Origin of the sequence: Mesorhizobium sp. BR1-1-2 (genome assembly GCF_020165435.1) — a bacterium.
Taxonomy (GTDB): domain Bacteria; phylum Pseudomonadota; class Alphaproteobacteria; order Rhizobiales; family Rhizobiaceae; genus Mesorhizobium.
Genome location: NZ_JAIUID010000024.1, coordinates 1 through 57,671, shown reverse-complemented (window position 1 = coordinate 57,671; position 57,671 = coordinate 1). Strand labels below are relative to the sequence as shown.

General features: G+C 60.3%; 49 protein-coding genes and 5 pseudogenes (1 of these 54 running past the window's edge). 29 read left to right on the top strand and 25 right to left on the bottom strand.

Going from position 1 to position 57,671, the window contains the following annotated elements; translation table 11 throughout:
* Nucleotides 1-129 carry the beginning of a hypothetical protein gene (locus tag LB551_RS28925; protein WP_140554263.1) on the bottom strand. Its footprint begins 198 nt before the window's first position, so only the first 129 of its 327 coding nucleotides appear in the window; the start codon lies at nt 127-129; the stop codon falls past the left edge of the window.
* Nucleotides 130-760: 631 nt separating this feature from the next.
* Nucleotides 761-1,060, bottom strand: coding sequence for a hypothetical protein (locus LB551_RS28915; protein ID WP_224661313.1), 300 nt, complete (start codon nt 1,058-1,060; stop codon nt 761-763).
* Between the two features lie 248 nt (nt 1,061-1,308).
* Here LB551_RS28915 and LB551_RS28910 point away from each other — a divergent pair, with 248 nt between their 5' ends.
* The 5 genes from LB551_RS28910 (at nt 1,309) to LB551_RS29990 (ending at nt 6,875) form a co-directional block, all read left to right on the top strand.
* A complete protein-coding gene (locus LB551_RS28910; protein ID WP_224661312.1) occupies nt 1,309-2,748 on the top strand; it encodes an ATPase domain-containing protein in 1,440 nt (479 codons plus the stop codon).
* Complete coding sequence (locus LB551_RS28905; protein WP_224661311.1) at nt 2,745-3,794, top strand: sensor histidine kinase; 1,050 nt, start codon at nt 2,745-2,747, stop codon at nt 3,792-3,794. Before LB551_RS28910 ends, LB551_RS28905 begins: the two co-directional genes overlap by 4 nt.
* Before the next feature lie 640 nt (nt 3,795-4,434).
* Nucleotides 4,435-5,040, top strand: coding sequence for a YihY/virulence factor BrkB family protein (locus LB551_RS28900; RefSeq protein ID WP_318012774.1), 606 nt, complete (start codon nt 4,435-4,437; stop codon nt 5,038-5,040).
* Nucleotides 5,041-5,532: 492 nt separating this feature from the next.
* Nucleotides 5,533-6,357, top strand: a complete 825-nt coding sequence (locus tag LB551_RS28895) for a Ku protein (protein ID WP_224661310.1) — start codon at nt 5,533-5,535, stop codon at nt 6,355-6,357.
* A 392-nt stretch (nt 6,358-6,749) separates the two neighbouring features.
* Nucleotides 6,750-6,875 carry a hypothetical protein gene (locus LB551_RS29990; RefSeq protein ID WP_263493820.1) on the top strand — a complete coding sequence of 42 codons (126 nt, stop codon included), beginning with the start codon at nt 6,750-6,752 and terminating at the stop codon, nt 6,873-6,875.
* Between the two features lie 438 nt (nt 6,876-7,313).
* Here LB551_RS29990 and LB551_RS28890 read toward each other — a convergent pair whose 3' ends face one another.
* The 6 genes and pseudogenes from LB551_RS28890 to LB551_RS28865 all read right to left on the bottom strand — a co-directional run bounded on the left by LB551_RS28890 (nt 7,314) and on the right by LB551_RS28865 (nt 16,644).
* Entirely contained in the window at nt 7,314-7,517 is a 204-nt protein-coding gene (locus tag LB551_RS28890) for a CsbD family protein (protein WP_224628825.1), read from the bottom strand.
* 1,290 nt (nt 7,518-8,807) lie between these two features.
* A complete protein-coding gene (locus LB551_RS28885; protein ID WP_140554252.1) occupies nt 8,808-9,209 on the bottom strand; it encodes a response regulator in 402 nt (133 codons plus the stop codon).
* A complete protein-coding gene (locus tag LB551_RS28880) occupies nt 9,206-12,820 on the bottom strand; it encodes a CheR family methyltransferase (protein WP_224661309.1) in 3,615 nt (1,204 codons plus the stop codon). The genes LB551_RS28885 and LB551_RS28880 overlap by 4 nt, the downstream gene beginning before the upstream one ends.
* Nucleotides 12,821-12,829: 9 nt before the next feature.
* Entirely contained in the window at nt 12,830-13,888 is a 1,059-nt protein-coding gene (locus LB551_RS28875) for a chemotaxis protein CheB (protein WP_224628831.1), read from the bottom strand.
* A gap of 943 nt (nt 13,889-14,831) precedes the next feature.
* Nucleotides 14,832-15,621, bottom strand: a pseudogene (locus tag LB551_RS28870) (alanine--tRNA ligase-related protein).
* A 642-nt stretch (nt 15,622-16,263) separates the two neighbouring features.
* Nucleotides 16,264-16,644 carry a hypothetical protein gene (locus LB551_RS28865; protein WP_224628835.1) on the bottom strand — a complete coding sequence of 127 codons (381 nt, stop codon included), beginning with the start codon at nt 16,642-16,644 and terminating at the stop codon, nt 16,264-16,266.
* Between LB551_RS28865 and LB551_RS28860 the strand changes: the two genes are divergently transcribed.
* Entirely contained in the window at nt 16,631-17,143 is a 513-nt protein-coding gene (locus LB551_RS28860; RefSeq protein ID WP_224628837.1) for a helix-turn-helix transcriptional regulator, read from the top strand. The genes LB551_RS28865 and LB551_RS28860 overlap by 14 nt on opposite strands.
* A gap of 42 nt (nt 17,144-17,185) precedes the next feature.
* Here LB551_RS28860 and LB551_RS28855 read toward each other — a convergent pair whose 3' ends face one another.
* Nucleotides 17,186-18,325, bottom strand: coding sequence for a helix-turn-helix transcriptional regulator (locus LB551_RS28855; protein WP_224661308.1), 1,140 nt, complete (start codon nt 18,323-18,325; stop codon nt 17,186-17,188).
* A 535-nt stretch (nt 18,326-18,860) separates the two neighbouring features.
* Between LB551_RS28855 and LB551_RS28850 the strand changes: the two genes are divergently transcribed.
* The 3 genes from LB551_RS28850 to LB551_RS28840 all read left to right on the top strand — a co-directional run bounded on the left by LB551_RS28850 (nt 18,861) and on the right by LB551_RS28840 (nt 22,367).
* Nucleotides 18,861-20,015 (top strand): YadA-like family protein, encoded by a 1,155-nt coding sequence (locus tag LB551_RS28850; RefSeq protein ID WP_224661307.1) that lies wholly within the window; start codon nt 18,861-18,863, stop codon nt 20,013-20,015.
* Nucleotides 20,016-20,107: 92 nt separating this feature from the next.
* Nucleotides 20,108-20,680, top strand: coding sequence for a hypothetical protein (locus LB551_RS28845; RefSeq protein WP_224661306.1), 573 nt, complete (start codon nt 20,108-20,110; stop codon nt 20,678-20,680).
* Between the two features lie 481 nt (nt 20,681-21,161).
* A complete protein-coding gene (locus tag LB551_RS28840; protein ID WP_224661305.1) occupies nt 21,162-22,367 on the top strand; it encodes an autotransporter outer membrane beta-barrel domain-containing protein in 1,206 nt (401 codons plus the stop codon).
* Between the two features lie 46 nt (nt 22,368-22,413).
* Here the strand turns inward: LB551_RS28840 and istA are convergent.
* Nucleotides 22,414-23,307 (bottom strand): annotated as a pseudogene (gene istA, locus LB551_RS28835) (IS21 family transposase); the annotation flags it as partial.
* A 439-nt stretch (nt 23,308-23,746) separates the two neighbouring features.
* On the opposite strand from istA, the gene LB551_RS28830 reads away from it, so the two are divergent.
* The 5 genes from LB551_RS28830 (at nt 23,747) to LB551_RS28810 (ending at nt 27,991) form a co-directional block, all read left to right on the top strand.
* On the top strand, nt 23,747-24,736 hold the full coding sequence (locus LB551_RS28830) for an NADP-dependent oxidoreductase (RefSeq protein WP_224628845.1): 990 nt from the start codon (nt 23,747-23,749) through the stop codon (nt 24,734-24,736).
* Nucleotides 24,737-24,816: 80 nt separating this feature from the next.
* Entirely contained in the window at nt 24,817-25,467 is a 651-nt protein-coding gene (locus LB551_RS28825) for an HD domain-containing protein (protein ID WP_224628846.1), read from the top strand.
* Between the two features lie 84 nt (nt 25,468-25,551).
* On the top strand, nt 25,552-25,974 hold the full coding sequence (locus LB551_RS28820) for a cupin domain-containing protein (RefSeq protein WP_224661314.1): 423 nt from the start codon (nt 25,552-25,554) through the stop codon (nt 25,972-25,974).
* Nucleotides 25,975-26,197: 223 nt separating this feature from the next.
* Nucleotides 26,198-27,256 carry a GlxA family transcriptional regulator gene (locus LB551_RS28815; protein ID WP_224661304.1) on the top strand — a complete coding sequence of 353 codons (1,059 nt, stop codon included), beginning with the start codon at nt 26,198-26,200 and terminating at the stop codon, nt 27,254-27,256.
* Between the two features lie 93 nt (nt 27,257-27,349).
* Nucleotides 27,350-27,991 (top strand): HD domain-containing protein, encoded by a 642-nt coding sequence (locus LB551_RS28810; protein WP_224661303.1) that lies wholly within the window; start codon nt 27,350-27,352, stop codon nt 27,989-27,991.
* 292 nt (nt 27,992-28,283) lie between these two features.
* On the opposite strand, the pseudogene LB551_RS28805 reads toward LB551_RS28810, so the two are convergent.
* The 12 genes and pseudogenes from LB551_RS28805 to LB551_RS28750 all read right to left on the bottom strand — a co-directional run.
* Nucleotides 28,284-28,443, bottom strand: a pseudogene (locus LB551_RS28805) (DUF779 domain-containing protein); the annotation flags it as partial.
* A 515-nt stretch (nt 28,444-28,958) separates the two neighbouring features.
* Nucleotides 28,959-29,111: pseudogene (locus LB551_RS28800) on the bottom strand (IS630 family transposase); the annotation flags it as partial.
* 304 nt (nt 29,112-29,415) lie between these two features.
* The gene (locus tag LB551_RS28795; RefSeq protein ID WP_224628851.1) at nt 29,416-30,414 is read right to left on the bottom strand and encodes a sugar-binding transcriptional regulator; all 999 of its coding nucleotides are present in this window, start codon (nt 30,412-30,414) and stop codon (nt 29,416-29,418) included.
* 81 nt (nt 30,415-30,495) lie between these two features.
* Nucleotides 30,496-31,551 carry a hypothetical protein gene (locus tag LB551_RS28790; RefSeq protein WP_224661302.1) on the bottom strand — a complete coding sequence of 352 codons (1,056 nt, stop codon included), beginning with the start codon at nt 31,549-31,551 and terminating at the stop codon, nt 30,496-30,498.
* Nucleotides 31,552-32,634, bottom strand: coding sequence for an ABC transporter ATP-binding protein (locus tag LB551_RS28785; RefSeq protein WP_140554244.1), 1,083 nt, complete (start codon nt 32,632-32,634; stop codon nt 31,552-31,554).
* A 77-nt stretch (nt 32,635-32,711) separates the two neighbouring features.
* Nucleotides 32,712-34,037, bottom strand: coding sequence for an iron-containing alcohol dehydrogenase (locus LB551_RS28780; RefSeq protein WP_224661301.1), 1,326 nt, complete (start codon nt 34,035-34,037; stop codon nt 32,712-32,714).
* Nucleotides 34,030-35,559 (bottom strand): FGGY-family carbohydrate kinase, encoded by a 1,530-nt coding sequence (locus LB551_RS28775; RefSeq protein WP_140554241.1) that lies wholly within the window; start codon nt 35,557-35,559, stop codon nt 34,030-34,032. Before LB551_RS28775 ends, LB551_RS28780 begins: the two co-directional genes overlap by 8 nt.
* Nucleotides 35,560-35,626: 67 nt before the next feature.
* Nucleotides 35,627-37,156 (bottom strand): ABC transporter substrate-binding protein, encoded by a 1,530-nt coding sequence (locus tag LB551_RS28770; protein WP_140554240.1) that lies wholly within the window; start codon nt 37,154-37,156, stop codon nt 35,627-35,629.
* 46 nt (nt 37,157-37,202) lie between these two features.
* Entirely contained in the window at nt 37,203-38,102 is a 900-nt protein-coding gene (locus tag LB551_RS28765) for a carbohydrate ABC transporter permease (protein ID WP_140554239.1), read from the bottom strand.
* Nucleotides 38,102-39,013 (bottom strand): carbohydrate ABC transporter permease, encoded by a 912-nt coding sequence (locus tag LB551_RS28760; protein ID WP_224661300.1) that lies wholly within the window; start codon nt 39,011-39,013, stop codon nt 38,102-38,104. Before LB551_RS28760 ends, LB551_RS28765 begins: the two co-directional genes overlap by 1 nt.
* 260 nt (nt 39,014-39,273) lie before the next feature.
* Nucleotides 39,274-40,320 carry an NAD(P)-dependent alcohol dehydrogenase gene (locus LB551_RS28755; protein WP_140554237.1) on the bottom strand — a complete coding sequence of 349 codons (1,047 nt, stop codon included), beginning with the start codon at nt 40,318-40,320 and terminating at the stop codon, nt 39,274-39,276.
* Between the two features lie 700 nt (nt 40,321-41,020).
* Complete coding sequence (locus LB551_RS28750) at nt 41,021-41,197, bottom strand: hypothetical protein (protein WP_181172663.1); 177 nt, start codon at nt 41,195-41,197, stop codon at nt 41,021-41,023.
* 787 nt (nt 41,198-41,984) lie between these two features.
* Between LB551_RS28750 and LB551_RS28745 the strand changes: the two genes are divergently transcribed.
* The 4 genes from LB551_RS28745 to LB551_RS28730 all read left to right on the top strand — a co-directional run bounded on the left by LB551_RS28745 (nt 41,985) and on the right by LB551_RS28730 (nt 46,792).
* On the top strand, nt 41,985-42,212 hold the full coding sequence (locus LB551_RS28745; protein WP_224661299.1) for a hypothetical protein: 228 nt from the start codon (nt 41,985-41,987) through the stop codon (nt 42,210-42,212).
* A 449-nt stretch (nt 42,213-42,661) separates the two neighbouring features.
* A complete protein-coding gene (locus LB551_RS28740) occupies nt 42,662-43,054 on the top strand; it encodes a hypothetical protein (protein WP_224661298.1) in 393 nt (130 codons plus the stop codon).
* A gap of 560 nt (nt 43,055-43,614) precedes the next feature.
* A complete protein-coding gene (locus LB551_RS28735) occupies nt 43,615-46,320 on the top strand; it encodes a PAS domain S-box protein (protein WP_224661297.1) in 2,706 nt (901 codons plus the stop codon).
* Between the two features lie 64 nt (nt 46,321-46,384).
* Nucleotides 46,385-46,792: a response regulator gene (locus LB551_RS28730; RefSeq protein WP_224661296.1), complete on the top strand. Its 408-nt coding sequence runs from the start codon at nt 46,385-46,387 to the stop codon at nt 46,790-46,792.
* A gap of 77 nt (nt 46,793-46,869) precedes the next feature.
* Here the strand turns inward: LB551_RS28730 and LB551_RS28725 are convergent, their stop codons facing one another.
* The 3 genes from LB551_RS28725 to LB551_RS28715 are packed head-to-tail and all read right to left on the bottom strand — an operon-like array spanning nt 46,870 to nt 48,715.
* The gene (locus LB551_RS28725; protein ID WP_224628866.1) at nt 46,870-47,574 is read right to left on the bottom strand and encodes a thermonuclease family protein; all 705 of its coding nucleotides are present in this window, start codon (nt 47,572-47,574) and stop codon (nt 46,870-46,872) included.
* A complete protein-coding gene (locus LB551_RS28720) occupies nt 47,571-48,104 on the bottom strand; it encodes a thermonuclease family protein (protein ID WP_140554229.1) in 534 nt (177 codons plus the stop codon). Before LB551_RS28720 ends, LB551_RS28725 begins: the two co-directional genes overlap by 4 nt.
* Entirely contained in the window at nt 48,101-48,715 is a 615-nt protein-coding gene (locus LB551_RS28715) for a hypothetical protein (protein ID WP_224628868.1), read from the bottom strand. The genes LB551_RS28720 and LB551_RS28715 overlap by 4 nt, the downstream gene beginning before the upstream one ends.
* Nucleotides 48,716-49,081: 366 nt before the next feature.
* On the opposite strand from LB551_RS28715, the gene LB551_RS28710 reads away from it, so the two are divergent.
* From LB551_RS28710 to LB551_RS28660, 11 genes and pseudogenes are all read left to right on the top strand, one after another.
* A complete protein-coding gene (locus tag LB551_RS28710) occupies nt 49,082-49,765 on the top strand; it encodes a lytic transglycosylase domain-containing protein (RefSeq protein WP_224661295.1) in 684 nt (227 codons plus the stop codon).
* An 11-nt stretch (nt 49,766-49,776) separates the two neighbouring features.
* Nucleotides 49,777-50,115, top strand: a complete 339-nt coding sequence (locus LB551_RS28705) for a TrbC/VirB2 family protein (RefSeq protein WP_140554226.1) — start codon at nt 49,777-49,779, stop codon at nt 50,113-50,115.
* A gap of 3 nt (nt 50,116-50,118) precedes the next feature.
* Nucleotides 50,119-50,418 (top strand): type IV secretion system protein VirB3, encoded by a 300-nt coding sequence (locus tag LB551_RS28700; RefSeq protein WP_140554224.1) that lies wholly within the window; start codon nt 50,119-50,121, stop codon nt 50,416-50,418.
* Between the two features lie 2 nt (nt 50,419-50,420).
* Nucleotides 50,421-52,835 carry a VirB4 family type IV secretion/conjugal transfer ATPase gene (locus LB551_RS28695; protein ID WP_140554268.1) on the top strand — a complete coding sequence of 805 codons (2,415 nt, stop codon included), beginning with the start codon at nt 50,421-50,423 and terminating at the stop codon, nt 52,833-52,835.
* Nucleotides 52,832-53,896 (top strand): lytic transglycosylase domain-containing protein, encoded by a 1,065-nt coding sequence (locus LB551_RS28690; RefSeq protein WP_140554223.1) that lies wholly within the window; start codon nt 52,832-52,834, stop codon nt 53,894-53,896. Before LB551_RS28695 ends, LB551_RS28690 begins: the two co-directional genes overlap by 4 nt.
* 11 nt (nt 53,897-53,907) lie before the next feature.
* Nucleotides 53,908-54,603 (top strand): type IV secretion system protein, encoded by a 696-nt coding sequence (locus tag LB551_RS28685; RefSeq protein WP_140554221.1) that lies wholly within the window; start codon nt 53,908-53,910, stop codon nt 54,601-54,603.
* Nucleotides 54,600-54,821 carry a hypothetical protein gene (locus tag LB551_RS28680; RefSeq protein WP_140554220.1) on the top strand — a complete coding sequence of 74 codons (222 nt, stop codon included), beginning with the start codon at nt 54,600-54,602 and terminating at the stop codon, nt 54,819-54,821. Before LB551_RS28685 ends, LB551_RS28680 begins: the two co-directional genes overlap by 4 nt.
* Nucleotides 54,822-54,830: 9 nt before the next feature.
* Nucleotides 54,831-55,832 carry a type IV secretion system protein gene (locus LB551_RS28675; RefSeq protein ID WP_140554218.1) on the top strand — a complete coding sequence of 334 codons (1,002 nt, stop codon included), beginning with the start codon at nt 54,831-54,833 and terminating at the stop codon, nt 55,830-55,832.
* Between the two features lie 46 nt (nt 55,833-55,878).
* Nucleotides 55,879-56,571: a virB8 family protein gene (locus LB551_RS28670; protein WP_140554217.1), complete on the top strand. Its 693-nt coding sequence runs from the start codon at nt 55,879-55,881 to the stop codon at nt 56,569-56,571.
* On the top strand, nt 56,571-57,383 hold the full coding sequence (gene virB9 / locus LB551_RS28665) for a P-type conjugative transfer protein VirB9 (protein WP_140554215.1): 813 nt from the start codon (nt 56,571-56,573) through the stop codon (nt 57,381-57,383). The genes LB551_RS28670 and virB9 overlap by 1 nt, the downstream gene beginning before the upstream one ends.
* Nucleotides 57,380-57,671: pseudogene (locus LB551_RS28660) on the top strand (conjugal transfer protein TrbI); the annotation flags it as partial. The gene virB9 and the pseudogene LB551_RS28660, both read left to right, overlap by 4 nt.

Sequence of the window (57,671 nt, the reverse complement as noted above, 5' to 3'; positions counted from 1 at the left end):
GGTTGCACCACCATTGGCACCACCGCTACCACTGGCATTGCCGCCTGTACTTGTCCCATTCGACTGCGCCAATGCGGAACCGGCTAGGGCGATACCCAGCAAGGACGCGGCTAGAACTTTCTTCAGCATGGAGGCCTCCTTATTTGAATCGCTGAATTGCGATCACTTCCGAACGAGGGTTATTGCTGATTGTTCCCAGTGAAATCGATCGTGATCGCGCCTACGGGTTCTGTGAATTCGGCCGTCCAGGTCCAGCCGACGGTGCACCACCGATCGAACCAGCTTTACATTCGCTCGTCAAAATAGGATTATTTTCTTGGGTGGGGCGACTCTTGAAAAGGTGTCACGATGGCTAGAAGGAGACTTTCCAAGCAGCTTTCACAGGCTGAGATCGAACGCTTCTTGGCAGAGGCTGAACGGCTTCACAAGAGCATTGTCCAGCCGCTTCTGTCGCCTACAAGCGATCACTACCGGGCACTCCAGCGCACCCATGAGGCGTTGCTGAAGACGGTGAAGGATATTACCGGGGAGGATGCACCGTTCATTAGATGGAATGGGACCGGACCGGTGCAGCCTCCTACGGCACTTTAAAGGGGAGGACCGACCAATCTCGCCAGGGTACAACGGCGCCCAGAACCGGCCCGACGGAACATTAGCCGCCTCTAAAGGTTGCATGCTTGCGGCAGGTGGTGCCCAGCACCACATGCTGAAGATCGGGACTCCGATCGGCCCGCGCTCACCGGCAAAGTGGCGCGGGTTTTCACTGACCAAGGGAAGAGATGACCGTAAAGCCTTCCATCACGTACATTGTCAGCGTTTTCGAGAGGGCGCATTGGCGAACGATTTTGCCAGCAGACTTGGTATGCTCGAGCCGGAGGAAATCTCCCAACTTCAGTAGATTTTTGAGTACGCGTGCAGCTTGCTCGGCCACGACCCTCACTCGCTGGAAGCGGAACACATTGCCCTGAAGATTATAGCGTCCTACCAAGCCGGAACGCTTGAAAAAGACGCTTTCCTGGACTCCCTGACGGCCAGAACCGCAGCGATCAACAGCGCTCAACTTACAGTGATCCCGAGGCCGGATTCTTAACGGCAGTTCGGAACTACGGGTCCGGCTCGACGTTATTGCCACGTTTTTGAAGGGCGTTGGGGAACATAACGACAGACAAGCCTAGTCTCCGGAAGTTTGCCTCCTATAAAAGTCTGCGTACAGAATTTGACTGATTGGCTATCGCTCGACAGACAGTTCTCTGTCGAAAACTGACGTTGCGGGCCAGCGGCCAGCAACTGCTAAAGGTGAAGGCAGACATGGCAGAACGAAAGAAGCAGCCCGTTGTAAGTTCTGGGATTGACGGCCTTGATGAGATTCTTCGAGGCGGATTGCCAGCCTCTAACCTTTACATCGTGCAGGGCGATCCAGGTGCGGGTAAGACGACTGCTGCTTTGCAATTCTTGCGTGCCGGCGTGGCGGCGGGAGAACGCTGCATTTACGTGAGTCTCTCGCAGACAGCCTCTGAGCTCCAGGCGATTGCATTTTCGCACGGCTGGACACTTGATGGAATTCGCGTCGAGGAATTGTCCGCCTCCGAGGCAGTGAGCGATGCAGCCGACCAGACAATCTTCCAGACCGCCGACCTTCGGCTGGATGAAACACGAAAGGCCATTGAAAGCGCGATAGAGGAATACAAGCCACACAGGCTGGTCTACGACTCGCTTCTTGAAATCCGACTGATCACCGGCGATACACCAAGATTTCGCCGCGAGCTCATTGGCTTCAAGGCCTTCCTGGCTAGGCGAGGCATCATAGCGCTGCTCCTTGATACACAGACAAATGGCGGCGATCATAACGGCGAGGAAATCGAGGGGGTCGCTCACGGCGTCATCCGGCTTGATAAATCGCTTGAGGATTACGGTGCCGTGCGCCGACGCATCGAGGTCAGCAAAATGCGCGGCGTGCCTTTCGCCGACGGTTATCACGACATGGCCATTCGCGAGGGCGAAGGCATTGTTGTGTTTCCGAGGATCGTGCCCGGATCCGGAGCCGAAATTGCCAAGCCACAACTGATAAAGTCCGGGGTCGAGGCTCTCGACGAGATGTTTGGTGGCGGTCAGGAATCTGGGACGATAACGCTCGTCATCGGCCAGTCAGGCACCGGAAAATCAACGATGTCATCCCTCTACGCAACAGCGGCGTTGCAGCGAGGCGAAAGCGTCGCGCTGTTTCTATTCGAGGAACGGTTGGAGACGTTCTTTCGACGCTCCGAAGGCTTGGGCATGGACCTCCGCCAGTTCCACAAAGATGGCCAGCTTGTCATTTATGATTTCAGCCCGAACGAGATCTCGCCTGGCGAGTTTGGCCAAATCGTGCAGCAGGTCGTCGCCCGCAACAATATACGCGTCGTGGTGATCGATAGCTTCACCGGCTATCTGAATTCACTGCCTCACCGCGAGAAGGCCGTGCTGGATATCCAGTCTCTGTTAAAGCATCTCGCGCGTGCGGACGTGCTGACAATGCTCATTGTAGCGCAGCATGGATTGTTGGGACAGAATGTCGGCATTGATGTGGACGTCAGCTTTCTCGGCGACACAGTGCTCCTGCTTCGGATGTCCGAGCATGAGGGTCGGCTCAGGCGCAACATCACCGTCGTTAAGAAGCGCCACGGCCCGCATGATCTCGATGTTCGAGAGCTTTTCATCGCAAGTTCGGGCGTCACAGTCGTTGCCTACAATCCCCTGCCCGAGACGTGAGCGACATCAAGCAAAACGGACTGGGTAGGCTTGATTGGGTCCTCATCTTGGCGCCCTACCGCAAGGATGCCGCCTACCTGGCCGCATTGCTGCAAGAGCGTGGCGTGCAAGCCAAAGCGGCAAGCGCGGCCGATTTCGAGGATTTTCTTTCGGAGTTCCCCGGAGTGCTTGTCGTTACCCATGAGGCGCTCAATCCAGCTGTGATCGCTGTCATTGCCAGATTTCTGCAAGACCAGCCAAATTGGTCGGAGATCCCCATTGTCGTCTTACTCGATCGCGTAGCACCCCAATCGCGCATCCTAGCGACGCTGAGCGCCGCCTGGCCGCGCTCACGCCAGATATTCTATCAGCGCCCGGTGGCCGCATTGGAGCTGATAAGCGGCATACAGTCGGCACTTCTCACCAGGTTCCGTCAGCGTGAGGTCCGCGACTACCTCGAGCGGGAAACAGAACTGCGGCTGGAGCTAAATCACCGCGTAAAGAACATCCTGGCAAGCGTGCTGTCCATTTTCGAGATGACGCGGCGCGGCGCTGTCTCGGCAGACAGTCTCGCCGAGGATTTCAGAGGTCGATTGACCGCCCTGTCAAACGTTCACTCAGCGGTTTTCCTTGCAGGTGGCGAGGCGGTGTCGTTAGCAGCCGTCGTGGATTCGACCCTCGCTCCCTACCGATCGGATGGACAAACTGCCATTGCTGTTGAGGGGTCTGAAGTCTTGGTTTCGCGCGAGGCCGGTACAACCTTGGCCCTCTGCCTGCATGAACTTGCGACGAACGCCATTAAATATGGTGCCTTGTCCCAACCGACAGGTAATATACTACTGAAGTGGGAGGTGTCTTCAAATGTTGACCCAACACTGACTTTAAGTTGGATAGAATCCGGAGGGCCGCCAGTCGTCGAGCCTTCCCAGAAGGGCTACGGCACGCGCTATATGCGTTCGGCTCTGGCCGGTATGTTCGGAGAACCTCCTGAGTTTATCTTCGCTGTAGGCGGCCTGCGCTGCACCATTCGTGGACCGCTTTCTCGTTTTTCGCAAACATCTCGGTAACTTCCGTTTGCCCTTCGGCGACCACCCACAAGGGCTAAGGCGATCCTCGATCGACGTGTCGGGCGGCTATGCCGATCCGTCGGAAAAAGCCTGAACCGGTGTCCTGAGCATAGAAGCTCGGAGCGCCGCAAGAATCCGGCAAAGTGTTTTGCCGGAGAAGTAACGGAATGACGATGGGCAGGAAGGTGCGCACTCCAGTTACTTGCGTACGCCTTTCCGGCCATGGATCACGGCAGCTGCGTCAGGGAGCAAGAGCGCTGGATCCAGGAATTCTCCGGCCAACGAGATGAGACGAGGCGGCAGGAGTCTTGTGTTCCGGAAGGCGGCAGTCCGAACACCGATTTGAGAACGAGAAACGAGAACCTGCTCGCAGTGACTCGCAAAGCACGGCTCTGCGGGCTGGTGCTGTGTTCTATGTGTGGCGCGATGGCGGCAGGAATGCGACACCGGCCGAAAAGTTAAGGTGCTCTCAACAATATTGCACGGTAATGCTCAACTCTGGGGTACTTCTCAAGTATAGAATTGAGTCGCGGGAGGAATGGATGAGCGTATTAGCCGTCCGTAATACTTAGGCGGAGAGGCGACATGTTAGAATTGCACGATCGCGAGGCGGCCTATCGGCTTTCTGGATCTGGTGTAGGTGCTGGACAATCTGGCTTCGACGAGCTTGGAAATCCGAGCGTCAACAGCGCGGGCTTGGATGCTGATGGTATCGCTGGCGGCAAGCGCAGCGATCACCGCGCTAAGCGAAGTCATCAATCACCACCTGCCGTTCGGCGAACTGGTGCTCAGCACGGTCAACACGGTTGGCTCTTTCTTGCTAATTGGGCTGCTCTTCGCAGCGATCTACAAGGTCTTGCCGGATCGCACGCTCAAATGGCGCGATGTTGCCGTCGGGTCGGTGGTCACTGCGTTGCTGTTCACCATCGGCACGTCGCTGATCGGCTGGTATATCGGAACCAGCGCGATAGCGATTTCCTACGGAGCGGCAGGCGCGCTGATGGTGGTGCTGCTTTGGGTCTATTATTCAGCGCAGATCTTCCTCTTCGGTGCAGAAATTACGCGCGCTTACTCGGTCAGGCGTGGAAGCCGACCAGACCTTGCGCCGATAGTGGTGTTGAGCGGCAACAAGATAGATACGCCGCGCCGGCCTGAAGTGCATGACGGCGAGATCGCCGCGTGGATTGTCGTAAGCAGCCTGATCACCGCGCTGGTCTCGCAATTGTGGTGGCGAAAGCAGGGTTGACGCCGCGCGGGGGCACCGTTGCAAAAAGCGAAAGCCGTAGCATCTTGATCCAGCCCCATATGGGCGCGACACTATTGAGGATAACAGGGTCCCGGCCGCAGGAGCAAGGCGAAGGTTATCCGTGCTGTCCGGCAGCCTTGATCCGTGGAGCGCGGCGCGGTCGTCCCGCGCGTTTGGACGCTCGACGCCTGTGGCTTTGGCAGAAGGAGTCGGTCTGCCACAGCGGGAGGCTCGGCACATAGCGCGGGCCCGCGCTGTGCTCCGGCATTCAGGTCCCGTGGGGAGGACTTAGGCGGTGCGAAGGCACTGTTTCGTTACCCTCGGACCTGCAAATCGGGGCCTTGGTCTCAGCCCTGAAACATAAGCCCATCTAACGGCATGGAAAGCCGCACCATCCGTGATGCGATCGCGTGCGTCGATGCTGATCAGGCGGGCGGAACGGAACGATCCGGCTGACGTTTGTGCCAAGGATCGGCGCGACAGGAGGACTGCATGGCGGCCCCACGAGCAGTTTGGAAAGGGTTTCTAAAAGTCGGGTCCGTGTCGTGCGGAGTGAAGCTTGTGGGTGCAACCAGCGAGGCGTCGAAAATCCACTTCAAGATTTTGAATCGGAAAGATGGATTGCCCGTCAAGGCTGCCTATGTTGACGAAGAGACGGGCGATGTCGTCGATAGCGAAAACCAAGTCAAAGGCTATGAGGCAGACGCGGGCGATTTCATAAAGGTCGAACCGGACGAGATCAAAAAGCTCAAGATGACGTCTGAGCACACGCTTGAGGTCGACGAGTTTGTCGCCATCAAGGATATCGACACGCGCTACCTGGAAAAACCTTATTACCTGATCCCTGCCGACGGCGCCTCCACCGAGGCCTTCTCAGTGCTGCGCGAAGCGATGGCCAAGAAGGGTGTGGCGGCGCGGTCCTGCGTGGTGCTGTACCAACGCGGGCGCGAAGTCGTGATACAGCCATATGGCAAGGGAATGCTGCTCACCGAGTTGCGGACCCATGACGAGATGATCTCGGAAGACACGGTATTTGAAGATCTGAAAAGCCATGAATACGATCAGGACCTGCTCGAAATTGCGGGCCTGCTGATCGACAAGAAAGTGACCAAGTTCGATCCGTCGAAATTTGAAGATACCTACGAGGATGCGCTCATCGCGTTAATCGACGCAAAGCGCAAGGGCAAGCAGCCGCCCAAACCGGTTCCCCCGCCGAAGGAGAACGTTATCGATCTGGCGTCGGTTCTCCGCAAGAGTCTCGCCAAGGAAGGCATCAAGGACCGTCCCAAAGCCAAGGCCGGACGCAAATCAGCATAGTCGCAGCTTCACTGCCGCTCAAGGTCCCGTCCACCAGACTGAACTCGATCTGCCTCAGGCCGACGACATCGGCATCAACGATCCGGCGAGCGACCCCGACGATGCCATCGAGCTCGCCTCGATGGCGTTCGGGTCTGCGCCGGCCGGACCGAAAGGCGGGCCTGTGTTCAATTCGCTCCGAAAGGCCGGCAATTCGGTAAAAAGAAACGCTGCCTCGTTCCGGCTGCCGCGTTTTTCGAGTTCACCGGCACGAAACACCCGAAGGCGAAGCATCGCTTACGCTTAACGGCCCACCGTTCCTTGCGGTTACTGGATTTTGGCGGGAAGGCCGTCGGCAACAAGCCGCCGACCTTCACCAGTGACGACCGACCTCGGCCCAGAGGTCGCACCAGGTGGTAGCACTTCAGCCGGAGAATTGGACGGCGTGGATCAATCTCACCGGGCCCGAGGCCGAGCTTTTGCGGGCGCTTCCCGCCGGATCGCTCGCGGTGGAGACGGTGCGCCTCAAGCGCTCGTGACTCAGTTGCGCAAGGATCTCGGGAACGCTCAGTAGCGCAAGATCGAGGATGCGCTTGTATTCTTCGGTTCGTCGACGGACACCCGTCACACCGCCGTTCTCTCGGTCGGTCCTTGGATGCCGCCGGATCCGAAGCAATGCAGCCGCCATTGCCGTCGGGCACACCGCCGAGCAGCTTGTGGGTCATGACAGAAGTCCGCGATCCAGGGAGGTTTCGATCAAGGCATAGTCATCTGGGAAAGCGACCTGATGCGGTCAACAGCGCTCGATGTTAGATGGGGCAGGGGCCCAGCTGGGTGGGAAAGCGGCATATAGGCGACAGCTACCGACTAACGAGGTCTTTAGCCAATCGAAGGCCCTGTCGGTCAGCCGGCCCGAAGATCACCACTCAAAAAGGGCGCTGCGGTGTGACAGCGCCATATTTGATCTGAAACGATCCCTACCAGCCCTGCCGACCATACCAGTCGTCGACATCCCTACGAACACGATCCTTCTCGATGCCATAGCGTTCCTGAATCTTGCCTTCGAGCTGGTCGCGGTTGCCGGCAATTCGGTCTAGATCGTCGTCTGTGAGCTTGCCCCACTGTTCCTTGACCTTGCCTTTGACCTGCTTCCAATTTCCTTCGATGCGGTTCCAGTCCATGGTCTTTGACCTCCCTTAGTTTCGGGTGAAATTGAAACGGGCGGCAGGCTCGGGGGTTCCGATCAGATCAATCGGATACCAAGGGATCGATTACCTATTTTGATGATCAATAGCTGCGGGATCGCGCCGGATAGCAACAGCACCAGAGTATTGGGTGACATAGCGCCCCCTCGGACGGCGCGGCGTACGCTCTTCGGTTGGCGTTACCCGTCAACGGCTGCGGCGTGCAGGGGAAGTCTACATATTAGAGGCACTTCTGTATTGGAGCGGAGGCGGCCTGGTTGAAAGCTTCGGCGCCTTGCCGACGATGGGGCGATCCGCGAGCATTTTGGCGATAGGTGTCGTTTTGGGTTGCGAAGCGACCGCACGCCGACGTTTCAAGATCGCACCCATTAATTTTCTAACGTCCAAAGACATGATGACCTCCCATAATCATCAGCCCCTCCGCATACCCACACTATGCGCTTGCCGAGCATCCTGCATGCAAAATTGTGGTCCCGGTGAGCTTTTTTTCGCCACGCGTCATTCAACAGTCCTCAAGCACGCCACCCGGCCACTCTTGGTTGCCGTCGAGGCGCGGGTCTCTTTCAGCCTTCACAAGATGCCAACGAGAGTTTCACCATTGCCTGGAGAGGCTAAGCCACCTCATCGTTGCTGGTATCCGTAGGGGTGATGAACGGCTGTTTGAACCCGGCCGCCTGATGCGAGGAAGCCCGCGCCTCCGGCGGGAGGACGCGGGCCGATCGAGAGCCGATCTTCGACAGACATCGGAGGGCGATGTCAGTCGCTAACCTAAAATAATTAGAAAGCTCTAACGTTCCAAGCGAGATGTTTGACGGCTGGCTTCGGACCCTGCGCGTGGTCGACTAATGCCTTGTGGAAGGCCCAAACGCCGAATTCAGCCGGTTGCTGACATTCAGTCAGCCTTCATCCACAGCACCTGTTTAACTGAATCTTCGGCGGGAACGGGCAGACGTCGACATTCGTTGTACCATGCCCGCAGGCGACCGGCGCAATGCACACTGGCGTTCTGGCGCGTGAGTCGACCGACTGAGCCCGCTACCTGCAATCCCCCAGGGCCTGAATTTCTCGGTCAAGGTCTGACACGCGGGGTTGCCGGCGCCGCTCCGTTTGAAGACACCCTTGCCACCGCCCTGAACCAAACTTCGACGACAGCAACGGAGTACGCGGCGCGCCATGCCGACATTTCTCGTCCCCTTTGAAACATCTTGGCTGTGCCAAACGATAGGATCTCGCGCGGAAGCAGCATGGTCGGACGGATCGCCTCGTTCAGAGGCGTCCTCTGGGGGATTCCGCTTCTTTGTCCTGAAATTGCGCAACGGCGCTTGTCAGCGCCTTCTCGGAAACGGGCTTCGACAACTTCGGGATTTGCTTGAACGCCTCGGGAATAATTGTCACGCTGTCATAGCCGGTCAGAAAAAGAAACGGAATACCACGCGAAGCGAGCAATTCCGCTATCGGGAAACTCTGTTCCCCGGCGAGATTGACATCGAGCACGGCACCGTCCAGCGGAACGCTGTCTATCTTTTCCAGTGCCTGTTTCACCGATGAAGCAGGGCCGATCACCTCGCATCCCGATTCCATCAACTGGTCGGAAAGGTCCATTGCGATCAGAAAGACATCCTCTACGACGAGGACGCGAAGGCCACGCAAAGGGAACTGGTCATTCATGCAATGGTCCGGAACGGAAGCGACGTATCGCTTCTCGTGCCCGTGCTGGAAAGCGGAATTTTCAAAAGGCAAACCAAGCCCGTTTTCCTGAACTGCAAATCGGCGCTTCCGCCCAACTCATATTCCAAACTCTGCTGAATGAATGTCGTTCCGAAATTCTTCTTGATCGATTCCTCCACGGCCGGCCCGTCGATTTCTTTCCAGGAGACAGACAGGGGACCGTCGGGCTCTCCGATGCGCCAGTCGATCTCGACGCGCCCGTTCTCGACAGCGAGCGCTCCGTATTTGGCGGCATTGCTCGCAAGCTCGAAGAACACCATTCCCAAAGTCCCGGCAGCACTCGCATCAAGCTGGAACGGAGCGCCTTCCAGGATAACATTCCGCTGACGGTCGGCCGCATAGGGAGCGAGCGTTGTCCGCAACAGTTCCTTGAGGTCCGTGCCCCCCCAGTTATGCCGCGACAGGAGTTCGTGGGTGCGCGCCATCCCCTGAAGGCGTTCCTGAAAGGCGGTTGAGAAATCGGCTATCGAATGGGAGGAGCGCACCATGCGGGAGGTCAGGGCGGCGACCGTGGCGAGGATGTTCTTTACCCGGTGCTGCAATTCGTGCAGCAGTCTTTCCTGGTTGCGCTCGGCCTGCTTGTGACGCGATATGTCGACCACGGTGCTGATCGCCCCGCGAACTTTTCCAGCTTCGTCGAACAGTGGAGTCGCGGAAACCATGACGTCTACGCCGACGGCGCCCGGTTTCTCGATCCGCGCCTCGTACTGCGCCACCGCCTCGCCCGTCCGGATCGCCGTTGCCAACGGCTGATTCACGGCTTGCACGGCCTTTCCCTGCCTTGTAACGTCGAAGCCACCCGGTATCGACGTCAGCTTGGCGCCGCTCAACGGTTCGCCAACCAGTTCAGCGGCGCGTTGATTGACCCGAAACTCTTGGCGATCGCCATCTTCGGCAATGACGATGCCCACGGGCACGAGATCCAGCAGCGTTTCCAAGCTTTCGATCCGGTTGCGCAGATCATGAGTCAGCGCGTCGATCTTCTCCTCCGCGCGGGCGATCTTCGTAACGTCGACGAAGGTGACGACCACGCCGGCGATGACATTGTCGAGCGTGCGGTATGGCAGCACGCGCATGATGTAGCGGGTGTTGCTCTCGGCGGTTTGGACCTGCCGCTCGATCGTGCCGAGCCGCCGCAGCACCTGCTCGATATCGGCCTGGAGGCCGTCGGCGGGGAATCGGGGGCGAACATGCGCAAGCGGCCGGCCCACATCGCTTTCGACGAGCCGGAACAGATCCCTGGTCGCCGGAGTGAAGCTTTTGATGGAGAGATCCCGGTCCAGGAAGATGGTTGCGATCTGCGTGCTTTCCAGCAGGTTCGCTATGTCGTTGTTGGCGCGGCTAAGCTCGTCGACACGGATATTGAGCTCCGAATTGACGGTCTGCAGTTCCTCGTTGATCGATTGCAGCTCTTCCTTCGAGGTCTCCAGCTCTTCGTTGGACGACTGGAGTTCCTCATTGATGGAGGACAGTTCCTCATTGGAGGATTTCAGTTCCTCATTGGAGGATTCCAGCTCTTCCGTGGTGATCTGAAGCCGCTCCCTGGTCTCTCGGAGTTCCTTTTCGAGTTGGCTGACATTCGCGCTTTCTACATCCGCGGTGAGGTGCGCAGACCCGCTTTCGGCGTCCGGCTTCAGGTCGCCGACATCCCGGAACACCAGCATGTAAAGCGGATCGGACGCGTCATGCGGCGGAAGCGGCTGCACGACCAGGCTGATAGTCTGGTCGCCGCCATTGGTGGCGATCGTGATGTTGTTCTGGAGCGACACCTGTCCCGTGTTGACCGATTTATGCAGGCCGGCCCGAAGGTCCATTCGCAGGCCGCGCCGCGCCATTGCGAAGACGTTGTGATCGGGAGCGCCGGCCGCCAGTTCAAGGTATTTTCCGGTACCGGCTGAACTGTGCACCAGTTCCCCAGCCGCGTTGACCACGACATAGGCAGGAGAATACCGGTCGAGAAGCAGGCGCTCCGCGCGCTCATGCGCTCCTCCTCCAGCCACCGTAGAGCGCGCCTGCTGGGGTGCACGCCGCGGGGCCGCAGCAAGGGGAAATTCCGGCAGTTTTTGGGCCATGCCTCCGCGCCTTTGGAAAATGCGACTTGGCTTGTCAATGGTGGCGAACAGGCGCGCGTGGCGGGTGACGTTTTCCGAAGAGCCGAGAAAGAGGTAGCCGTCCTGGCGCAGCGCATAGTGAAATAGCGGGATGATCTTTTCCTGCAATTCGGACCTCATATAGATGAGGAGGTTACGGCATGAGATGAGGTTGAGTCGCGAAAAGGGCGGGTCGCGCAACAGATTGTGCACTGAAAAAAGGCACATTTCCCTCAGTTCGGAGGCAACCCGGTACGTTCCATCCTCCTGCGAGAAGAACTCCTTCAACCGCTTCGGCGACACGTCCGTGGCGATGGCCGCCGGATACCGGCCTGCACGTGCTACTTCCAGCGCGCGCTCGTCGATATCGGTCGCGAATATCTGCAGTTTGGGCGATGCCGTGCCCCGGAGCGCATTCTCCCGCAGCAGCATGGCTATTGAATAAGCTTCCTCTCCGGTGGCGCAGCCCGGCACCCATACCCTTATCGTTTCATCGGGTTTCAGGTCCTCGAAAAGCTTCGGCACGACGAGGCGTTCCAGCGCTTGGAACGCCTGCGGATCGCGAAACAAGTTGGTCACGCCGATCAAAAGGTCCTGGAACAGCAGATCGATTTGCTGTGGCTCCTCCCGCAAACGTTGGTAGAACGCGGTCGGATCGTCGATCTGTAACACCTGCATCCGGCGCTGAATGCGTCTCAGTATCGTGTTATCCTTGTAGCCGCTAAAATCGTGACCGGTGCGGGCGCGAAGCAGGCCGGCGATCCGGGAGAGCTGTTCGGAGACATCGCGCTTGCGGCGGTCCCCTTCACCATCGGCCGCGACGCGGCTGGCGTGCCGGAAATAGTCCATCAGCTTGGCAGCCATGTCCTCCGCCGGCACGACCATATCGACCTGGCCGGCATCAACGGCGCTGCGCATCATGCCATCGTATTCGGCTGCCTCCTGCGCCAGCGTAAGTCCGCCATGCTCCTTGATGGCTCTCAGCCCAATGGTGCCGTCGCTGCCGGTACCGGAGAGAATAACCGCGGCAGCGTTTTCCCCCTGGTCTTCGGCAAGCGAAATGAAAAAGTCGTCGATCGGGGTTCGCCTAGCGTGGCTGCCCGCCATCTTCACCATATGGAAGTGGCGGCCCTTCACGGTCACTGAGACGCCCGGGGGGATGACATAAATCCTGTTCGGCCCGATGGCGGAGCCCTCGATTGCCGTCTGGGTCTCGATGGAGGTGCAGTGCTGAATGATGCTCGCAAGCACGCTCTCGTGCTCGGCGTCCAGGTGCTGGATTACCACATAGGCAAGCCCACTGTCGGGCGGAACATTGGGAAAGAAGCTTTTGAGTGCTGCTATTCCACCTGCCGACGCGCCGATGGCGACGATTGCGAAGGAAGCGCTCGGCTGCGCCGCGGATGCGCCGTTGAACTCAGTCCTCGAAGCCGCTTGCGTCGCCTTGGTCGGCCGTTGCATCATTTCTCGTTACCGTACTCGCCTGCTCTCGAGAATGCGCTCGATCACCTCGGCATCTGCTTGATATTCTTTCGCCCGATCGCGCAGCTGCGTGGCGATTTCGGACCGGTCCTTCGCTTTTTCGCGATCCGCCATTCGTCGGGTGAATTCGGCCCGCTGCTGATGCGCCCTGAGAAGGCTCCACAGTATTTCGTCCGCCTCGGCCGACTGCGCCTCCATTATAGCGTCCGAGGTAAAGGCGTGCCCGGTATGGCATCGATACCGGATCATGTCACCGTCCTCAATCTCCCACAGAGGCCCATGGCATTCCGGGCATGTAAACACCGACAATTCGCCGAGTCGATCTTCTTCTTTCATGGTAGAGTGCTCCTGTGTGGCGATCGCCGCTTCGAGCCTCATGGCCGCAGGGGCGGGAAAGGTTTCGCCAGCCGGTTCGGCCACCAGTGTTGCCAAGAGACTGCCCAGTTCCGCGGCCGGTGCGCAATGGTCAATTTCGACATAGCGCAGCGCGTTCTGCACCATGTCCGGCACCAAGGCGTCGTTCGGGTGCTGAAGCACCGTGATTCCTCCGACGGCCCTGACCGCCCGCAACCCCGCCGTTCCGTCGGAGAGGGCTCCCGACAGGAGAACGCCGATGACTTGCGCGCCGTAACTCAATGCAGCCGAACGAAACAGGGGGTCGATGGCCGGCCGAGCCAGGTTTTCGCGCGGTCCGCGCCGCAACATCATGTGGTTATCGTGAAGCAGCAGATGGAAGCCAGGCGGCGCCACATAGATATTGCCTACGGTGAATGTCGCGCCGTTCATGGCCTTATAGGTGGGCAGGGGCCCGATGCGATCGAGGATTTCCGGCAAATAGCTCGCCGGGCCGACATGCAGCACAACAAACACTGCTGCCCTCAGCTCGGCTGGAAAATCGCTGACCACCTGTTTCAGCGCCTCGACACCGCCGGCGGACGCTCCGATCACGACGATGGAATGGTTGCGCGGACCGAATTCTTCCCCTGCCCCAGGGCGGTCTGCCTGCGCAAGAGTCACATGCGGAACATGGATGCGACGCTTGGCCATGGCTCACCTCCGGGCTCGAAACACTCTCGCAGCAACGGCCGCCGGCGACCCTTGCCAACGGATGCATCAAGACAATGGGTGGGTACGAACTATGTTCCGGCTGAACCATAGCCTCGAAGCGGGGAAACTCGCGCGTGTGGGATTGCAGTGGCCAAACCTGCCTTCGGAAAATGTGAACGCTCTTCGGGTCAGCGTTGGGAGGATCGCCTGCACCAAGTCGATCGTCGCTTTCTGGTTTCACTTCGCAAATCCGACGAGCAGGTTCGGCCCCAAATGCAGTCGCTCCGGAACATGCCTGAACGCGCCGGCCGACGGCCCCGTGCGCCGACCTTTCGCTGTCGCTGTCGCTGATCGCTGAGGCCGCGGCCCCGCCATCCTGTCACCAGACGCCTCGATCAGATCGCCCGCGGGTCCAGCGGGTCGAGCGCAACGTCGGCATTGCCATCGAGACGCTGTCTGCGCGGTACGACGCGTTCGTTGACGCCCTTGGCCGCAGGTTGAGCAAAGGACGGAGCGCTCCGGTGCTCTTCGCCTACGCCCGTCCGACAGAGATGCTTGCCACGACTGCGTGACGCAGCAAACCTCTGGTACGTCAAACTAGCAACTCTGGCGGTTGCACCGGTCGACGAAGATCGCGCGAATGCGGTCCGTTTCGATCCGTAGCACTCTTGTATGAACCTCGAGCTGGTCGCGTTTCGGGGCGATCGTTCAAGGTCGTCACGCGCGAGCTTGCCCCACTACTCCTTTACCTTGCCTTAAATTGCTTCCCGTTCCTCGACGTGATTCCAAGTCCACAATGACCGTCCTTTCACTATTCGCCGGCGTCAAGAACGACGGGTCAAAGAGGATACCTCTATGTGGCAAGCGCTTTCCCAATCGCCGCCGCCTCCTTCGAGGCAGCGGCATTCCTCCAAGCGCAGTAATTTGTTCGCCCGCGATCTAACTAGCGCATATCTGCAACATCGATACCGTGCGTGTCGAACCACCATTCCGGACTTTTGTCGCAATAGCGGTCGCGAAGCCGCAGGTACTTGGTGCGAAGTCGCTTCTGGCGTTCAATCTCTTCCTCAAAGAAAGGGTGATCCAGCGTGCTGCCCATCACGTAAATGCGGCGAAGCAGTTTGCGCAGAACATATCCCTGCTCCTTGTTGCCGGGTCGATATCCGCTTTCCATCACCCTCATCGCTGTATCGCGCAAGGTAGCGAGTGCGTGGTCTACCGGGGGTGTCGTTGACGATCATGTCGAGGCGCTCAAGGCCGAAGCCAACATCGATGCAGGTCCCGAGCGGATTGACGATGTTCCCGATCTCGATCCCGCACTTGTAGAACTCTGTGCAGTATCCGCTGATATTCCCACGCTCCACGTGCATTCCGGATCCGGGGTAATGGGCACGCGCCCGCGATAGAGCGGGCTCCATTCAGGCAGCCGGTCCGGATGAATGGTCACGTGATCCGGAACCAACCCAGCGTGCCCAGAAACTCGAGCCAAAAGTCTATTGCTTCGCCGAGGGTCATCTCCCTGAACGAGAAAAGGCCGAGCATGGTGAAGTGGAGAAAGTGGGTTCCGTCTCCTATCTTATCGAGGTCGCCCATACGTAAGCATGCCTGGCTGTTGGCGACGGTTCCAATGTAAGAGGGATCCGAGAAGAGGATTTGTACTGCTGCATTCCAGCGCTGCAGAAGAGCGTGGTTTCGTCGTGCGGCTGTACGGATTCAATGCGTGTGAAATTGATGCCCTTTTGGCGCCGGGCAGCATTGCCACCAGTGCATAGGAGATGGCGAACGGAAGCAACCCCGCCACGGCGGCACGTCCGCTCTCGAACATCGATTGGCCCACCCGCAGCACCCCCCTGTAAACGCAGGCGCATTCGAGGGCGGAACCTGGACGAAATGCGTATCCCCGAAAAGTCGGCATATTCCGACTGTAGGATGACTTTGAAGGTCATCTGCGCATTGAAGTATGGCGGGTCTTCGCTGTCGGACTGGCCGCTGCTTCGCTTCAAAACGGTATCAACCAGGAGCAATCCAGGGTTGACCTCAGCTTTCAGCATGGCATTTTGATTTGTGCGGGAATCGGTTGGCGTCTGGGAGCGTTGGCGATCCGGGTCGGTGATGCTGACTCTGAAAAAGGCTTTGCGCCCATGTTCGACGATCTTACGGACAAGATCTACGAAGCTGCCTTCGTTCCGGATTTGTGGGCTGGTGCCCTGGAGGCAGCCAGCGGCCTTTCGAGCTCGGCCAGCGGCGCGATCTTCGTTCTCAGCGACGGCTCGCCTGTTCGCGGCAGGTTCAGCGGTGATTCCCCGGTTCTGGCTAGATCTCTCGAGCACATTCGGCCGGTGTTCAAGGAATTCCTGATCGGCGACAACTGGAAGTTATCCCCTGGCGTCATGCGGATGTACGAGATGCAGCCAGTAAGCTTCGTCCATGTAGAAGCTTTCATGACCGCCCAAGAGATCGAGCGCGATCCCCAGCGGGTGCGCCTGAGAGCGGAGGGTATCGGCGCCCATCTTTGTTCGACAGTTGCCATGCCGAGCGGAGAACTGGTCACATTCGTCTTTCAGCGGTGGACCACGGATGGCGCCTACGATCAGGCGTCGGTCGACCGGCTCGATCAGCTTCGTCCGCACTTCGCACGCGCTGGCCTGGTTTCGGCGCGACTGGGAATGGAACAGGCCAGGGCGAGCGTCGGCGCTCGAGGCCATCGGGTTGCCGGCTGCGGTGATGACAGCATCGGGACGGGTGCTGACGGCCAATGTCCTGCTGGACGATATGCCATCCGTTTCCATCGCGACGGCTCATGGTGGTCTCGCGCTTGCCAATGCGCCCGCCAATTCTCTTTTCCAAGAAGCCATCATCCATAATCGCCAGGATCGCATCGTGCGCTCGATTCCCGTTTCGGCCAGGGAAGGCCAGCCGGCGCTGGTCATTCATCTTCTGCCGCTGCGCCGCGCCGCGCATGAAATCTTTTCGGGCGCGGACATAATGGTTGCGGCGACGGCGATGAGCCCGAGTTCCATCGTGCCTTCGCCAACCCTGCTTGCCGGTCTGTTCGATTTGACGCCCTCCGAGTCGCGCCTGGCCGCTGCACTTTCGCAAGGGAAGCCCCTGAAGGATGCCGCATCCGACCTGAAGATGACGGTGAAAACCTGCCGCACCTATCTTGAGCGAATTTTCGCCAATGGAACCCGCCAGCAAAGCCAACTTGTCGCGTTGCTGAGGAGCGCAGAGCCCTTACCGGGAGCATTGCGTTGACGGTCTCTAATCAGCAAATCCAGGAGGCAGGGCTCGTACGGACTACCGGCTACGCCCGCTGAGCGGTTCCGTGCTCTTCAGCAAGGCCACCAGTTCGCTCTGCTGGTGAGTGCGGGTCTTGGAGAAGATCCGTTCGAGATAGGTGCGGCAGGTTTTCACGGTGATGTTCGAACTTTCCGCGGCTTCCTTCAGTGTCCGCCCGGAAGCCAATGCGGCGGCAAGCCGGGCCTCGGCCGGTGTCAGATTGAACAGGCCGCGGACATGCGTCTCGAAGCCATCTGAAATACGCCGGGCGACCTCCGTGACCATGATCACCGCGCAACGTTCCGACGCGAGACCGTAGGCGCGGGCATCGACGAATGGCGCAACTGACAGCACAAGCCGCGTCAGCTCCGATCGCTTTTGGTCGGACGGCACCACCAACGTTCCGCCGGTTCCAGGCATGACGCCATCTTTTAACGAGCAGGCATCCGCGACCAGCCGTTGAAGTTCCTGCGCATCCCTGAGATCGGAGGCGACGATCGTGCCGCCGTTCAGCCTCAGAGGGCTGTCGGGCGGCGCCAGCATTGCCTCGGCGGCTTCGTTCATCTGCTCGATTTGCTGATGGCCGTTGACCAGAAACACGCCGAAGGGCAGGTGCGAGAAGGCCGATGCCAATGCCGACGTGTTCTCCAGACTCCGGCCGATCTGCCCGGCGCGCATCACATGCGGTACGATCTTTTGTAAAAGGTCGATGTCGTCGGTGCGGAATGCGTCCTGCCGTGAGCCGCGATGAATATCGAGCAGCCAGTGCGCGCCGCTGGAGGCGAGCAGGTTACAGACCAGCCCTTGATACATGTCGCGCGGCCTCATCCAGTCCTGCCAGAGTTCGCGGCGGCGGAACGCTGTCTCGTCGGATGTCAGCGGCCAACGATTGACCGCGCCGAGGGGCAAGGCGGCCGAGGCCGCAGCCAGGGGGTCGCGCAGCATGGCTTCGATACCTTTCTGCGAATTGAATTCCGGATCCAAGTCGGATGCCACCGCGTCGAGTGTTTCCGGGCTGACGCGCACAATGCAGGAGCGCGAACCTCCGAACAGGTCGCGCAGGCCGGTTATCGCACCGAGCCAGCGTTCCTGGTCGTAGGCCGCCTCATAGATCTGGCCGACCACGGCGGAGACCGCTTCGATGGTGACAGCAGCCATTGGGAGCTTTCCGATCCTGGGGAATGATCAGGTTTCGTGAAGAAGCCTAGCACACGGAAGCTCTCGCGCAAGTTGCATCAGGGGTGAATTGGGCGATGCTGCCGCCAATCCTCCCTCATCGATAATTACCAAAAAAGCATGTGTGCCCTGCAGGCAACATCCAAGTCCAGCAAGCCAGTAGCTGGGCCACAAACCGACGAACAGTCGTCATATGACGACTGGCTAATGCCGACCGGCGCGGACAGCTTGTTCCAGTCGTTCTTGGGACAGGTTAACTTGGAGGGGCCACATGGCTTGTTGGGGAACTCGAGCAGCCTATGCTGCGATGGTGATTTTGACGTCTGCGCTGGCACCCTTAAACAGTCCGGCGTTTGCTCAGGTAATAGGCGACGAAGATGGATGCGACGGGGACGTCCAAGGCGATTTCGCGTGTGGAACATCATCGGGCGCGGTAGGAGGAGGAGGCACCGCCATTGGTGCTTCCAGTGGGGCGGGACATGAAGGAACAGCCGTCGGGTACAACGCCCAAGCCGGTATGGCTGGCAAGTTTGCCAATGTCGCGGTCGGATCGGGCGCCAAAGCGCTGGGTGAGGGCGCGATAGCGATCGGTGGCCGTCTCCCTGAGGCGGGGCAGCCGGCAACTCAGGCGCTCGGGGATGGTTCTATCTCGGTGGGAAATCAGACCGAGGCAGGAGGCTATGCCGCGGTGTCGCTCGGCTACCAGTCCAAGGCGGGCGGAAGCAGTGCCGTCGCGCTTGGCAATGGAGCCCAAGCCGACTATCAGGCGTCGATCGCTATTGGCAACGGCGTAGTTACCGATCGCGATAACCAGATTGCGATCGGCAATGGCAACCAGACATACACGATGCGCGGGATCAACCGACAGGCTAGCAAGGACGCGCAGTCCGGAACAACCTATCTGGTCACCTCCGATGACGCTGGAAATATGGCTACCTCCACCTTCGACCTCGCGACCCTGGAGAACCTGCCTGCACAGGTCGCCCAGAACAGCACCGACGTCACCAATCTGAGCACCACGGTAAATAGTCATACGACGCAAATCACGGCCAACACGACTGAGCTTGCCGATCATCAGACGCGCATAACCAACAACACGGCGCAGATCGCGGCCAACACGACCGAGCTCGCTGATCATGAGACGCGGATCACCAGCAACACCAACGCGCTGATCACGCACACCACGCAGATCGCCGATCACGAGACGCGTATCACCAGCAACACGACACAGATCGCGGCCAACACGACCGAGCTCGCTGATCATGAGACGCGGATCACCGGCAACGCCAACGCGCTGATCACGCACACCACGCAGATCGCCGATCTTGACACCAGGGTGACGACGAACACCAACAACCTCACCCAGCTCGACGGTCGCGTCGGCGCGCTGGAGGCCGGGTTCCAGGATCTCGGTGACCAGATCAGCGAGAATCGCAGCGAGGCGCGTGCCGGAACGGCATTGGCACTTGCGACGGCGGGTCTGCGTTACGACGATCGACCCGGCAAACTGTCGCTCGCCGGAGGCTTCGGAAATTTCAAAGGACAATCGGGGCTAGCACTTGGCCTCGGGTACAACCCCAGCCTGGATTTCCGCCTCAACGGCGCCATCTCGGCAACCACCAACCATGGCGATGTCGGCGTCAGCCTCGGCGCATCGTGGACGCTCAATTGATCTTGGCAAGGACGGCGCCAACCGCACGCACGCGGCGTCAAAGCGTGCGGGGAAGCTGCCTTGCGCGGGGGACGATCGTTGCCGGTGCTCTGATGGCACTGGCGACGATCGTGGGGCCGCCGCCCACCGCTCATGCCCAGGCCAAAGAAAAGCGGATCGGCCAGAAGGCGGCTCATCCGGCCAGCATCGACCGCAACGGTGTGCTGATCCTGACGCGCAGTGCGCTGCTGGCACTCGACCAGGCCAACAAGACCGGCAACTACACCGTTCTACGCGATCTCGGTTCGCCCAATTTCCAAGCCAACAGCGCTGCCCAGCTAGGCGACATCTTTGCCAGCCAGCGCAAGCAGGCGCTCGACTTCAGCGCCGTCGCGGTGCTTGAGCCGCAACTGACCTTGCTGCCGCAGATCGAGCCGAACGGCATGCTGCACATGGCGGGTTTTTTTCCATCGGTGCCGTTGCAGGTCAATTTCGAGCTTCTGTTCGAGCCGATGAACCGGCAGTGGAAGATCTACGGCGTGTCGGTCAATCTCACGTCGGGCGGGCCGCAAGCGCCGGACACTCCTGTCGCGGGGCAGCCGAAGCCGACCGATGCCGATCCGCCCCCGGATGCGCCTTCGATTGCTGTCCAGCCCAAGAAGGAAACCAGACCAGTCAAGCCATAGCGGGTGGCGCGTGTATGCGATGGTGCCTGCCAAATCCTTTGCTCGGCCCCGATGCGGGGAGTGCCCAAATTGACCAATGAAAAAAGGCATCAGAGGTACGTTTGCGTACTCGACCCGACAAACGCATGGACGTCTGGGATTGCGAGATGGAGACGCCGGCTTCACCGGGCGGCCAGCATCTGACCGGCCGACCGAAGGAGCGAGCCGACGCGGCTTGTGTAATTCTGCAGCGTATCCATAAAAGCAAACAGGATGGTAGCCGGCCACCGGCGATGATGTTGCGCCAAGGCAACAGGTGCCAGTAACCGGCCCCGATGTCGTCAAATGACGACTGTTCACCAAAACTCATTCCGTCACCTTCCGGCCACTGCGTCGCGGACACTCAAGGACCGAGCCTCGCAATGTACCTTCGGGCGTCGGGGATCAAATGGAAATGCGTGCAACCGCAAACACAAGCCGGTCGCTCAGGCGTACGAAGTGGATGGCGTCCACGGCCTTGATCCTGGCCGGCATGGCAACGAGCTCCGCCTTTGCCGCGGACTACCTGGTGGGCAATGAGGCCGAACTGCGATCGGCGTTGGCCACCCAGGCAAACGGCGACACCATCATATTGTCGAACGACATCACCTTGACGGCGGGTGGCGGCGGCAATCTGCCTGAGGTGCACAGCGATGTGACGATCTCAGGCGGCGGCCACACGCTCTCTGGCGGCGGCGATTATCGCGGGCTTTTCGTGACGTCCGGTACTGTGCGGGTGGAAAACCTGACCATCTCGAATGCGCTGGCCCAAGGCGGTACCAGCATCTATGGCGGTGGCGGAGGAGCCGGACTGGGCGGGGCTCTGTTTATCAATGCTGGGGCAACGGTCACGGTCAGCGATGTAGACCTCTCCGACAATAAGGCCAAAGGCGGCGAGGGGCCGACCGGTTTAGTCACCAATCAGGGCGGGCCTGGTGGCGGTGGCCTGGTCGGCGATGGTGGCGTAGAGCTTTCAAATGCAGCCGGCGACGGCGGCGGTCCGAATGGAGGCCCCAGTGGCGAAGGAGGCGGTTCGGCCTCGAAGAGCGACAGCTATCATCTTGGCCTCTATGGCGGCACCAATTGGGGCGCCGTCGCCTTCCGCGCCGGGGCGGCCTACTCCTGGAGCAGTCTTTCGACACAGCGCTCGGTTGCTTTCAATGGCTTCACGGATGGGCTCTCGGCCGACTACGATGCCGGCACGGCGCAGGTCTTCGGCGAACTCGTCTACAAGGCCGATGCTGGACAATTCGAGTTGGAGCCGTTCGCCGATCTCGCCTATGTCAGCGTCCACACTGACGGCTCCAGCGAGACAGGCGGGGATGCGGCCCTGACCAGCGCCGGTTCGACCACCGACGCCACCTTCACAACGCTCGGCGTGCGCGGCTCGACCGATGTCGCGCTTGGCGGCATCAACGCCACAGCACGCGGCAGGCTAGGCTGGCGCCATGCGTTCGGCGACTCCGCGCCGCAGTCGACGCTCGCCTTTGCCGGCGGCGATCAATTCACCATCGCCGGCGTACCGATCACCGGGGACACCGCAATCATCGAGGCCGGCTTAGACCTGAAGATGGCGGCCAATGCCATACTCGGCCTGTCCTATTCGGGTCAGTTCGGCGGCGGTAGCGTCGACAACAGCGCCAGGGTCAATCTTGGTGTGAAGTTCTGATGGTGCAGGGCCGCCGGCAACTCCAACGGCCTTGCAAGCCCCGGGCTTCCTCAGCCCAGACATCGGCAATGCTGCCGCGCATTTTTCCATGCGGGGTTTTGTGCCAAAACTCCTTGCATCGAAGCTCCAGCCAGTCGTTCAGGGCTTCCAGTGATGGAAAGCGTGGAACCGGTTGAAAGAACCGATGATGCGCATCCTGTACGTTCTTCTCGACCTGTCCCTTCTCCCAGCCAGAGGCCGGATTGCAGAACTCAGGCTCAAAGAGATAGTGGCTGGCCATTGCCATGAAGCGGACATTGACGTCGCGCTCCTTTCCGCGGCCGACCTTGTCGATTGCTGTTCGCATTTTGTCGTAGATGCCGCGCCGGAGAACGCCGCCAAAGACACGGAAGGCATGATTATGGGCGTCGAACAGCATCTCATGCGACTGCAACAGATAGGCCCGGACGATGAAGGCCCTGGAGTAGCTGAGCTTGCTATGGGCCACCTGCAGCTTGGTACGTTCATGGCCGATGATTGCCCAGTCCTCGGACCAGTCGAACTGGAACGCTTCACCAGGATCGAACGAAAGCGGGACGAATGTCCCGCGCCCTGTCGTCTGTAACTCCCTCTGCAGATCAGCTTTCCACTCCCGAGCGAAAGCCTCAACACGACCGTATGACCCCTCATAGCCAAGGCTCAGCAGATCGGCATGAAGCTGCTTGATCGTGCATTTCTGTTTGCGGTTCTTTTTGGCCTCCGCCCTCAGCCAGGCTGACAAGCGGTCGGCAAATGCGTCAAGCCTGCTCGGTCGCTCTGGAACCTTGAACTTCGGCTCCACCTCGTCCACCCGCAGGTATTTGCGCACCGTATTCCGAGACAGGCCGGTCCTACGGCTAATCTCTCGGATCGATAAATGCTCTCGAAAATGCCAGCGTCGGATCACGCTCAGTAATGCCATGTCGATCACTCCGTAGCCCCCGCTGAAAAACGCAGGGCAAGGTTCAAACATGGGTCAATTCTCGGTGGAAATATCCTGTGTTGCCGGGTCAGTTCTCAGTGGCAATCAACAGCCTTGTCAGGAAACGACGCACGGCTGTCCTGATTCATAGGATCGCGTTCCTGGTCGAGGGCAGGGCTCTGTTGCTACATTCGACATGCCAACCGACAATCGCCCTGCTGGCGACCGAGGTGGCAGCCGCTGGCACCATCGCTCAGGCGGTCCGCTCGCGCAAGAGCCTGGGTCAGTCGTCATGCGGTTGCCGGGAGCGCCGCGACGCGGAGCATCGCGTTCGTGGCATTGCCCTCGGGTTGGCCGAGGAGGGCAACTGGGCCGTAGTTGGCAACATCTCTCCGGCGGTCGACGGTGGTCATGACAAAGTGAGTGCAAGGAGAACGAGATGACCCGCAGCAGCATCGTTCCTCAGGCTGATGGGGAGCAAATTCATTCAACGATGATGGCTTGGCGCGTACACGAGTTTGGGGGGCCGGAGGTCATGAGGTTCGAGCGCGTCCCGCTGCCTGAGCCCGGTCCTGACGAAGTTCTGATCAAGGTTGGTGCCGTTGGGGTCGGTCCCTGGGATGGTTGGATCCGAGCCGGAAAGAGCGCCCTGCCGCAACCGCTTCCTCTCGTTTTGGGCTCGGATTTTTCAGGTGAAATCGCGGTCACGGGCTCTGGAGTTTCCAAACTGTGCGTGGGTGATCAGGTTTATGGTGTTACAAATCCGCGGTTTGTCGGAGCCTACGCCGAGTACGCTTTGGCTTCCGCGGCGATGGTCTCGAATAAGCCAGCCTCGCTAACCCACATTGAAGCCGCCTCCGTTCCTGTCGTTTCGGTCACGGCTTGGCAGGCGTTGTTCGATCGCGCCCAACTCAAGGCCGGTCAAACGGTGGTCATTCACGGGGCGGCGGGAAATGTCGGGTCGTACGCCGTTCAATTGGCCCACAACGCGGGTGTGCAAACGATCGTAACAGTGGGTGCGGATGAGATTTCCTTGGCGCGCGAGCTCGGCGCGAACACGATTATTGATTACCGGACGCAACGCTTTGAGGAAGAAGTGCGGGACGCCGACGCCGTAATTGATCTGGTCGGTGGCGAAACACAAGACCGGTCGTTCCAGGTCCTTCGTCGAGGCGGCAAGCTGATTTCGGCGGTGTCAAAGCCGGATCAGCAACTTGCAGTACAGCATGGCGTTGAAGCCGCCTTCTTTCTGGTCAACGTCACAAGCCAGAATCTGGCAGAAATCGCTCGTCTCCTCGATGGTGGAAAATTACGAACGAAGGTGGGGGCAGTCTTACCTCTCACGGACGCGCGCGAGGCTCATTTGATGCTAGAGCGCGTGCGGCCTCAGCCGAAGGGAAAGATCGTCCTAGCCGTCGGAGCGAATTGATCGATCAAAGCCTCCGCGTTGCGCTCGCGAGCGCAGATGTGCGCGGCCGAGCCCCATGATTGCCTTTGAAAGGGCGAACAATGACCGCCAACATCATTCCCGATTCGTTGCTCGCAAGAGAGGCGACAGACATCCTGCGCGAGCACTCCACCGATTTGCTCTTCAATCACTCGATGCGTGTGTATCTGTTTGCGGCTGAGCAGGGCCGCCAGCGGAAACTGCCTTTCGATCCTGAACTCCTGTATGTGGCCGCCGCCTTTCACGATCTCGGCCTGCTCAGCAAGTTCTCGAGCCCGGACGAACGCTTCGAGGTCGATAGCGCCAATGCCGCCCGACAGTTCCTCAGCGCCCACAACGTCGCCGAAGGTCAGGTGCAGACTGTGTGGGAAGCCATCGCCCTGCATACCACTCCTGGCATCCCTAAATATATGCGCTCCGAAGTGGCGCTCCTCAATTCAGGGGTTCTTCTCGATGTGCTGGGAGTGGGGTTCGACCAATTTCCTGCCGAGCTGCGCGGGGAAATCGTCGCTAAGTACCCACGAATAAATTTCAAAGAAGGCTTTATTCAGGAGTATTTTGCCGGGTTTGCACACAAGCCCGCGACTACCTATGGCACCGTCAATGCCGGCTTCTGCGAGCGTTTCATGCCGGGATTCAAGAGCCCCAACGCGTGCGACTTGATCGCTGCATCTCCGTTCCCCGATACCGTAGTCCAACACTCAACAAAATGAGGCGTGACGATGTCGATCAATAAGCTCAGCACTAGTGCACTGTCGGATCGCCCAGGTGTGAAGGTGGAAGTAATAAGGGGAGCAGTGCGAGCGGCCTCCGTTATGCTGGTTGCGGCAGCAATAGCTCTGCGCGTTTCGTCGGCCCCTGCGCAGGACCGGGAGCAAGTTAGCGTCGTCTTCCAGCATCCCCTCCCAAATGTCGAAGGAAAGAGAATAGTTGCGGTGAAGGTAGATTATCCTCCCGGGGGCAAATCGCTGGCTCATCACCATGCAGGGTCGGCATTTATCTACGCCTATGTGCTATCCGGGGCGATCCGCAGCCAGGTCGGCGATGACCCCACAAAGGTCTATCGAGCGGGCGAAGGCTTCTACGAAATGCCCGGCTCGCATCACAGGATCAGCGAGAATGCGAGCGACAAGGACCCGGCCAGCTTGCTGGCATTCTTCATTGTCAATTCCAAGGACGATCCATTGACGACACCGGACAAGGCGCCGGGATCGCAATAGTGGTGCGACTAACTGCCCGTCGCCTCGACAATTTCTGGGAGCTGTAAGGGCCCCTCAGTTGGCGGTTGGGAGAGCAAACTCGATCAGTAGACATCGTGGCCCGGAAACCGAGGTGATCAGTCCCGGATGGATGTTCGTTCTGTTGCTTCGAGACCGCGCCAGGCCTTTATCAGTGTCGGGACTAGCTACATGATAAGGCACTAGACTGGAGAGGTAGTAAGAGGTGCCGGTACAAGCGGTAGCGATCGTCGTCTATGAGGGGGTCCAAGCCCTGGACGTGGCGGGGCCGATGGATGTGTTCAGCGAGGCGAACACGTTTGTCGACAGTGCCGACCGCTACGAAACAGTATTGGTCGCTGCGCACCGCAACCCGTTGCGCGCCTCGAACGGCATTCAGATAATGGCGGACCGAACCTTCGACGAGGCGGCGGGAGGCTTCGACATCATTCTGGTGGCCGGCGCTCCGACGCCACCCGAAATGGAGCCAGAAGCGTGCCTGGTTCGGTGGGTCAAGGAGTTGCCCTGGCGCTCGAGCGTTTATGGATCCATCTGCACCGGGGCTTTTGTCCTTGGCTATGCGGGTCTGTTGGATGATCGGCGTGTCACGACCCATTGGCAGGATGCACAAGCGCTGGCAGCCAGGTTCCCGAAAGCAAAAGTCGAACCGGATTTGATCTATGTCCGCGATGGACGGCTGATCACCGCGGCTGGTGTGACTGCGGGGATAGATTTGGGCTTAGCGCTTGTCGGGCAGCGGCACGGTGCGGAAACCGCGCTCAAGATCGCCAAGCGGCTGATTGTGGTTGCCCAACGTCAGGGCGGACAGTCGCAGTTCAGTCCCTATCTCACAGCACCCGCCGATCCGGGGGCGCCGATCGCACGCGTCCAAGACCACGTCATGGCAAACATCAGGGATCGTCACACGCTGGAGTCGCTTGCTGCTGCCGTCGGCATGAGCCCCCGGAATTTGGCGCGACATTTCGTGCAGGCAGCCGGGATTACACCGCACGAGTTCACCGAGCGCGCCCGCGTCGACGCGGCGCGCATGATGCTGGAAGGAAGCGACCGGCCGCTGAAGGCCGTCGCTTTCGATTGCGGGTTCGGGTCGGTGGACCGCATGAGGATCGTCTTCAGTACTCGTCTTGGGGTCACCCCTATCCAATATCGCGCCAGCTTCCGGCGGTCTGACCAGATCCCGGAATCATCCGACGAGAAATCATTGCGCTCCGGTCGCGAAGGCTCAGACTGGCATTTGTCAGGAAACGACGCACGGCTGTCCTGATCCGCAGGATACTGTTCATTGTCCGACGCAGGGCTCAGTTGCGTAATACCGCCGAGCCCGACCTGCCCGTTACCCCACCAAGGAGAGCGTTCCGTGACTGAGATCATCGCCGGCATCCGTCTGCCTGACAGCGCTATCGCGCGGGCCGCCACGCAGCTCGTGCGCGATACGGAAGACGACCTACTCTACAACCATAGTCGCCGCGTCTTCTTCTGGGGCGCGCTCACTGGCGAGCGCCGCGGCCTGAAGTATGATCCGGAGCTACTTTACCTAGGCGCCATGTTCCACGACATGGGACTGATGGAGAAATTTGCGAGCCCTGACCTGCGCTTCGAGGTGGACGGCGCCAATGCCGCACGCGAGTTCATGAAGAGCTACGGCGTGCCGGAGCATGACGTTGAGGACGTCTGGACTGCAATCGCGCTCCACACCACGCCCGGCATCCCCGAGCATATGCGTCCCACCATCGCGCTGGTTACCGCCGGTGTGGAAATGGACGTGCTTGGCATCGCCTACCACGACTTCACGCATGAACAGCGCGACCATGTCTGCGTCCATCACCCGCGCGAGACAAACTTCAAGGAAAACATCATAGACCACTTCGCCAATGGCATTATCAAGAAACCGCACACCACGTTCGGGAACGTGAAAGCGGACGTGCTGGCGCTGAAGGACATGGACTACGTCCGCCAGAATTTCTGCTCGATCATCCTCGGCTCAGCTTGGCCGAACTGACGCCTCACGGGAAATAGGCCACCATCAACGTTGTTCCGGCACTGCCAACGGCGGCCGCGGTTGAGGTTGGATGGGTGCTTACCGCTGCATATTTATGACCAAACCGGTCCGTCGGCGGCTTCACCCGGATCTTTAAAATCGGCGAGGAGCGACAGCTGGACTGCCGCATGCTGGATCCTCCCTGACCTGTGAGGATGCCTAGAAGGCTAGGCGGACGTGCCCGTGCGCTGCAGCTCGACGACGGTCCTGCCTTGGCGCCGCTGCGCTTCCGAACACACCGCCGTGTGGCCGATTCGCGCAGCCTGACATCATCTTCGCCGATGATGAAATCGCCACACGGATAGCACATCCGCGAAGACCCGTCGCAGCAGCCAGCCGGACTGGTGGAACAGCACCGGGCGGTGATCGGCGATGATCTCGAGCGCCTCGACCGCAGGAGCCAGCCCGCGCAACGTACACCGACAGCATGCGTTCTATTGAATGGCCGCACAGTCGCCGATCTGAGGATCAGCTTCATGCGCAGACAAGTCGGAGGCGATTGGGATGAATAGGTTCAAAGAAGCCCTTGAGCGCGGCAAGACAGCCCCCCGCGAGCAAGAGGAGGATGGGAATGCTTCGATGGCGGACTTTGGCACCCAAGCCAGGGCTTGGCTAAACGATGTCGTGGTTGCGTCGTTGGAAGCGGCCAAGGCAGAGGTGGCGGGCGAGATGACCATCGACATAGATACCGCACCGCGCCGCCGGGGCCGAGTGTTAATGCCCTCTGTTCGGTTCCGACTCTACCGATAGCCAGGATTGAAAAAGACAGCCAAAAGGGCATTCACGGTCAACGTCCAGCTAAGTGGCGAGGTGTCGGTTTCCTCACCTGGTATGGTAGCCGAGGCTGTTGGAAACATCGGGGATAGGTCTCCGGAGAGGTTTCGCAATTTGGTCGTCAGGCTGATCGAGAACGTCGCTAAGGGCGTGTGACGCCGCCGTTCATGGCGCCATCATAGTCGAACTGCGCGGTCATGCCGGTCAGCCGCAGCGCCCTGATGAAAGTGGTGGTCTTCCAGGGGCCATGGTACAGGCCGGCCCGACAGCGCTCGCCGCGTGGAGCGCGCCCCAGCAGCCCCATCTTGATTTGACAGGCCGCGTCAGCGGAGGCGAACCGGACGGGATAGAGTTCGGGCTAACCATGGGCCGAGGCGGCGTCGCTTCGGGGTGTCTGGCCGGTCCTGCTCCAAACCATGTTTGAACGTGCAGCCGCGACTGCCCAGCGACGCGCTTAGTCTAGCAACGCGTAGCGACCGAGATGTACCGAAACGTTTGTCGACCGAAACGAGTTGGCTTGCCCGACGCATGATGCAGTCGGCATCGCAACTTTGCGCATGACTACCTCGTCGCTTCTTATCCTCGAGGGCGCAGCTGCTGGCAGATTTGCGCTATGGCTTTTCTGCAAGGATTGCCTCAGCGGTTTGCTCGTCGGTGATCAAAACATCGACGACACCGAGACGCAGCACGGCGCGCAACACCGGGACCTTGTCGAGGCCACCGGAGGGCAGGATCACGGTTTCGATGTCGCGCAGGTTTTGCGGGGCGAGGCCGATCACACGATGGTTGAGCGGGTGATCGACGAGCTGCCCATCGGCATCGATCCAATGGCCGCAGATATCGCCGACGGCGCCTGCTGCGTGCAGCGATATGAGATCGTCCTCGCCTATCAGTCCGATCCGAAAGATGGTGGCGTCCTTGTGCACCGCGCCAACCGAAACAAAAGCGGCGTCGACGTCGCGCGCATGGGTAAAGGCATCTTCCAGGATAGACTGGCGCATCAGCAGATCGCGCGTGGCCTCGGTATCGGTGAACACCGGTGCCGCGATGTAGAAACATTCCGCCTCGAAAAGCGCGGCGAGCCGGGAGGCCATCTCATAGATATTGATCGCCGACCCGCGCGTGAGGCCGCCGAGCAAGGAAACGACGGACATCCCCTTGACCGGACGTACGGTCACCGACCGTAGGCTGAGTTGGAGCGTCCGACCCCACCCCACGCCCACCGATATCCCATCGCAGATCCTGAGCGACAGGGCTTGCCCGGCGGCGGCTGCGATGACTTGTGGTAGCAGAGCAGGATCGGGCGGTGTCGGAACCACGATCGGATCCGAGACGCCGTAGCTGTGACGCAACCGGTTCTCCAGCTCGATGCAGTTCGCCACCTTCGAATTGATGCGGATCTGAACGATCCCCCGCTCGCGGGCCTGCGCCAGCATCCGGTTGACGCGAAGGCGGGTTAGGCCAAGAGACTTGGCGATTTGCGCTTGCGTGAGGTCTGCGACATAAGCCAGCCAGGCGGCGCGGACGAGGAGCCCTTCCTCGCGATCGGTTGAAACGGAGTTGGATACGGCCTGGCGGCCGTCGCGTTTTTTTCGTGGTGGTTTCTCCATCACAACATTCTGTCCACTGCGCGGGCTACGAACGGCTCGGCGGCGCCGTGTCCGAATCGATATGACTTTCTGGCATCGCTCTTAGCATCGGTGATAGCGATCGAAGGACAAGGCCAGCGGAGCATCATGGCAAATCGCGTCGATGATGGCAGCCGTGAGCGGCAGGCGATCGCCCGGAAGCGCACCCTGTGCCATCATTTTCTCCAACGTTTGGCCAAGATCCAGCGCCAGTTGCGCCCCCTCGACCGTGTCTGAACTCATATGGTCATGCTTGGCTACGGAATAGGGCAGGCCGCGGCCAAGCAAGCGTCCCATCCGGCCGTTGCGGCCCGCTTGGCAGGTCACATAAAGATCACCGGAGCCCGCCAATCCCTGCACTGTTTCGATTCTTCCGCCCAGCGCTTCGACCAAAATGCCCATCTCGGCGAGCGATTGCGAAAAAAGCGACGAGGCAAGATTGTGCATGAGGGCACCATTTGGCGCCTTGTCGTCGTGCTCCAGCAGCCCGACCGGAGCGCCAACGGCAAGCGTGTAGAAATTCTTGAAAGCGGCGCAGATCTCGACACCGATGAGATCGGATGACGCTCGCACGTGATAGAAAGGAGCTCGCAGCATGTGAGACGCCTTGGCGATCTGGTCGGGGTCGTGCCCGGCCACAATCACTGAGGTATCACGCTGTGCCGCCAGTTCGCCCGCAATGCACGGTCCGCCAACAGCCATTACGGGGATCGTCAGGGCGGTGCGTCGTTCAATTTCGCGAGCAAGCTGATGTGGCAGGATTTCAATGCCTGCCTCGCTCGCGGCGAGGCCTTTTGTAATCATCAGTATTGGCACAGGCGACTTGATGCTTTCCGCAATGCGGTCGATCGCCCAGGGAACGCCGGCCGACGAGACGCCGAGTACAAGCAGATCGGGTTGCTCATTTATCGCTGCCCCGAATTCCCTCCAGGAACAGGCTGTTACGGCGCCAGGTAGAGTGATGTTGAGGCGCGGATGACGACCTGTACCCGTCACGGAGCCAATGATCTCCTCATCGAGATGGGTGCCAACGAGAGTGATGCGGTTACCTGCGTGAGCAGCCGGAAGAGTCATGGCAGAGCCCATGACGCCGGCGCCGAGGATAACGATTCGTGCCATTCAATTTCTCTCGTTGTCCAGCCGTTTGCCGGTGTCTTGATCGAATAGGTGGATTCGGTCAGGGGTGGGCTCCAAATGGATCACCGCTCCGGGAGAGAGTTCCATGCGGTCATGCAGCACCGAGCAGATCGCGATGTCGCCCATGCTTGCAAAGATATGGATCTCGGGGCCAGTCGGCTCCACGACTTTGACTGTCGTTGCGATGCCGCTTCCGTTTGCTACCGGTCGAAGATGTTCGGGGCGAATGCCATAGATCACCTTTTGCCCGGGGTGGACCGCAGCCTTCGGGGGCAGCGGGAGGGACAGCTTGTCGGATCGCACCACCCAGGCGTCGCGCTCAGGTGCCACCTCGCCATGGAACAAGTTCATTGCAGGCGAGCCGATGAAGGAGGCGACAAAGAGGTTTGCCGGGTGATCGTAGACATCGAGCGGCCGGCCCATCTGCTCGATGTAGCCGTCGCGCATGATGACGATGATATCGGCCATGGTCATAGCCTCGATCTGGTCGTGCGTGACATACACGGTGGTGGTCTTCAGGCGCTGATGGAGTTCCTTGATTTCAGTCCGCATCTGCACGCGCAGTTTGGCGTCGAGGTTGGATAGCGGCTCGTCAAACAGGAATACGGTTGGATCTCGCACGATGGCTCGGCCCATGGCAACGCGCTGCCGCTGGCCGCCCGAGAGCTGGCGGGGATACCGTTCGAGGTAGGGAGTGAGGTTGAGGATCGAGGCTGCCCATCCCACCTTCTGTTTGATCTCTTCCTTGGACCGTTTCTTCAACTGCATGGAGAAGGCCATGTTGTCGAAGACCGTCATATGCGCGTAAAGCGCGTAATTCTGGAAGACCATTGCGATGTTTCGATCCTTGGGATGAAGAGTGTTGACGACCTTGTCGCCTATGGCGATCCCACCGGACGTGATTGGCTCAAGACCGGCTATCATGCGCAACAGAGTGGACTTGCCGCAGCCGGACGGTCCCAACAAGACGACAAACTGGCCATCTTCGATCGAAAGATCGAGCCCATGGATGACCTCGATGGCGCCATACTCTTTCCTGATGTTGTTGATGGTGACGGACGCCATAGATGCGATTCCTTCGATTGCCCTTGCCCTTGGCTATCACTTCGCCGTGCGAGACACCGGTAACGATCCAATGCGGTTCACCATTCGCCCTCCAGGAACTCTTCTAGGAGTCCCGCATCGGCGGCCAGATTGACAAAGGACCAGCGACCGCGGATTTCTCGCGAGTAGCGGATGGCGTCGTGCCAAAGCTGTCGCGGCAGGCCTAATTCTGCGCCGGTGAGCGGTCCTCCGGCAGCCTTGAGCGCCGCCTCCATGCGGGCAACCGGTATCGCCATCGGCCGAAGCTCGCGGCGCAGAGCCGGCCAGATTTCCCCAAGTTTGCGATTGAAGGCTTCCGTCTGGCTGCGATCGAGTGCTGTCTTCTTCATCTCGGCAATGCAAAGTGGCCCCAGTTGCGCCCCATAGCGGGCCAGCATAGCGGCCTCATCGACAACGGTCGGCCTTGCGAGTGGCGGCTCTTGCCTGTCCATCAGCCAGGCTTGCAGACGCGCCATGACCAGCGAGGCAACGCCAACCTGCTGACCATGAGTGGTGCCGGGATGATGCTCTCGCGCGAACATGTCGATCCAATGGGAGATTTGGTGCTCTCCCATGGAGCCGGGATGGGAAACGCCGGCGAAGCAGACGCCCATCGAGCATAGCGTCAAGACGCGATGGAGGTGCCCGACCGCGGTGATGTCATGGCTGGCAAGGCCAGACGCATGCGCCAGCATGGGTTCCTCATCGCCCGCCTGCAGTAGGTAAGGCACGTCGGAATAGTAGGTGCCGAACAGCCGATGCGAGGCCCACCAATCAATCTGGGCGGTGGAACGGCAAAGGCTGTCGCCAAGTCCGGCCGCACTGAGCCAGGTCGGCGCCGCGGCTGAAATGCCAAGGTCCAGGAAGATGCCGCGCGGAGCATGCGAGGGCAGTGAGATTTTGAGCCCTGACGCCAAGGTCACCGACGCTGTCGAGGCGCCATAGCCATTCATCGACGCTGCCGTGCCGAAGACGGCATAAGGCCGGTCGTCAAGGAAGGTCGCTTGTTTGCAGCTGTCGTTGAGGACCCCGGATCCCACGGCCACGACACCGTCGGCGGGCCCCGTTCTGTCCCGGATCATCTGGATCGTGGCCTCGTCGCAGTCGAGATCTTGAGGCAACACGATTTCGTCGACATGGGCGATGGAACGCAGCGCCTTCGCGACGCGCCGGCCCATCACCTCGACGGTATTGGCGTCGGATACGACAGCGATGCGGCTGCCCAGCGTCAGAGGAGCAACGAGATCCGCCTCGCGGCCCTCCGTCGTCTCCAGCAATTGGATCGTTTGGAACGGCAGGTCAGCGGCCGCGCCTGTGTTGGGGTCCTTCCAGCGTCCTGCGACAACATCCTCGATCAGGGCGTTCCAGTTGACCATTTCAGGCATGGTCAGCCTCCGCGAAAGCCGCGAGTCGCTGGTTCCAAGCGGAAAGCGCTGGCCAAAGATCGGTATGAATCGCAAGAAGTTCGGCATAGCGGCTGGCACGGCCGGCATCGGGTTCGAAGGACTTGGCGGGTTCGGCGGCCATCGTGAGCGACGCTTCTGCGATCGTGGAAAACCAGCCCACCCCCTTTGCCGCAGCCATTGCCGCGCCGAGCGAGGAGGCTTCCACGGTCGTGGACCGTTTTATGGGACGGTTGAGTGCATCCGCCAGAATCTGCATCCACAGGTCGGACTTCGCTCCTCCGCCGATCGCTATGAAACGGTCGATGTTCTGACCAGCCGCGGAAGCGGCCCGCTGGCTTGTCGCGGCTTGGTGCAGCGCTATTCCTTCCAGCACGGCGCGATAGAGACCGCCGCGACGGCTCGAGCCGGAAAGCCCGGCTATTACACCGCGGGCTGCACTGTCCCAGTGCGGATCCATGACGCCCTGCCAATAGGGCAGGAGCATTATGCCGCCTGCGCCGATCGGGCTGGCGGCGGCTTCGGCTTCGAGCGTCTCCAGGGCGCCGCTGGACCCATGTAGATCGACACCAAGCATTTCGCGCGTCATCCAATCGACGAGAAAAGTGCCGGCGCGAAGGCACGTTTCGTAAATATATCCAGCGTCGGCGACCGCCGTTTCGGTGCGAAAGGCCGGGTCATGGACGTAGTCGAGGCCGAAGCTGCCGGACACGACTGCCGTGCCCAGGTTTATGTAGGCGCATCCCGCTTGCAACACACCAGCGCCCGTGCCGGCACATTGACCGTCGCCGCCGCCAGCGACGATCGGCGTGCCCTCCCGCAAGCCCGTCAGCATGGCGGCTTGCGACGTCACTCGGCCCAAGACGGTGCCGGGCCGCGCCAGGTCCAGCATCATACGTCGCGCGACCCCGGCCGCGTCCAGTATGTCCTCCGACCAGTCCATGGCTCGCATGTCGAGCACACCCATCGGGTCTGCGGAGGCGGTCGACGTTACCCACCGGCCGCTCAAGCGAAAGACCAGGTAGCCATGCACTTCGGCCATTCGCTCCACGCGCGCAAAGGTCTGGGGCTGCTCCTGGCGAAACCAGATCATGCGATAGAGACAAGGGATGACGTCCAGCGGCTTGCCGGATATTGCGTGGATGCGTGCCGCGCCGAAGGACGCGCCGAAGCGGTGCGCCTTCTGGCGGGCGCGCTCATCGAGCCAGAGCGTCGCAGGCCCGATCGCCTCACCCTGCTCGTCGAAAAGGCCGAAGCTTTCGCGCTGGTTGGAAATGGCAAGGCCCGCAATGCGTCCGGGCGAAACTGTTGCCGTCACGGTGCGGAGCGCTGTCACCGTCGAGGCCCACCACTCAGCCGGATCCTGTTCGAAATAGCCCGAACGAGGGTTGGACATTGAAATCGACGCACGACCCTCCGCCACGGCGCGACCGTTGCGGTCCCAGGCAATCGCCTTGGTTGCCGAGGTCGAGGAATCAATGCCGATAACGAGATCCGGAACCATTGCCGCCACATTGCCAAAGGGCGAGGGCGGCCGAAACCGCCATCGCCGAACTCACCGGAGTATCCCGCTAAAGGCCGGCATCCTTGACTTTGCCGTCGACGATACCGGCAATGACATCCAGGCATGCCTTGGCGTTGCCACCATAGTCTTGGCCCGTCAGCAGCTTGCCGAGTTCAACTGGGATGTCATTGTTCGACAAATCAGCCCAAATCGGCATGTCGGGCTCCGACCCCATCTGGTTGTCGATGGTGTATTTGATCGCGTCGAAATGGCGTGTCGTTCCGGGTCCAACAACGGCCTTCTCCTTGACCCGAGGATCGGTGAAGGAGGAATTGCGCATCGGCGAGGCGCCGCCGCCGAGCGTCGAGACCCGCGCCATCACGTCCTTCGAGCAGACCCACTGCATGAACAGCCATGCCGCTTCCTTGTTCTTGGAATATTGCGACAACGAGATCGTCGAGCCACCTTGGTGGCCGACGGCCGGAATTTCGTTGAAGCCGCAATCGGCGGCGGCGCGACGGCCAGGAACCTCCTTGGGCGCGGGCAAGGCCTCGAACAGGCCTTTGACCTTGGAATCGTTGGCATCGAAGCCGGGGAAATCCTCGCCCCAGGTGATTGCCATGGCCGCCTGGCCCTGTGTCAGGGCCTGCCCCTGACCGTCCCAGGTCCATGTCGTCGCGGAGGGCGGCGAGTTCTTGACCAGCTCCTGGTAGAATTGTAGCCCGGCCACACCACGCTCGTCATTCCCGACAAACTTCTTGTCCTTGTTGAAGATCGAACCCCCATGCCCCCAGAGTGCGAACGTCCAGTCGCATTCGAGCGAATAGTGGCCGGACTTGGCCTGGCACGCGGTGCCAAAGATGCCATTGGCCTTTTCGGCCTCTGTGAGAGCCTGTACCGCCTTGAGATAGGCGTCGAGATCTGTCGGCAAGGCGATATTGTGTTTGTCGAAAAGATCCTTCCGGTACATCAGGATGAAGATCGGGATATCGAAGGGAATTCCGCACTGTTTGCCGTTGTACATGGCGATGCCATCGACAAGCGGCTTGGAGAAATCGTCCCAATCGAAGTTTGGCATCGCCAGTTCTTTGTTCTGGCCATAATATTCGCGCGGATCGATGACATCCTGAGCAAACGTCGCCATCCAGGACTGGTCGAGATAGTAGACATCATATGTGCCCAGCTGGCCCTGTACGTCCTGCGTAGCCTTGGCGAGAACCTGCTCCAACGGCACGATCTCGACCTCGACCTCAATGCCGGTTGCCTTGGTGAACTCACCCGCCACAAGCTGGTTAGCCACGATCGTTGGCGGCGTCGCTTCCGAAGTGTAGCGGATTTTCGTGCCGGCATATGGTTTGCCGACATCGGCCAGCCACTTCAACATATCCGTGTCCTGGGCGCGGGCGTCTTCGATGCCCAGGCCCAGCCCCCCGCGATGTGAGCGGCCACCACCCAACATGGCCGACCCGAAGGCGGAAAAGCCAACGCCAGCCAGCGCCATCTTCTTCATGAAGTCGCGTTTGCTTATTCGGCGCGCCGTAAAGTCGTTGCAGGTATCGGCGACGAATGTCTTCTTGTCGTGATCTCTGAAGCTCATGATCGTTCCTCCGTTGCGATTTTGTCGTCGTTTTTCTCGTCGGGCCTCACTCTTTCAGCGATCCGAGGGTGAGGCCCCGGACCAGATGGCGTTGAACCAGCAGGATAAAGATGAAGCTGGGAATGATCGCGGAGGTACCGAGTGCTGTGATGTAGCCCCACTCGGTCGCGGTCGAGGTGACAAAAGTCGAGATCTTCACCGGCACGGTGCGGATCGACGTTGTCAGGAACAGTGAGAGCAGGAACTCGGTCCAGGAAAAGATGAAACACAGCACAGCTGTCGCGGCGATGCCGCCTTTCACCATGGGTAGGACCACACGTCGAAAAGTCTGCCAGCGCGTTGCCCCGTCAATCAGCGCCGCCTCGTCGACCTCGCGCGGGACATCGTCGAAGAACGACTTCAAAAGCAGAACCGCCAGCGGCAGATTGATCAAACTGTGGACGAGGATGAGCCCTGTATAGGTGTCGCGCAAGCCGAGATCCCGAAACATGAAAACGACCGGTATGACGATGGCGATTGGCGGCATGAAGCGCTGCGAGAGAATCCAAAAAAGGAAAGACTGCTGGCCGCTGAACTGCATTCGTGACAGGCAATATGCAGCCAGTGTCGCCAGCAACAGCGTCAGCGCCGTCGACCCAACGGCTATGATCGCGCTGTCGAGAAGCGACTGGCGTGAATCGTAGGAACTGGCGCCGCCCTTGATCACCCCCGCCGCCTCGCCGCCCTGTTCCATGCCTATGTCGACGCGCGAGACGCCAAGCAGGGTCACGCGGTAATTGTCCGGCGTCGGTGTGAAGCCCGTGTAGACCGGTCCGCTGCGGTCGAAGATCGCGGAGTAGGGTTTGATAGAAGACAGGGCCCACCAGGCGATCGGAAACATGAAGATCGCCACTACCAGCACGGCGAGCACGTCTCTGGTGATCATCTTGGCGCGGGACGGTTCCATCAGAACCTCACCTTGAAAAGCCTGACGAAGACGTTCGACACGCCGATCAGAACGACGAGCACGATCAGCGACAGGGTCGCGGCGTAAGGGAAGTCTCCTGTGAAGTAGATACGGCCAGCATAGAACGAAAGCGTTTCGGTAGCGGTGCCTGGCCCGCCGGCCGTGATGATGTAGACGTAGTCGTAGATGCGAAAGAGATCGACGCCGCGGATCAGTACGGCGACCGCAATCACCTTGCGCAGCATCGGCAATGTAAGCCGCAAGAATGTCTGGATGCCGTTTGCGCCGTCGATCGCTGCCGCTTCGAAAGGTTCTTTCGGCAGCGCGCGCAGGCCTGCCAGGATGATGAGCACCATGAACGGCGTCCATTGCCATATATCTGCCAGCAGGATCGCCAGCAAGGCGGTAACCGGCTGCGTCAGGATCGGCTGCGCCGGCGAGATCAGGTTGAGAGCGTAGAGGTAGAACGACAGGACGCCGAAAGAGCCGTCCTGCATCAGCAAGAACATCATTCCAGTCACGGCCGGCGGCACGACGAGCGGCAGCGTCATCAGCGCCCGCAGGATCCCATAGCCCTTGCGATCGGTATCAAGTAGCAGCGCAATGAGAATGCCGAGTGCAAGCTGAACGGCCAGTGCGACAAAGGTGTAGATCAGCGTCGTTTCCAGCGAGTGCCACATACGCGTATCCGAGAACGCTCGCGCCCACTGGTGCACTCCGGCGAAATCAAGCTGCCGGGAGACGACATTGCGTTTGTGAAACGACAGCCAGACCGAATAGGCGAGAGGATAGATGCCGAAAACCAGAAGCATCACGGTGATCGGCGCGAGCCAGGGAAAAGGATGCTCGGCCGTCATAAACCGGGGCAGGGCCCATGTGGACCTCGCGCGCGCGAAGGTCGCGGTGGTCACGCGCAAGTCTCCGCTTGGTGACAGAGATGCATTGGCCTTCTCCTATCGGCCAGGTCGTGCAACGTTGAACTTTTGTAAGTTTGTTGTGCCTTTTGTTAAGGCAGCGTGTGGGACAGGCGCCGACTTGTCAAGTCCGATCGGTGTCCACGGGGCGCTGCCGTCGCGCGGCGTCCGTCACGTCCGGAGGTGGATTGTCTTCTGGAACACGACGCACCAGCTAACCGGCTGCATCAGGCAAGCCTGTTTGCCCGGGCCTTGTCTTAATCCGGCAGTCTAATCTGCAGCTTCACGTCCGCCGGCCGGCCTTCGACCGCTCGGTCGAACGCCGCGATGGAGTCTTCGAAGGGGAAGGTCGCCGAAATCAGTGGCTTGAGGTCGACCCGTCCCGATCCCATCAGCGCGATCGCCCGGTCATATTGGTGGGCATAGCGAAAGACCATCTCGATCCGGATTTCCTTGGTCGAGGCCGTGGCGATGTCGAATGCCACCGGCGCCACCGGCAGGCCGACCACCACCACGGCGCCGCCGGGTCGCGGCAGATCGAGCAACGTCTCCCATGCTTTGGACGAGCCGGAGCATTCGAAGATGACATCGGCGCCCCAGCCGTCGGTCAGGCGCTTCACCTCCGCCGCCAGGTTCTTGTCGCGGATGTTGACCGGGACCACACCCTGGAAGCTTGCGGCGATGTCGAGCTTGGGTTGAGCGAGGTCTGCGACGATTGCCCGTGCACAGCCGCCGGCAAGAGCGGCGATCGCCACCATCGTGCCGATCGGCCCTGCGCCAATCACCACCGCCGTGTCACCCGGCACGATCTTCGCCTTGGCCGCAGCCTGCATGCCGACCGCGAAAGGCTCGACCATGGCGCCTTCGGCGAAGCTGACATTGTCGGGCAATTTGAAGGTGTAGTTGGCGGGGTGAACGACGTGGGCTGTCAATACGCCATGGATGGGCGGCGTCGCCCAGAACCTGACCGCCGGGTCGATGTTGTAGAGGCCGAGCCGGCTCGCTCGCGAATTGGGGTCGGGGATGCCCGGTTCCATGCACACGCGGTCACCGACCTTCAGATGCTCGACGCCTTCGCCTGTTTCCACAATGGTGCCAGCGGCCTCGTGGCCCAAGACCATCGGCGCTTCGACCACGAATGGGCCGATGCGCCCATGGGTGTAGTAGTGCACATCGGAGCCACAGACACCCACCGTGTGGATCTTGATACGAACCTCGCCCGGGCCGACTGTCTGCGGCAGATCGACATCACGCAATTTGAGTTGGTGCTGACGTTCAAGGACAAGGGCGCGAACTTTCGTCATCGCCGTAACCTCCTGTAGAGCAAATTGCCGCTCTCGCTACACGACCGCCTGCCATCCTCGTCGAACAGCGAACCATGGGTGGTTGGACATGGACCGCCGTTGACAATCTATCGGATTCTGCTGGTCCGCGTCGATATGAACGAGCATCGAATGCGTCCAACTGTTCAGCGGGCACCCTGGCGGTCCTCTTCATGGGGCGGGAACATATGCGCGCAGTCAGGGTTCTTACCCTGGGCCGTGTCACCCGATGCGGCCTCGCCTCCTATCAGTTGCCCCGCGGGCTTCGGCTGGCGGGGCTTTTTGCATCGGCGAATATCCCCGAGCATTAAGGTTTTGACGCCGACTGCTTGGCGTGGCGGTTTCTCCCGACCACCGTCCGCTGGCTCCGGCTGCCCGGCCTTTTGGACCCAGTGTCGCTGTCGCTGACAACAGCGACCTACGCAGGCCAGCCGGAAGCGTTTCGACGAGATCCGGTTGCCGCAGGTCATAACGGCGCTGCGAGCCTACTTGCTCAACAGCAGCCGCCGACCGAGCCGACTGCGCCAGCCGAAACCTTGGCGATCCATTCTGCCGGAGGATCAACTGAGGCCTGTTCCAACGATCATGAAGTTAATGGCGAGCGCGAAGATCGGTCCGAGCATCAAGAGTGCTGAGCCGACGAAATGCTATATGCCGGCTGGGAAGTGTCTCAGTTTGAAATTTATGAGCCGCCTTTTCCAACCTTCTTCAAGGCACGGGCATGGAAAAGAAGCGAAGAAGAGTTAAGCCCCAGCAGTTGCACCAACTCTAGCGCCTGCTCCGCTGATATCCCGGTTTCAACCGCCAAGCCTTTTGCGACCTGCGCTTGCTTGCTTGGATTGGGATTGGTGTCCGACAACGTGCTCGCTCCCGTATAGGCGGGAGCGCAATGCGGTCTCTCAGCCGGGTGCGCCTTTTGCCAGTTTGCACCCGATGCCATCCAAGCTAGAGCAAAGAATCCGATTGGGCAACGCCCTTAGCGGCAATCTCAGTTACGCAGGATCTCGGGCACGCTGGCGGCCCAAGGTGCAGAATGCGTTCATACTGACCAGTCCGGCGCCAGACGCCGCGAGCGCGCCCCTTCTCCCTGTCTCGTTTCGGATCGAACATGATGCCGCCGAATTGGTCAAGGAACGTGCTGGCGGCGGCCAGGTCAGCGAAGCAATGCAGCCGCCATTCTTCGTACTTGCCGTCGGGCCATGTCGCCTGCACTTTGCGAGTTAGGTACCGGATGCCCTGCGCCTTACAGAACTCCGTGATCCGCGTGAGATTTCGGTCAACGCACAGGTCGTCAGGCAATGCGACCTGGTGTGGCCAATCGCGATCGATGACAGACAGGGCAGGGGTGGCCCTGCTGCGCTTTGGCATCAGTGCGATGTCGGCTTTTCGGTTGCCGCCTCAAGAGCATTGATGGCGAGCCTTGCATGTCACTGCCACCGGGTTGCCTTCGCAGGAGAGGTCTGCAATAAATTGCCTCTGCGCCAGCTTCCTGGTTTTGCTTGCGAAGCTGTAGAAGGCCAGGAACGACACGACGAATATCCTGGGCGCGACGTCTCAGGATCGTGGCTCACTCCCCCGTGGGTTCCAACGTTCGGCCTCGCAGCGCATCGCTGCCCCGCGCCGGACCCATCCGCGGGAGTCTTGGCGTGCCGAAAATTCACTCCACCCAGTCTGGTATCGGCTATGGTAAATTGACGCTGTGGGAATTAGCGGATCCGGCGGCGACGGTACAGGCAGCGATTGAGCTTTATGGTTCGGATGCCGCAACCGCTGCGGCATGGTGTGCATTGACCGCGAATTTCGACGGGCGCGAAGACGACTACCGCTTCTGGTGCGCGGTTTTCTCGAAACTGGGCAAAAAACTGCAGGCTTAAGGCACTCAGCCTTACGCCGCTCTGAGGATGAACATTTGCCACTGCAACCGATTCGAACCATTGGAACAAATCGTTCCGGGACTTGCGTTGGGCACGGCAAAGCCATCGGCAAAAGAGCTCGAGCTCTTCAATGTACGAACAATATATTTTAGCCCCGTAACATCATTTCATTTAACTTTAGTACGGCTCCCGGAGGCGATTGGGTTATTCTTCCTTGCACACCCGTTTCGAGGAGAAGCTGTTTCTCAGATGGACCCAAAAACGATCTCCGCGGCACGCGAAGATACCCCTCCCGGGAGCGTCGTTTATCGGGATCTTGACCTTGTGGAGCCCACTTCTTTCGATCCTGGAAGAGTGACTGGACAAAGGCTCACTGGAACCGTCGGGTGGCAACTGGCCAAAGACGTTGATGGGGCGCTGCGCGCCGGTCCAAACGCTCGAACATATTAATGACGGCGCGCCGGGACGATAGCGGCTGCCACCGCGCCAGACCTGCAAATTCGCCCACCGCCATGGCGCGCAGCATCGATCGGCATCGGCGCCTTCTTGCCGCGGTCGACAAATTCTCCTGTAACCGGAGCGCCAATCGCTGGGCCGCGCGATGGGTTGCTTTCAGGTTGGGCCTGGCTGTAAGCCGTCTTCTCGAGCGAGCGGCGCGGCGGCGATTGATCGAGCTTGAGGCCGTTGACGGCTGTGATGCCAACCAGAAGGTTCTCTACCTAGTCGCCGCAACCCTGGCGCGGAAGACGGAGTTGCTGCCTGCGGACGTCGCGGAGGTCGAGGCCAGTGTCGAGGCGTTCCGGCCCGACATTGCTGCTTTTCTGCGGAAACATCACACCTGAGTTCCGAAGTAATTCATGGGATGGAACCGGTGGCATCGGTCGCCGTCCAAAGGCCTGGGCCCAGCTATCCGCCAGCAGTCATGACACTGTTCAGTCGCTATGGGTGAACACATCAGTGGCCGGCATCAGACCCAGAATACTGATCGCGCGCGCGCCGCCATCGATCTTGATAGTACCATTCCAGAGTGCTGACGTTACGTGCGCGAGGCCTTACCGCACTGGCCTATCTGTGGGCTCGCAAAGGCGGGCTCGATCAGGCCGCCCGGGGGCTGGATGGTTGAAGGTCAAAGTGCTTGTTGTGGGAGCGCCCGCGTTGCGGCGCAAAGATGCAGCGCTTCAGTCTCGCTTACCGCCCTGGAGCTGATAGCCGCCCAGGTGGGCCTCCACCAAGAACCTGCCGCGCACATCGTTTCACAGGTCGTTCCCGGGCTGCTTAAGGCGCGTTCGGTTCGTCGGACCCGGGGGCCCTTCTCCCAGCCGGCGAACAAGTTCGGCACTTGAATGGAACCTTTCTTCCGTTCGGGAATTTGCGTGGGTCAAAGGGGATTCGGGACCGCAGCATGGAACAAGGAGTTTCGCCGGCTGGAACCTGCGCAGCGGGCTCCCAGACCCATGAGACGAGGTGCGAAGCGGAAATTCCGGACCTCGTGCTCAGCAGCGAACTGGACGATTTCTTCGAGAATGCGGCGGTCGGGCTCCATCTTGTAGCAAATGATGGAACCATTTTACGTGCCAATCGCGCGGAACTGGACATGCTGGGTTATTCGGCCGACGAATATATTGGCCGAAACATCCGCGAATTTCACGCCGACAGCACGGCAATCGAGGATATTCTAAGCCGCCTGTCTCGGCATGAGCGACTTCAACATTACCGCGCCAGGCTACGAGCCAAGGACGGCTCCATCCGTTGGGCCGAGATAACGTCCAATGTGCGCGCCATTGGCGGGCGGTTCCTCAATACGCGTTGCATCACCATCGACGTGACGGAAAAGGTCAAAACGGAAGAGTTGCTGCTCGAACAGGAGCAGAGACTTGCGCTTACCTATGACAGCGCCGGTACAGGCATTGTGGAAACGGATGCCGAAGGCCGGCTCCTGCGGGTGAACGCGCATTTGTGCAATCTTTTAGGCTATACATCGGAGGAACTGGTCGGACGATCGATTTTCGATCAGACTTTTCCCGCCGACGTCGAAGCGGACCGCGAGCAATACCGGCGGCAGGTTGCAGGTGAGATCAAGAGCTACACGATGGAAAAGCGGTTCGTTCGAAAGGACGGGTCGGCTTTTTGGACTGACATGACCTCCTCCAGCGTCTACGACAGCAGCGGCCAGTTTTGCTATGCGGTGCGGGTGCAGCATGACATCAGCGAGCGCAAGCAGATCGAGGCTATGCTCGCTCAAAGGGCGGAAGAGCAGGCGGCGTTGCACCACTTCACCGAAAGGCTCCAGCATGCCCGCGCGCAGAAAGATGTCTACGAGCCGGCGCTCGACGCAATCCAGCGCGCGCTGGGCTGCCAGCGCGCTTCGATCCTGCTGCTGGACAAAGAAGGTGTCATTAAGTTCGTTGCCTGGCGCAACCTGTCGCAGGCTTATCGCGCCGCGGTAGAAGGCCATTCGCCCTGGTCGGCAGACAGCCTGGATCCGCGGCCGATCTGTTTGGAGGATGCGCAGAAAGCCGACCTTCCTGCAGGATTGAAGGAGGCGATCCGAACCGAGGGCATTGGCGGGGTCTGCTTCATTCCGATCATGGAATCCGGGCGGCTGCTGGGCAAGTTCATGGCCTACTTCAACCAGCCGCACAGTTGCTCTGTAGAGCAGATCGAAGTGGCTCGGACCATTGCCCGCCAGCTTGGGTTCGGCATCGAGCATCTGAAGGCCGAGAATGCAGCCCACCACCTCGCGGCCATCGTAGAATCTTCCCAGGACGCGATTGTGAGCAAGGATCTCAACGGCATCATCTCGACCTGGAATCGAGGTGCCGAACGCGTGTTCGGCTATTCGGCCGCAGAGGTGATCGGCAAGTCCATCACCGTCATTATTCCGGCCGATCGGCTGGACGAGGAGCCGTTGATATTGCGTCGCATCCGAAATGGAGAACTCGTCGACCACTTCGAGACGGTCCGTCAGCGCAAGGACGGAACTTTGGTTGACATTTCCTTGACAATATCGCCTGTGCGAGACGGAAAGGGCCGTATCATCGGCGCCTCCAAGATCGCCCGCGACATAACCGAGCAAAAGCAGGCGCAAGCGAAGCTGCGCGAGAGCGAGCGCCACCTTCAGGACCTGCTCGCAGCCATTCCCGCCGCGATCTACACAACCGATCAGCAAGGCAAGATTACTTATTTCAATGAAGCCGCGGTGGAACTCGCCGGCCGCAGGCCGGTGATCGGCAGTGACGAATGGTGCGTAACCTGGAAGCTTTACTGGCCGGATGGAACGCCGCTTCCTCACGACCAGTGCCCGATGGCTGTTTCCTTGCGAGAGGGCCGGCCGGTCCGAGGATATGAAGCGGTTGCCGAGCGACCGGACGGAACGCGGGTCCCGTTCATTCCTTATCCGACACCCATGCGGGATGCGCATGGGAAAGTCATCGGCGGCATAAACATGCTGGTCGACGTGAGCGAACGGAAGCAGGCTGAAACCCAACAGCGGATCCTGCTCGACGAGCTTAACCATCGCGTCAAGAACAACATGATGATGCTGAAGTCCCTGCTTTCAGTGTCGGCAAGAACGAGTCGAAGCCCGGAGGCTCGCCGCACACTCGACGAGGCAAGCAAGCGCGTGGCGACCATGGCTGCCGCGCAGCGGGTTCTCTATGATACGGGCGACGCCACCAACTTCAGCGCGCAGCCTTTCCTGGGCGCCGTTTGCGAAACCGCCAAGCAAATGTTCCCGCCTGATATTAAGCTGGTTTGCGAGGCGGATCCTATCCAATTGCCGAACGACGTTGCGATGCCTCTTGCCCTCATTGTCAACGAGCTTTTGATCAATGCCGTAAAATATGGCCTGAACGGCAACACAAGCAGAACCATCCACGTAGACATCCGAAGGAATGGTCACGGCAATGTGCTGGTGGTCGAGGATGAAGGCCCAGGTTTCGACCTGAGCTCGGTACGCCAGTCATCTTCGGGCTTACGGCTGGTCGAGGGCTTGGCGCGACAGATTGGCGGCACCTTCGAAGCACAGCGGGATCCCTGCCGATGCATGGTGACATTTTCTCATACACCGGAGGGGCTTGGCGATGCGACCAGACGAATCGAGGCCTGAGGTAGACCAAGCCGGGGGGCTTGAACGAGGATTTCGCCCGCAACTGGCTTTCTCAAGAGACGACATGGTCAGTGGCCCCCTCGAAATCCCAAAGGGCCCTTTGATACTCATCGTCGAAGACGATTATCTGATCGCGCTCGACATAGAGGACGGTCTGACCGCGGCGGGCTTCTCGCTGGCGGGAACAGCAAGCAGCGCCGATGAGGCGATCCGCATCGCGCTCGCGACCAAGCCGGTGCTTGCCCTGATGGATATCCGCCTACTTGGCCAACGCGATGGCATCGACGCTGCGTTGGAACTGTATCGTGAACACGGCATACGATGTATTTTCACGACCGCGCATAGCGACCGTGAGGTGAGGCTTCGAGCTGAAGCGGCAAGGCCGCTCGGGTGGATGCAGAAGCCCTACTCGGTAGAAGCTGTTGTTGAAGCCATTTGGAATGGCCTCGAAGAGCTCGGAAAGCAGAGCTGAAGCCTGCAAAATTTCGCAACTGGCACTCGCTTCGAGACAAAGCTCAAAACTGCTCTTTGAGCTTCATCCCAAGAACGCTACCGATCCGAATGAATTGAGCGTCTTCTGGCATCCAGGAAAGGCGGCGTGATCTCATGTTCGCGCTCGGCGAGCAGATTGAGATCGGCGATCGGCTTTCGCATCAGGCTGTCATCGGCGGCCTTGGCCCGCCATTCGTCCATGTCGAGAACGTATGTCGCCCACATCCCGTAGCGCGCGGACATGGCCTGGCGTTGCCACTGCCAGTACTCCGGGCGGGCAGGGGAGCGCGTTTCGACCCGTGCCCAGCCCGTGCGCAGCATCTCGATGGCGAGGTCGCGTTCATGCGCGAAACACCTGCCTCTCAGCGAACCGCCATGATCATCAAACGTGCCAGAACAGACGATCATTCTGCCGCCGACCACCCGCCTGAGCCAGGCTTTAGCCAACGGCCCACACGGGAGCGGCTTGAGAAAAGGGCTTTCGCCGTGCCGCTGCGGATCGAAGGCCCATTGCGGCAATTCGCAAGTGTCAATGCCCGCGAGGCGAACCTCCAGGGCCGATCGAGGAAACCACAAGGTACGACCATCGATCACGCTCGCACGCCCGACGATGGTGTCGGCGACTTCGCTAAAGTCCTTCGACGCCGGCCGCTGAACCTGCGCTCCACCGGGCCCGTTGGCAAGGTCGACAGCCGACGACGGAGAAGGAAGGCAAGCACAGATCAGCGCCGCCAGTGCCCGCGCGACATGGCGCGCGCTCATGGCCGTGACGCCTCCACCCTGGCAGCCTGGCCAAGCAAGATGGCTGGATGCTGGACATCTTTGAATTGCCACAAGCCGGCGTGTCTGTCGCGCGCGGCCTGCTCCGCGACAGCGTAGCCGAGATGGTAAGGCAATCCGTCGGCGCGCAAGGCAGCAAAGGCAAAGCCGGTTGTGATCATCAGGTTGCCAAGATCGACCCGGTCGCGCCCGATCGTGACGAAACAGGCAACGTGCAACGTATCGCTCACCCTCGCCACGGGCGCGCATTTGGGCTTTGCATCGGCGATGTAGGCGCCAAACATGGCGAGTGAAGCTTCGCCGCAATCGGCACGGCGGCCGTTGCCGCCGGTGTAGAAAGTCCCGCGAAGACAAGCCTGGACACCATAAAGATGATACTTCGTGCCCGCTTCGATCCAGCTGTCGCCGCTCTCCAGCGTCACGCCTGGACGCAGCTCGAAATAGCCGGGCGGCGCCGCCCTCGCCGGACTTGCGACCAGCGTAAAGACCAGGAGGATAGGGGCGGTCCTCATCGCGCTTGCGCCTTGATTCTCGGATCGACCCACATGCCGTAACCGCCGCGGCCGATCTTTTCTGCGTCCGCCAGATCCTTGCGCGCCGGCGTGCCATCGGGCTTTCTGGCGATCCGGTGAGTGCCGATCGAGACCAGTTGTTCCTCGAACATGTCGATCGTGTCAAGACTGCCAGGATAATTGTAGTAGCCGTAGCAGGTCGCGTCCTGGACCGGGGCGTTCGCTTCACTGACGAAGGCCCGGCAGAAGATCACCCTGGGCGACTGCAACAGAGTTTCGAGGCCCTTTCTGGCATAGTCGGCACAGCTGCCTGAGAAATCCTCGCGGCGGTTGACCAGATCTCCCTCGCAGGGCTCGAGGCCGTAAAGGTGGATGACCGTCTTGGCATCGATTCGGAAGTCGGTTGGCGAGATGGCCCTGAAGCCACTGGTGGATGCGAAGCCTTTGCGTTCGGCAATGCCGCCCTGGCCGTCATGGTATTCCACGACCAGCACTGTTTTGCCCGCTGCCGCAAGGGACCTCACATAGCCCTGGTCGATCCGTTCGGCCGCCATGGCCGGCAACAGTGACGCCAGGCAAAGAACGAAGCTGCTGCATACAGTGCCCTTCATGCCGAACTCCCAAATAGCGCGTCATTCTCATCGCAATTTGCCCATTTCCGGTCCGTCGCGCAACAAAAAACAATATCGATTTGACATTCTTTTTTCCGTCGGCTACCGATTTGTCGAAATCGACCACCCGGCAGCAAGAGACCCAACATGGCTCATCGCTTGTCCAGATCGGCGAACCGTCGCCTGGTTGCCCTGCTGACCTCGGCCATCCTGACCTTATGCTGGACGCAGCCGTCGACCTGCTTAGCCGAAAGCCGTCAGCCCGCCCAACCTCGCACCGATCATGCGCCCGGATCGCCAGTGCAGGACGACGGTGCGATCGATGCGATTTTCGACAGACGCTGGTCCAACGCGGCGAGGGAGTATGTGCTCGACCCGGACGGCAGCGTTCGTCAACCCGGGACTCCACACAACAGCGGTTTCGGCGCTGCTGAACCGGGGCCGATGGCGGCCATCTCACACGCGGCCAGGCATAGTCGGTTTGACTTTGTTCTAACCGACGCCGCAACTCCGGATATCAGCGAATGCGCACCGTCACCGCTGAGCTCGGATGAGGTCGCAAGGCTGGTGGCGCAAGCTGCCTCGAGACACGGCGTCGATGTGGATTTCGCGCTCGCTGTCGCCTCGGCCGAAAGCCGCCTCGACCGGGCCAGAAATTCTCCTAAAGGGGCGCGTGGCCCGATGCAGCTGATGCCGGCGACCGCGGCCCGCCTCGGCGTCAGCGACATCTGCGATCCGGCCGACAACATCGATGGCGGCGTGCGGCTGCTGCGCGATCTGTTTGCCACCTACCGCAATCCGCTGATCGTCGCGGCCGCCTACAATGCCGGCGAGGCGCGTGTTCACGAACATGGCGGGGTTCCACCATTCCCGGAGACGGTCCGGTTCGTCGCCGAGGTCATCAACCGGCAGCTAAGGCTGCCAGGTCTCAAGCGGGAGACCGGCGGCGATGCCGCCGATCCTGGCTTGGCCGGCAGGGCTACCACTTTCATCGGAATGAACTCTACGGGCAAGCCGCGGCAGTGGGTTGGCGGCGTCCTGCAATTCTAGCGGAGGAAGACATGAAGCAAGGTCTCTCGAGCGCGCCCCCGACCTCAACGACGCGAACCGTCAGCGTCGCCATTGTCGTGGGCCTGTCATTGTGTGGCGTTGCCGATGCGGCGTTTGCCCAGACCTCCGGCGCTTTCGCGCCGCTCGAGACGGCCGTGCAGATGATCGTCGATTTCATAACCGGCCCATTCGGACGATTGCTCGCCATCATCGCTGTCATCGGCCTTGGCTTCCTGGCCTTTGCCGGGCGCCTGTCGTGGTTCACCGCAGGCGCGGTAGTGATTGGCATCGGGCTGGTGTTCGGCGCGCCGGCGATCGTCGATCAGATGATATCGGCTGTCGGGAAATGAGCGATGAGTGACCGTTCCGAGGACAAGCCGCAACTGACACCCCTGGTCATCGGGCTCACCCGGCCGCCCATAATGTGGGGCGTGCCGCTCAACGCCTTCTACATCATCGTCGGAATGACGCTGATCGCATTCCTGGTGACCAGCAGTTTCTGGGCGGCGGCAATCGCGCCCGTCACCTACCTTGCCCTGTTTGCGCTCTGCAGCCGCGACGTCCGCATCCTCGATCTTGCCCAGACCGCAGGCCGCCGGACACCGCGCACACCAAACAGGACGTTCTGGCAAACCAATTCATACGGTCCATAATCATGCTCAACATCGTCGCCGAAGAATTGGGCTTTGGACGTCAACGGCGTCGCGACAGACCAATGGCCATGCACGTGCCCTACATGCGCCACCTCTCCGACACGGTGATCGGTCTCGAAAGTGGAGCCCTGCTCAGCGTGATCAAGCTCGACGGCCTGTTCTTCCAGACCGAGGACCAGGCAGAGCTCAACATGCGCGCCAGCGTCCACAACACCATGATCCGGGCGCTTGGATCGAGCCGGTTTTCGCTCTGGTCGACGGTCATCCGCAGGCAAGTCGTTCCCACAATCGGCGGTTCGTTCTCGGACCCGTTTTGCGAGCTCATCAACGCGCGCTACATGGCCGAGCTCAAGCAGCGGCGCATGTTCACCAACGAGCTTTACCTCAGCGTCGTGCGCGCCCGCATGCGCGGGGCATTGGGGGTAGCCGACACGCTGTCTGGCCTGTTCAACCGACCGTCGGACAAGGAGGGGGAGGCACAGCGGGCTCGCGAGCGTGTCAACGAGCTGGAGGAAGTCGTCTCCAACATGACGCGCGAACTGCTGAAATACGCAGCCCGTCCGCTCGGTATCGCCTACCGCGACGGCCAGCCCTATTCGGAACCCTGCGCCTTCTTCAACGCGCTTCTGACCTGCGGCGCATCCAGGCCGATGCGCCTGCCCCGCATGGCCATCCGCAACTATGTGGGCACGTCACGGCTGCACTTTTCCAGGAGAACCCTGCAGGCGCAGGGGCCAAGCGCGGCTGACAGCCGCTTCGGCGCCATCCTGTCGATAAAGGAATACCCGCCTTTTTCGGGACCGGGAATGCTGGATGGGCTGCTGCAGGTCAATCATGAGTTCATCCTGACCCAATCCTTCACCATTGCCGACAAGCCGATCGCGCAGGAGCGGATCGCAAGATTGCAGCGGCAGATCCAGGCGTCCGACGAAGCGGGCAGCACGGTCGAAACCGACATCGATTTCGCCTTCAACAGCCTGGTGAACCAGGAAGCCGTGTTCGGTTATCACCATTTCAGCCTGATGTGCCTGGCGCGCGATCTGGCCGGTGTCGACAAATCCGTGTCGGAACTTGGTGCCTGCCTGACCGACATGAACATCAACTGGCTGCGCGAGGACCTCAACATGGAGGCCTCGTTTTGGGCGCAGCTGCCAGGCAACCACAGCTACATCGCCCGCGCCTCGATGTTGTCGAGCGCCAATTTCGCCGGCTTTTCGTCCATGCACAATTTCGCCACCGGCAGGGCGACGGGCAATCACTGGGGCTTGCCGATCTCGATCCTGGAGACGACGTCGCAGACGCCTTACTGGTTCAATTTCCACCAGCGCGACATCGGCCACTTCCTGGTCACCGGTCCAACCGGGTCGGGCAAGACCGTGGTGCTCAGTTTCCTGCTGGCACAGGCGCTTCGTATCTCGCCCGAGCCGCGCGCGGTGTTTTTCGACAAGGATCGCGGCGCCGAGATCTTCATTCGCGCGGTAGGCGGCAACTACGAGGTGTTGGAGCCCGGGGTCGCCACCGGATTCAATCCTCTGCAGATGGAGAACACGCCGGCCAACCGCGAATTCCTGCTGCGGCTTTTGAAGGCGATGCTGCAACCTGCCGACGGCCGCGGCTTTTCGCAGGAGGAAGAGTACACGCTTGAAGCAGCGATCGGCCGGATCTGCCAGGAGCCGGCGCAACGACGCACCTTGGCCAATCTGTCCGGCCTGCTGATGGGGCGAGCGCGCTCCGATGCCAATGACCTCCAGTCGCGTCTCAGGCCCTGGTTCGAGGGCGAGAAGGGTTGGTTGTTCAATGCGCCGCGCGACGTGCTGTCGTTCTCGGGCAGCCGCATTTTCGGTTTCGACATGACGCACGTCCTCGACAATGCGGAGGTGCGCACGCCAGCGTTGATGTACCTTTACCATCGGCTCGATGAACTGCTCACCGGCGAGCCCGTCCTGATCTTCATGGATGAGGGCTGGAAGCTGCTGCAAGACCCGACCTTTTCGCGCTACATCGTCGACAAGATGAAGACGATCCGCAAGCTGAACGGCATCGTCGGGTTCGGCACGCAGTCGGCAGCAGACATTGCCAGGGCGCCGCAGGCGCACACCCTCATCGAGCAGTCATCGACAAACCTGCATTTTCCCAATCCGCGCGCCGATGAAGAGAGCTATGTCGGCCGCTTCGGCCTGACCGCAAAGGAGTTCGCCTTCGTCAGGAACACGCCGCCGGAGCGACGAACGTTCTTGATCAAGCATGGCAAGGATTCCGTCATTGCCCGTCTCGATCTCTCGGCCATGCCCGATATCCTCAAGGTCCTTTCAGGCCGCAAGGACACCGTCGAGGCATGCGCGGCCTTGCGCGTGCGCCTGGGCGACGATCCGGCGCTGTGGCTGCCGGAATTCTGTGGCTGGGAACAATCCCGATGATCCGGCGTCTCCCTCTGCTGTTAATGCTTCTTGCCTCGCCCTCGGCCGCTGATGTCGCGACCATCGACCAGCCGGTGCTCGAAAGACGAAAGGATCGCAACGGCAACGTCGCCGCCATCGAAAAGGCCGATCGCGACCGCTACGGCATCAATGAGAGCATCACGTGCTCGATGTATCGGCCAGGTCGAAAGGACGATCCCGTCGCGGCCGCCAATGCCAACCCGTCCATAGCGGGCCTTGTCCGGCGCGTGGCGCGGGAGGAGGGCGTCGACGAGAACCAGTTCCTGGCCCTGGTCTACCAGGAAAGCAGGTTCAACCCGTGTGCAAGATCCGGCGCCGGCGCCATCGGGCTGGCACAGCTGATGCCCGGCACCGCAGCGGACCTGGGCGTCAACGCCTACAGCATCGAGCAGAACCTGCGGGGCGGGGCGCGCTACTTCAAGCAACAGCTCAGGCGCTTCAACGGAAACATCTCCTTGGCGCTGGCGGCTTACAATGCCGGTGCCGGCAATGTTGATAAACACGGCGGCATTCCGCCCTTCCGCGAGACACAGACCTATGTCGCGGCCATTACGCAAAAGTGGCTGCCGGCCTTCGGCGGCTCCGACAAGTCAGGCATTCCATTGAACTATGGCGGCACTGGCGGAGCCTATGAAGGCATGCGCATGGCGACGTTGAACGCCATGGCGGCGACCAGCGCCGCCGGCGATGGATTGGGCGATGTCGCATCATGGTTCCAGCAGTTTGGGGCGCTCGAATCCGGCACGCTCCAAGACAGCTGGGACCACAATTCCGGAGCCCGCAATGCCAATCTCGAGATGTTGAACCGCCTGATCCAATTGGGCGCGAGCCTCGCCGATCTCGTCAACTCCAACAACGCGGTGACGCTGAGCGACGTGTCGGGTGCGAGCCGTTCGGCAGACTACGCAAAACCCGCTAATCGGCGGCCTACGAACGGGGGCTTGTGCGACGTGCGTCCCGGTCTGATCTGGAGCGGCGAAGCTCAGGGCTGCGTGCAAAAGCGCGAACAGGATGACGAGTTGCTGCTCAATGCGCAATAATGGAGGTTGCAATGCGTGCTCTTCTGCTTCTGGTTACGACGGCGATCGCCGTCACTTCGGCCAAGGCCGACATTCCCGTCATCGACAAGACGAACTATGCCGTTGCCAGGGACACCGCGGAGAAGACGGCAAGAATCCTCGACATCAACAGGGATATCCTGACCACCGTCGAAAAGACGTTGCAGGCCGTGACGGGGGACCGTGGCAGCGATGCCGGTTCGCTCAAGGACCTTGCGATCGGTAACGGCTTCAGCGTCTCTTCGGTACCCTCCTTCGACAGACTGCTCCAGAACGGTGTGCCCGATTTCGGCGCCATGGGACCGGAGATCGCGAAGGCCGCGACGGTGTTCATCAATGGCATGCAACTGGTGAAATCGCTTTCGGGCAAACAGGGCAGTTCGCTCGCCAGCGACAGATCCTATGAGGAACTGGTCAAAACGGTGCTGGGCGTGTCGGCCCTGATTGCAGGCTCGCGACAGGCGATCGAGACGCGCCGCGCCGCGCTCGAACGCGCGGGGCAAAGGATTGGCCAGGCGCGGGACATCAAGGGCTCGATCGATCAGAATACGCAGTTGCAAGTCCAGACCGGGCTGACGCTCAACGAGATGATCGGTGTCTTGAACAGTGCCGTCCAGTCGCTGCAGGCCGAGAACCAGCGCAAGCTGACCGACATCTCCAACACCAAGAAGGCGCTGACCTACCAATGAAGACGGTTCCGCAGGGACTGATCGCCATGTGCGGGATCATGCTGCTTGCAGGATGCGGCACGGCCAAGGAGAAAACAGCGCCCTGCAAACGGCCGGCCAGTCTCATGAGCTACGCGACGCCCGCTGCAGGTCTCGAATGCGGGCCCATGCAAGCGCTCAATGGCGACGAAGGCGCGGCCCGGGCATTGATCGGCGATCTTCCTGCTCGATCGCAATAGGGGGAAACCGTGGACAATTTCATTGGCGAACTTCTCCAGCGCATCGATGCCTCCGGCGAGAATTTCTCCGAGCACGCGTTCGATGCGCTAAGCAGAGACATCGAGCCGCTGCTTCGTCTGCTCTTCGTGCTGGTCGTTCTCTTCTACGGGGCTCAACTGGTTCTCGGCACGGCGAAGGTGAGCGCCGCGGAAGTCGTCGGCCGCATCGTCCGTGTCATGCTGATCCTGGTCCTGGCAAGCACCTGGTCCAATTTCCAGGCGCTGGTCTATGGCTGGATCACGAAGGTCCCGGAGGCAGCGGGACGCGCCATTCTGGCCGCGTCCGGCACGGGGGTGACGGAACCGAGCAATGGGCTATCGGAAATCTGGCAGACCGCCAATGTGGCCGCTTCGACATTTTCCGAACAGGCCGGCTATTTCTCGGTGCTGCCTGCATTGATCGGGATGATCATCATGGCCTTCGCAGGGCTGTTCGTCTCCGTCGCCCTGGGAATCCTGGTGCTGGCAAAAGTGATCCTTTGGGTCCTGCTTGGGACGGCACCGGTGTTCATCGCCTGCATGTTCTTCGATGTGACGCGCCACTACGCGATCGGGTGGCTGAACCAGTCGCTGCTTTATGCGCTGATCCCGTTGTTCGTCTACGTGATCGCCGCCTTCCTGATTGCGGCCATGGCGCCGGAACTCACAAAGATCAACCAGTCCTCCGGCACTCGCGAACTGACACTGAGCGACCTTGGAGCCTTTGTGATGTTGTGTCTGGCCGGCAGCTTTGTCCTTTTCCAGATACAATCGCTGGCGCAAGGTATTGTCGGCGGACTTGCGATGCCCATCGGTCAACGCTCACGCGCGCTGACCGCCAGCGGGGTGCTGGCGGGACGCGTGGCGATCGCCAGTTCGGCCCGGCAAATGCAGGCCGCCACTCATCGCGTGCAGGCAAGGCTGCACAGCACTCAAACGCTGCCCCGCGAGGCCATGCAACGCGCCATCACCGCCAACGGGCAGACGCGATAGCGACCGACGCGGCGACAGACATCTCACCAAGGTTGCGACAGAAACCATGGCCCGAACCACCGACGAAAAGTTGCGATCCTACTTCCAGGATGGGGCCATCTGGGAGCACGAGATCGTCAAGCGCGCCAAACGCTCCAGCCGCATCGCCTGGACCATCGCGCTGATGTTTGCCGCCATCACAGCCCTTGCCCTGCTGGCGCTGGTGCTGATGCTCCCGCTGAAGAGCTTCGAGCCGTATCTGGTGGAGGTGGACAAGAACACCGGCTACATCGAAGTGAAGTCGGGACTGACGCGGGTCTCGAATCTCACCGATCAGGAGGCGGTCACCCAGGCCAATGTGGTGCGCTACATCCGCAACCGCGAGGGTTATGATCCCTTTGCCATTGACGAATATTTCGGGATCGCAGCCCTCTTGTCGACGGGCGAAGCGGCCCACGACCTGCAAACGCAGTTCAGCGCCGCCAACCCGCAAAATCCAGCAAAGCTATATGGCCGGTTGCGGCGGGTTATGGTCGACATCAAATCCGTCAGCTTCCCCAATGCCAGCACGGCCATCGTGCGCTTCTCGACGACCCAAAAGAGCGAGACGGAATCCATCGACAGGCATTGGATCTCAGTGGTGAGGTTTCGCTATACCGAGACGCCGCTGAAGAACGAATGGCGCTTTGAAAACCCGCTAGGCTTCCAGGTCTACAGCTACCGTCGAGACCAGGAAACGGTGACATCGGGCGCCGAATGATGGCGAGCAATGTTGTCGCCTTCGCATCCCTGATCCTGGCCGGGCTGACCGCTCCCGCGCTGGGGGCGCAGACGCCGAAGGGCGGCCGCCTGGACGCGCGTGTCACCAGCGTCACCTATCAGGAAAACAACGTCGTCCAGGTGTTTGCCACCTATGGCATATCGACCATGATCGTGTTCGACGAGGACGAGAAATTCGAGACCATATCGCTCGGGGATACCGAAAGCTGGCAGGTGGTGCCGGCCGAGAAGGGCAACATCCTCTTCCTGAAGCCGATCGCCCGGAACGTGACGACGAACATGAACGTCGTCACCAGCAAACGCATCTACTTTCTGGAACTGCATGACAGCGCTCCAGACAAGGGCAGGCAGGTCTTCGCCATCCGTTTCACTTATCCGGACAAGAAGCTGAACGCGGCGCTGAGGCAGGAAGCCGAGCAGCGCGCCGCCTGGCCCAGCATCGCAGCCATCGACAAGGCCAACGTCAATATCGACTACTCGTTTTCAGGCGATGCGCGGCTGAAACCATCGTTGGTCTTCGATGACGGGAAAAAGACCTTCTTCCGTTTTGGCGGGCGTGCTCCTGCGATCTTCGCGGTCAATTCCGATTTCTCCGAGACGCTGAGGAATTTCCGCAAGGAGGGCGAGTATATCGTGGTCGACGGCGTGGCCACCCAATTCACGCTGCGCGACGGCAATCAGTGGATCTGCATCTTCAACCTGGGAAAGCCCGATTTCGGCGCCGCCGATCCGGATGTCCTTGGCCCCGCGCAGGATGGTGAGGCCACGATCCGCAGGAGGAGCGGCAATTGATCCAGCGCAGTCCCGAACTGGAGGCTTTGGCCGGCGCCGACGATCCCGCTGTTGGCGACGCCTCGGTGCGGCGCAAGCAGCTTGCCGGCCGTCTCGTCTTGATGCTCTTTGGCCTGTTCGCGGCCTACTTTGTCCTGGCCGGCCGCGGGCCTGCTCAGCGCAGCGTGGTCGCCGACGACGAGCAATTCTCCACGATGGGCTTTCGGCCTCCTTCGTTCATGCGCGAGCATGACCAGCCGGCCAAGCCGGCAGCGCCCGAAGTGATTCAGTTGCCGCCACCCCCGCCAC

What these genes read in the sequence shown, in the direction of transcription:
- LB551_RS28785 (WP_140554244.1), bottom strand. Translation starts at nt 32,634, where the DNA reads ATGGCGTCCGTCACCATCAACAACATCAGGAAAGAGTATGGCGCCATC.
- LB551_RS28780 (WP_224661301.1), bottom strand. Translation starts at nt 34,037, where the DNA reads ATGCCTGAAATGGTCAACTGGAACGCCCTGATCGAGGATGTTGTCGCA.
- LB551_RS28700 (WP_140554224.1), top strand. Translation starts at nt 50,119, where the DNA reads ATGAGTGACCGTTCCGAGGACAAGCCGCAACTGACACCCCTGGTCATC.
- LB551_RS28895 (WP_224661310.1), top strand. Translation starts at nt 5,533, where the DNA reads ATGGCGGCCCCACGAGCAGTTTGGAAAGGGTTTCTAAAAGTCGGGTCC.
- LB551_RS28735 (WP_224661297.1), top strand. Translation starts at nt 43,615, where the DNA reads ATGGAACAAGGAGTTTCGCCGGCTGGAACCTGCGCAGCGGGCTCCCAG.
- LB551_RS28775 (WP_140554241.1), bottom strand. Translation starts at nt 35,559, where the DNA reads ATGGTTCCGGATCTCGTTATCGGCATTGATTCCTCGACCTCGGCAACC.
- LB551_RS28670 (WP_140554217.1), top strand. Translation starts at nt 55,879, where the DNA reads ATGGCCCGAACCACCGACGAAAAGTTGCGATCCTACTTCCAGGATGGG.
- LB551_RS28690 (WP_140554223.1), top strand. Translation starts at nt 52,832, where the DNA reads ATGATCCGGCGTCTCCCTCTGCTGTTAATGCTTCTTGCCTCGCCCTCG.
- LB551_RS28795 (WP_224628851.1), bottom strand. Translation starts at nt 30,414, where the DNA reads ATGGAGAAACCACCACGAAAAAAACGCGACGGCCGCCAGGCCGTATCC.
- LB551_RS28720 (WP_140554229.1), bottom strand. Translation starts at nt 48,104, where the DNA reads ATGAGGACCGCCCCTATCCTCCTGGTCTTTACGCTGGTCGCAAGTCCG.
- LB551_RS28685 (WP_140554221.1), top strand. Translation starts at nt 53,908, where the DNA reads ATGCGTGCTCTTCTGCTTCTGGTTACGACGGCGATCGCCGTCACTTCG.
- LB551_RS28765 (WP_140554239.1), bottom strand. Translation starts at nt 38,102, where the DNA reads ATGGAACCGTCCCGCGCCAAGATGATCACCAGAGACGTGCTCGCCGTG.
- LB551_RS28730 (WP_224661296.1), top strand. Translation starts at nt 46,385, where the DNA reads ATGGTCAGTGGCCCCCTCGAAATCCCAAAGGGCCCTTTGATACTCATC.
- LB551_RS28855 (WP_224661308.1), bottom strand. Translation starts at nt 18,325, where the DNA reads ATGGCTGCTGTCACCATCGAAGCGGTCTCCGCCGTGGTCGGCCAGATC.
- LB551_RS28695 (WP_140554268.1), top strand. Translation starts at nt 50,421, where the DNA reads ATGCTCAACATCGTCGCCGAAGAATTGGGCTTTGGACGTCAACGGCGT.
- LB551_RS28825 (WP_224628846.1), top strand. Translation starts at nt 24,817, where the DNA reads ATGACCGCCAACATCATTCCCGATTCGTTGCTCGCAAGAGAGGCGACA.
- LB551_RS28770 (WP_140554240.1), bottom strand. Translation starts at nt 37,156, where the DNA reads ATGAGCTTCAGAGATCACGACAAGAAGACATTCGTCGCCGATACCTGC.
- LB551_RS28875 (WP_224628831.1), bottom strand. Translation starts at nt 13,888, where the DNA reads ATGGCCAAGCGTCGCATCCATGTTCCGCATGTGACTCTTGCGCAGGCA.
- LB551_RS28885 (WP_140554252.1), bottom strand. Translation starts at nt 9,209, where the DNA reads ATGAATGACCAGTTCCCTTTGCGTGGCCTTCGCGTCCTCGTCGTAGAG.
- LB551_RS28790 (WP_224661302.1), bottom strand. Translation starts at nt 31,551, where the DNA reads ATGGCACGAATCGTTATCCTCGGCGCCGGCGTCATGGGCTCTGCCATG.
- virB9 (WP_140554215.1), top strand. Translation starts at nt 56,571, where the DNA reads ATGGCGAGCAATGTTGTCGCCTTCGCATCCCTGATCCTGGCCGGGCTG.
- LB551_RS28740 (WP_224661298.1), top strand. Translation starts at nt 42,662, where the DNA reads ATGACGGCGCGCCGGGACGATAGCGGCTGCCACCGCGCCAGACCTGCA.
- LB551_RS28725 (WP_224628866.1), bottom strand. Translation starts at nt 47,574, where the DNA reads ATGAGCGCGCGCCATGTCGCGCGGGCACTGGCGGCGCTGATCTGTGCT.
- LB551_RS28755 (WP_140554237.1), bottom strand. Translation starts at nt 40,320, where the DNA reads ATGACGAAAGTTCGCGCCCTTGTCCTTGAACGTCAGCACCAACTCAAA.
- LB551_RS28890 (WP_224628825.1), bottom strand. Translation starts at nt 7,517, where the DNA reads ATGGACTGGAACCGCATCGAAGGAAATTGGAAGCAGGTCAAAGGCAAG.
- LB551_RS28850 (WP_224661307.1), top strand. Translation starts at nt 18,861, where the DNA reads ATGGCTGGCAAGTTTGCCAATGTCGCGGTCGGATCGGGCGCCAAAGCG.
- LB551_RS28840 (WP_224661305.1), top strand. Translation starts at nt 21,162, where the DNA reads ATGGCGTCCACGGCCTTGATCCTGGCCGGCATGGCAACGAGCTCCGCC.
- LB551_RS28830 (WP_224628845.1), top strand. Translation starts at nt 23,747, where the DNA reads ATGACCCGCAGCAGCATCGTTCCTCAGGCTGATGGGGAGCAAATTCAT.
- LB551_RS28680 (WP_140554220.1), top strand. Translation starts at nt 54,600, where the DNA reads ATGAAGACGGTTCCGCAGGGACTGATCGCCATGTGCGGGATCATGCTG.
- LB551_RS28705 (WP_140554226.1), top strand. Translation starts at nt 49,777, where the DNA reads ATGAAGCAAGGTCTCTCGAGCGCGCCCCCGACCTCAACGACGCGAACC.
- LB551_RS28880 (WP_224661309.1), bottom strand. Translation starts at nt 12,820, where the DNA reads ATGCAACGGCCGACCAAGGCGACGCAAGCGGCTTCGAGGACTGAGTTC.
- LB551_RS28845 (WP_224661306.1), top strand. Translation starts at nt 20,108, where the DNA reads ATGGCACTGGCGACGATCGTGGGGCCGCCGCCCACCGCTCATGCCCAG.
- LB551_RS28910 (WP_224661312.1), top strand. Translation starts at nt 1,309, where the DNA reads ATGGCAGAACGAAAGAAGCAGCCCGTTGTAAGTTCTGGGATTGACGGC.
- LB551_RS28715 (WP_224628868.1), bottom strand. Translation starts at nt 48,715, where the DNA reads ATGAAGGGCACTGTATGCAGCAGCTTCGTTCTTTGCCTGGCGTCACTG.